Source organism: Pseudomonas sp. NY15364 (assembly GCF_048068235.1).
In the GTDB taxonomy this organism is placed as follows: Bacteria; Pseudomonadota; Gammaproteobacteria; order Pseudomonadales; family Pseudomonadaceae; genus Aquipseudomonas; species Aquipseudomonas mendocina_D.
On sequence record NZ_JBLUPX010000011.1, the window covers coordinates 57,672 to 115,342 of the forward strand.

The window sequence follows — 57,671 nt, forward strand, 5'->3', positions numbered from 1 at the left end:
AGGCAGGCGTCGGCACCGAGGTACGCCGCGACCTGATGGACAAGTGCAACCTGCACACCATCCTGCGCCTGCCCACCGGCATCTTCTACGCTCAGGGCGTAAAGACCAATGTGCTGTTCTTCCAGAAAGGCACGCAGGCCAACCCACGCCAGGAACAAGGCTGCACCCAGCGCGTCTGGGTCTATGACCTGCGCAGCAATATGCCCAGCTTTGGCAAGCGCACACCCTTTGGTGCGCAACACCTCAAGCCCTTTGAAGAGGCCTATGGGGAAGACCCAAACGGCCATAGCCCGCGCGCCGAAAATGTCGAAGGCATCGGCGAACTCAGCCGCTTCCGCGTATTTACCCGCGAGCAAATCCGCGAGCGTGGCGACTCGTTGGATATCAGCTGGCTAAAAGATGCCGACAGCCTGGACGCCGCCGACCTGCCCGCCCCGGAAGTGCTAGCCGGTGAGGCCATGGCTGAACTGACCGAAGCCCTGCATGAGCTGGAAGAACTGATGAAGGCGCTGGGGGCCGGGGATGAAGTGGCGGCGCAGAAGCAGTTGATGGCGGAAGTGATGGGGCTTTCGGTGGTTCAGGAGGCTGGGGATGAGTGAGTTGCCGGCTGGGTGGGTTGTCTGTCAATTGTCAGATATTGGCCACATCGTTACGGGGAAGACGCCAAGCACCAAAGAGCCGCGCTTTTATGGCGGGGAAATACCCTTCATCAAGCCGGGTGACCTTGATCAAAGCGGCCCAGTGATCTCAACCGAAGTGTATTTGACAGATGATGGGCTGGCTGAGGTGCCAGCTCTGCCACCAGACAGCATTGTGGTTACCTGTATTGGGAACCTTGGCAAGGTGGGGATTACAACTAAGCTGTCGGCTTCGAACCAGCAAATCAACGCGGTAGTCCCAGATCAAGGCGTTGATCCCACATACATCTTTCACTACTGCAAAACGCTGAAGCCTTGGCTTGAGAGTGAGTCGTCAGCGACCACGATTTCAATTGTTAACAAGGGCATCTTTTCGACTGCTCCAATCCCGCTGCCGCCACTCGCCGAACAAACCCGCATCGCCCAAAAACTCGATGAACTGCTGGCCCAGGTCGACACCCTCAAAGCGCGCATCGACGGCATCCCTGCCCTGCTCAAACGCTTCCGCCAATCCGTCCTCGCCGCCGCCGTTTCCGGGCGATTGACGGAGGCGTGGCGTGCGCAAAGCGGCCAACCCAATGAAATTTCAAATTGTAAGCTTGAGACTATTGCGCGATTCATTGACTACAGAGGGAAAACGCCAACCAAGGTGGAATCTGGAATTCCATTGATTACAGCCAAGAATATTCGTAAAGGTTATATATCCAGAGAGCCGAGAGAATACATACGCCCTGAAGACTACGATTCATGGATGACAAGAGGCATCCCCAATGTTGGGGACGTTTTAATTACAACGGAAGCGCCATTGGGCAATGTTGCAACAATTGATATACACGAAAATTCGCGCTGGCTCAGCGGGCTATCTGCTTGCAATTCACCAAAGAGATCAACTCGAAATTCGCTGCAATAGAACTGCAATCCCCTCAATTTCAAGAAAAGCTTTTAGAGAAGGCAACAGGCACTACCGTCAAAGGCATCAAGGCATCCGTTCTAAAAAAAATGGATATCGCTTGCCCGTCGCTCGCAGAACAAACTGAGATCGTTCGCCGCGTCGAACAACTGTTCGCCTTCGCCGACCAACTGGAAGCCAAGGTCGCCTCGGCCAAAAGCCGTATCGACCACCTGACCCAAAGCATCCTGGCCAAAGCCTTCCGTGGCGAACTGGTGCCGCAAGATCCGAACGACGAACCGGCCAGCGTGCTGCTGGAACGCATCCAAGCCCAACGCGCCGCCACGCCCAAAGCCAAGCGCGGCAGAAAGGCCTCGGTCTAAACACGCCCCGCACCCGCCAACACAGGAGCTGCCGCATGAACCCCAAGGAATGGATTGATTTGCTGCAGCACCTGTTTGCCTGGCTCAGTGAGCGTCGCAACCCGGTACGCCAGCAGGCGGTACGCGTGCTGGAGACCTTTGAAGCCCATGGGGTAACCTGGCCGGGCGCAGAGCAAAGGAGGCGGCTAATCGCACCCTTTGCTCTTACCTAAAACCAATTCCTCGCTAGTCCAGATTTTCGCGTCGCGAAAATGAGGGTGTGACTTAATGGTCATGAATTTTCGCGTGGCGAAAATCCGCAGCGGGTGATGACCTTCACCTGATTTGGCACTCACTCAGGCTGGGAGCGGTTCGTCCACTGTCCATGGACCCCAGAGAAGCTATGCGATCAGTCAAAAGCCCCATCCAGGGGAGAGGGTTCATTGGCCATGCAGTCGGTCAGTTGGTTGTGGCCGGCGCAGGTGAGGGTGGCGGCGCCACCACGCCTCTGCCACATCGGCCGGCACCGTGGCGTGCTGGCCCAGGTCTTCAACGGTGAGAACGCGCCGGAATCTCTTATCCTGCCAAGACTGGCTGGGGACATTGCGGGGCTGCTGCCGCCTATCGCCGCACAACCTTCAGCGCCATCAGCCAGGGCCGTGCAGGCGGCTAGCGCATGACGCTGACGCGTTCATGCGTAGGATGCGCGGCTAAAATGCTCAAACTGACCAAAACAGTGCGAGCGGCACGGCCACCAGTTGTTCATCGAAAGGCACGACCTGATCGCCCGAGTAGAACACCACGCCACGCTTGAACTGCTGCGGCGTAATCTCGCGTAGATGACGAAGCCCGTTGAAGTCCTTGCCGCTGATAGTGGCCGCTGCCTTGACCTCGATGCCAACCAGATCGCCACGACGGTTCTCCAGCACGAAGTCCACCTCTACTCCGGTGGAGGTACGGTAATGCATCAGCCGCGTGCGCAAATCTGACCAGCTCTGATGCTTGACCAGCTCGGCATGCACGAAGTCCTCCACCAAGTCCCCCGGTAACCCCAGTCCAGCCGCCATGCCGGCTTCGCTCAAGCCCTGCAAGTGGGCCATCAAGCCGTAGTCGGTCACGAACAGCTTGGGCGATTTCTGTAGTCGTTTGCCGAGATTGGACGACCAGGCTGGAACCTGACGCACGAGAAAAAGGGTCTCCAGCAGAGTCAGATAGCGCTTGAGCGTGGTCTGCGGAATGCCCGTCGAACGCGACAGCTCGGCGGCATTGAGCAGTCCGCCACTGCGGGCGCCCAGCAGCTGCATCAGCCGCGGCATCTCCGTCAGCCCTTCGATCTGGGCCAGGTCGCGAACGTCACGCTGCAAGATCGTATGGAGATAACTCTCGAACCAGGCTTCCCGCCGCCGCTCGCCGGAACGACTCAGCGCCTCCGGATAGCCTCCACGACTCAGCCTCGCGATGAAGTCCTGCCGCTCGAAATGGCACTTATCCGGCATCTGGCCGCTGAACAGTCGATCAATCATGCTAAGGGGCTGACGCTCGATTTCGCTTTGCGCCAGAGGCCACAGGTTCAGCACCTCCATACGCCCAGCTAGAGAGTCGGCAATCTGCGGCAGCAATAGCACATTGGCCGAGCCGGTCAGCAGGAAACGCCCAGGGGTACGGTCGCGATCCACCGCCGCCTTGATCGCTAGGAACACCCCAGGAGCACGCTGCACCTCATCGAGACAGACCGCCCCCTTGAGTGCGTTGATGAAACCGAAGGGATCAACCTGCGCGGCTGCCAGCACAGCCGGGTCGTCGAAGGTGTAGTAAGTCGCCTCGCGGCCGAGGTTTTGGATCAGCGTACTCTTGCCGGTCTGGCGGGCGCCGTTGACCAGCACGACCGGCGAATCATCCAGGGCTGCGAGTAGGTTTTGACGGATTATGCGCGCGTACATGGTGTAAATTCATCCATTAAATGGTGGAAATTACACCACAAACATATAGCGCATCATAGCGCTCAGCCGCCCTTTGAGCCTCAGGTTAGTCATGAGTACCGGAATCTGTAGTCGTGAAGGCCAAACCCAGGAAATCAGTATCTGTGGATAACAGCCGGAATCTGTAGTCGTCACCCCTCTGGAGGCCACGTGGCACTAAGCGTCCAGCCAGCTAAAAACAAGATAACAACAAGAAAAAAACAAGATAAAAGCTTCTAAAAGAAAGGCTGGAGGTGGATAACTTGAGCAGCCGCCTGCGCCAGGCCCGGCTCAAGCACAACGCCTGCCTCGAAGACATCGACTACCGAAGCCCGCGCGGGCTGGATAAGGCGCTGATCTTGCAACTGAGCAGCGGACAGTGGCTAGTGCCACGCGGGCTACAAGCGCTCGCGCCAGGGGGATTGGTGGGGCTAATACAAAGGGAACGCCCTCCCTTAATCCGCCCAAGAAGCCAACCCCACCCACCAAACCAGCGACCTAGTTTTTGGACAGGAGGGATGGCGCCGTAGTGTGGGGCACGCCGGCACCCCACCTTTTCCAGAAAAACTCAAAAAACCCTTAGCAAACCCCGCTTTTTCTGTAGGGGGTATCGGCGCCGCTCAGAATAAGCGCCGCCGAATTCTGCATTCCCACTGGCGTGACACTGAACATGAACAGCTCTACCACTGCGCTTCCCCGTATTTGCTCTTTCTGGTCACTGACAAACCCACAAAAACCACTGAGAAATAACTGCGTATTGCCGGAAGCGGGACACGTAGTGAGTATTGCCGCACCTGATTTGCGACTCACTTGAGCTGTCACACTCTCCCGCTGCGGCACAAGGACCATGCCGCATGAGACGCGAAACCTAGTGTAGATGGTGCCTAGTCACTTCTGAGTGACAAGTTTGACCCAATAACGCTCGACTGTCCTCACCGTGACACCTAACTGACGCGCGATATCAGCTTTAGATAGGCCTTCGGCCTGCAATCGACGAGTCTCATCGCGTGTCGCATCAGCCTTCTGGCCACGAATTCCTCTCGCTGCATCTTTTGAGGTGACAGGCGGGATCACGCGGCACCTTTATGGAGGGGGCTCGCCGAGCGAGCCCTTGAGCTTCTTGCATCTGAAGCCGTTGGAGTGATTGTCAGCCGGATTGTTAACTGACTGATGCTTGCAGTGGCCAAAGTGCTGAGTCAGTTCGATATTCCGCGAACGCTATAACCATTGAGGATCCCTCCCAGACAAGCTCTGAATCGCCAACATCTCACTGCAGAAAGCCCCAGATTAGGCATACTCAGTGCAACTGCGCCGCCGAATTATCTTCCTGAACCTTGTTTTTCAGGAAGTTATCGAACAACTGATTGGCATTACCCAGAGACATGAGGTGAGCATAAATCCAGCCCAAAAATCCTTTCTTGTGCAATTCCAGTACCTGCTCGTCAGTGAGTTCGGCAAAGCGCGTTTCATCAACGGCATGAAAGTCTCGCAGCACAAAGCTCTCGCCACTGGAGTGAGTTAACTGCAAAGTCCGGGGAACAAGTAACTGCAGCTCGTTGAGGGCCTTGACCAGATCACGAGTGCGCTCCATTTCATGGGTGAAGTTTTGCAAAAACTGAATCATTTCATTGAGGTATGCTGTGTTCTCGCCCTCGCCGTTGAACAACTCACGGCCTTCTTCCTCATTCCAACCGGTGTAAGCGGCATCGAAACAGACGGTGAAGTTGTCCGTCTCGTCCTGAGCGAGCACGAACGGATAGCGGCGCACAAACGCAGGCACATAGGTGTTTGCCTGCCACTGGCTAGATTCATCCAGGTAGCTGTTGTGGCCTTCGGCCATGCCCAACAGAGCAATCGGCATCAGCTGTTCACCTGAACCGATGAAGACGATCGGGTAATGGCGCGCGGCCTGGAAGAACTCCAGGCCAGCCAGTGGCACCAGATGGGTGCTCGCTGCGAAGGCGCAGTCGGTAGCCGGCTTGATTTTCAGGCCCTTGTGCTCGTCGCGGTTGAGCGCCTTGATTTCCCTATAAAGCAACATCGTGGTCATTACTTCTTGTCTCCATATTTTGATTTTTATCGAATGATCAACTGCGCCAGAACTTGGCCGCTATCCTGATCTGGTGTTACATCTTTAAGGGTGTTGGCAGCGACCAAACTAAGGCTGACATGCCGCCCCCAATTGAAGTTCAGTCCAATACCCGCGCTCATCAGATCAACATCAGCCGTGCCAAGCTCCATCGCCCGGCCGTAGTCGAAGAACACGAATGGCTGCAGCTTGTCGTTGTAGCGCCAGTAGACCTCGGTGTTCAAGGTCAGCCCCTGGGGCGCAGCGATCACACCGGAGTCATAGCCACGCACGCTGCTGATTCCGCCGAACTGGTAGAGCAACGCAGACGGCAGACTTTCGCTGTCGGTGGCGAACTGCCACGACATGCGGCCAACCAGTTGGAAATCGGCCTTGAGGTCACGGCTCAGGTAGCCGAATCCGTTGAGCAGCGTATGGCTGTCGCCTTCGCCAGTCACAGCGTTGTCGGTGGATGCCTGGCGCAGGCGCTGCTCATAGCGTCCGTACCAGGGGCCGTCGCGATACTCGGCCTGGCCTTTGAGAACGACTTCGTCGACATCCACTTCGCTGAGCAGCAGGCCATCGATGGTGGATTCGGACGTCTGGTGGCTGTATGCGATGCCGCCCAGCAGCGTCCAATTCTCGTCCAGCCACCAGGGCTGGTCATAGCCTATGCCATAGGTGGTCGAGTCACCCTCGATGTTCAGGGCCGCGAAGGGCCCCTTCTCGATGCTCATGGTGTTGGCGCCCGCCTCGACGTACACCACGCCGTTGTGGCGGTTGACCGGGCGGCTGTAGCGCAGGCTGCCGTACTCCGAGCCCGAGGTGGCCACCACCACTGCGTTCAGCGCATCGGCCACGCCGGTTGGCGAAAACCAGGTCAGGCTGCCGCCGTACTGCTCGCGCCCGGTGCCTTCGCTGCCGTAGTTGTTGAAGAACAACGACCATTGCCAGGGGGCCGGCTCGAAGGCCTGCAGGTCGACACGGGTGGTGCCGAAGTTCTGCCCTGGCGCCAGACTGGCGGTCACCTGCGGGCCCGGCGAGGTACTGTTGAAACGCGAGATGGCCGCCATCAGGGCCGGACTGTCGAGGGTTTCACCCGGATTCACGCTGATGCGCTTGAGGTAGAAATCTTCGTCCACGTTCTTCGGGGCTTCCTGCCAGGCCAGGGCATCGACCTTGGCCTCGACCAACACAATGCTCAGTACGCCATTGTCAACGTTCTGCGGCGGCACCACGGCGCGCGCGGTCAGTTGGCCGGCGGCCTCATAGATGGCGTTGATCTTGCGCAGCAGTTCGTTGATGTCCTCGAAGCTGATGCTGCGGCCCACGTAGTCACGGGCCATTTCCTTCAGCCGCGCCTGCTCGATGAAAGTCGAGGGGTTTAAGTGGATACCCTTGAGCACGAAGCGCTCGCCAGCCGACGGCAGTTGCTGCGACTCCGGCGCCTCGCCCTGCAGGGCAGGCACCTGAATGCGCTGGGCGCGTGCATCGACCTCACGCTGACGCTGAATTTCCTCGAGTTGGTTACGCTGCAGGTTCGGATCGATCTGCCCGGGCACGTCGGCAGGTATCGGAGTCGCGGCCTGCGCCTGGGCTGCGATCAGCAGCCCGGCAACAGTCAGTCCAGACCAGTGCCTGATCAAAGTTCCCACTTGCTTACCTCTTCGCTGGTCGATGGCTGCTCAGGCAGGTCGAGATTGATGCGGATGCTCGCAGGCTGCAGCTGCCAGTTGACAACCCAGCCGCCACCCGGTACGCGCAGCGCAGCGGCCTGCAGCAGCGAGATCAGACGCGCCTGAGTGAACTCGCGGGACAGCAACTGCTCCCCATAGCGGGCCGCCGTCATGCCCTGATACTGGATACCGCCGGCACCCTCGTGGTCTTCCATGAAGTTGGGCACCAGCACCTGGTGGGTGAAGGCACGGTGCAACACGTAGGCGTTGGTGGTGCTGGTCAGCTGGTTCTGGGAGAAGCTGAACGCCCTGTCCTGCTCGTACAGTTGAACGTCCGCGCCGCCCAGGTAGGCCGGGCTGGCGTTGTTCATCAGGATCACTGCCTGGGAGGTCTGCAGGCGCATGCGATCCACGCCCTGGGCGTCGTCGATGTCCAACATGCCACCGCTCATCTGCAGCTGGCTGTCCGAGACATGGAAGTCTCCGATCTGCACCTGGCCCGCCTGTAGCTTGAGCACCAGACGATCGGCGATGTCTTCGCCGCTGCCAGTAATGTCCAGGTTCAGCTGGCCGCCGCCGGTATGGCTGCCGTACAGCTCGATATCCTGGGCATGCAGGTCAGCACGCTGGCCAATGCCGGCATCCGCCACCCGGATCAGATTGCCCGCCCACAGGCTCATGGTCGGCGACTGCATCCTGTCGACGTCGATGCTGCCCGGACCGGCCACAGCATTGCGCCAGCCGGCATTGATGGTCACGCCCTGATCTGCCACCAGCTCATTGCCGCGAGTGTTAAGGATGCTATCGAGCAGCACCTGGCCGCCCGCCAGCAGACGGGTGAACCCGATGTCCTCGTCGGCATGCCAGCTCTGATCTCCACCGCTCTGGCTGGTGCCGACGCGGATAGCGCCACTGGCTAACAGACCCATATCGCCACTGGCGCTGAGTTGATTCAGGCTCAGATTATGGCCGGCAGCATTGATCAAACCGTTAGCGGTAACGATGTTCGGGATACTGATATCGCCTACCGCATTGAGCAGCACATCGCCGTTCACCGCCGTGCCCTCGAACAGACCACTGGACTGGATACCGGTGCCCATGCTGATGCCGCCACCGGCTGCGGTGATGGTCACCGCACCGCCCGCCTCGACGCCATCGGTGAGTTTTACCGCACCGCCGGAGGTCACCAGCGCATTTCGGCCGGCGCGGATCGCCTCCAGGTCGATCTCGCCGCCAACGGTGAAAGTCAGATCGCGGCCGGCTTCGGCCACACCGGTGACGTTCAGGTCGCCGCCGATACCCACGGTGAGGTCGCGACCAGCGCGCAAGGAGTAGGTGCCGCCGAAATCGACGTTAACCACGTTGAGGTTGCCGGTGGCGACGATACCGACGTCGTTGGCAGCTTCCACCTTGAGCGCATCGATGTTGCCGTGGCCCAGGCTGGCGTCACCGTTGGCTTGCAGGAAGACATCACCCTGCAGGCTCTGGGCACGCCCAAAGCGCAGGTTGCGGCCAAACATCTGCATCAGCCCTTCGGCCTCGGCGTTGCCGCCGAAGACGTCGCCGTCGGCGCGCACCAGGATGTCCGCACCGGACTTCAGATGCGACGGCACCAGTACGTTCGGCGTGGCCGGGTCGGCCAGCGGCCCGAAGTGAATGTCGACCAACGATCCGGCCAGCGTGGTCAGGGTGAGGTTGCCGCCGCTGTTACCGGTGCTGATGCGCAGCGCATTAGTGGTGGCATGCACGTCCAGAGTTGTGGCCGCGCTGACGTTGCCCAGGTCGGTACCGCCAGCATTGACCCTCACGGAACGCGTAGCACTGTGCAGTTCGTCGGCACTGACCGCACCGCTGAAGTCGATACGTACGTCACCCAGGCCGCTGTTGGCGGTGCCCAGGCTCAGGCTGTCACCAGACAGGTCCAGATCCTGGCTGGCGTTCAGGCTGCCGATGGCCACGGCGCCGACACCGTCAAGCACAACCTGCGCGTTGCGGCTGGTCACTGAATCCAGCGAGACGTTGCCGGCGCTGGTGAGGAACTGCGCCAGGGCGCTGGTCAGCGAACCTTCCTGGATACCACCCAGCAGGGTCAGGTAGAGCGCACCCTGGCTGCTGGAGATGTCCAGATCGAGACCACCGACGCCGACTTTCCAGGTCGGGCTGCCGATGTCGCCATGGCTGAGCAGAGTCAGCTGGTTAGCAGCGGTCCAGGTACGGCCGGCCGCATTGGCCTGCAGCTGGTGCGTCTGGATATCGATGTTGGCGCCGCTGGCGGTGGCGTACAGGTTGCCCAGGGTGGCCCCATTGCTGACCCGCGCGAAGATGCCATTGCGGGTTGCCAGGCTGGTGCCGCTGGCCATGTTCCACTGGTTGGCCAGGTTCAGCACCAGGCTGCCCAGGTTCCAGTCGGCGGTCTGTTGCAGGTCGCGGGTCTGACCGATATCGAGCAGGCCGCCGACCGTGGCGGAGCCCACGACCAGCACGCCCGGCGCACTGGCTGCGCCCTGCAAGCCGCCCAGGTAGGCGTCGCCACCGATATCCAGCGTTATCTGCTGGCCGATGCCGGAGGTACCGAGCTGGACACGGTCACTGAAGCTGCCGACATCGCCGGACACGGTCAGGGCGATATTGCCGCCCAGCAGGTTTTCACCCATCTGGCTGGCGGAGGTCAGGTTACCGCCGGTCACACCCAGGGTGATGCCGTTAAGGCCGTTCAGACGCTGGATGCTCAGGTTGCCGTGGGCCACCAGATTCAGCAGCTGGGCACGGGCAGTCAGGTCACCGGTAATGCTGATATTGACCGCGCCGTTGCCACCAATCGAGCCGGCCGAGGATTCCAGCAGCACGTCATGACCACGCAGCACCACGTTCTGGCCATTGGCACTTTCGATGTTGCCGTTGGTTTTGATGTGGATGGTGTCGCCCTGCACGTTGTACAGGTTGAGATCGCGTTCGCCGCCGAGGAAGACATCGCCGGTGGCAGTCACGGACAGATTGCCGCCTGCCGCAATATTGACATCGTCACGCTGGACGATACGCAGCTTGGTTTTGTCGTTGATGTCATCGAAGTAGACGTCGTCGTGCTCGGCACCTGCCAGCGCTGCGAGTTGCGCGGTGGTCAGGTTGCTGATGCCGGCGCCCAGATCCACCAGCACGTCGGCGTCCAGCACCTTGCCGATGCGCCGTGATTCGAGGATGACGTTATTGCCTTCGATGTTCAGCTGCTCAAGCTTGACCTGGGTGTTGGTGCCGCGGTTGAGCAGTGCCGAGGAGATCGAGAACTGGAGCTGATCCGGCGTCCATTCCGCGGTGCCATCGAGCATGGCGAGTTCTGCCGTGCTCAACTGGTAGCGGAAGCTTGCTTCGTAGCCGTTGGCCGAGTCGAAGCGGTCATGCAGCGCGCTGTATTCATTGACCCGGCGCAGTTGCTCCTGGGCAATCTGGTCATCGGTCCAGCCCAGTACCTTGAGCTGTGCAACCTGGCTGGCACCCAGCAGCGCCTGGCTTTCGTCGAAGACCTGGACGTTGCCGAGACCGTCGGTACGCATCTGCCAGTAGCGCTCGTAGCTGCGCTGACCGCTTTCCTCCAGTACACGCTTCTGCTCGTCCAGTGCCGCCTGCGCAGCGGGGCCGGTGAGGCCCATGTCCGCCCACAGGGCCTGCATTTCGGCAAGAGTGCGGGTGTCGTAACTCAGGGTGGTGTTGGCATCCAGCAGGTCGCCATTGGTGACCCGCAGGTGCACGTCGCCACCAGCGATGACCCGGTCCACCGCCAGGTCGCCGCTGACTTCGTTGAGGAAGATGCCGCCCACTGCACCGGCATTCAGCGCCGCTGCGCCAGCCATGGCGCCGGTGGAATAGCCGGTGTCGATGTTGATCAGGCTGCCACTGCTACCAATGCTGCCGTGGCTGGATTGCAGGTTGATGGCATGCCCCTTGATGGTCACGCCGTTGCCGGCAGTGATATTGCCCTGGGCACTCAGGCTGATGTTGCCGCGGCCGGACTCCAGCTTGGACAGGTTTACGCCACCACCCAGTGCGCGCAGTACCAGATCGCCCTGTGTCGAAGCGGCCGAGAGCGTGTTGCCCACCTGCACCGCGAAGCTCTTACCATCGTTGCCAATGCCGTAGCCCGCTTGCAGAGTCAGATTCCGCGCAGCAACCACGACCTGGTCGGAGTTCTGCAACAGCTGGCCACCGGTGGTGATGCTGGTGCTGCCGCTCTGGTTCAGGATCGAGCCCAGCAGCGTAACGTCACGGCCCGAGTTGATGTTGACCAGGCCGGTGTCGCTGCCGATGAAGCTGATATTGATCGGCCGGTCGGCACGCACCTGATTGCGATGAATGACCTGCTCCCCCTGGACGCTGGTGGTTTCGTTCCAGCTGCGTTTTTCATGACACCACAGGAACCAGGCTTCACAGGTGGTCCAAGTACGTGTTTCAACGCGCGGATCACCTGAGGGGAAGGTGGTGCTGGTGCTATGGATGTCCCCAGGCGTGCCGTAAAACCCGGTGCCCATGTAGTCGGCACCGTCAATGGGTACCTTGGCCGGATCGGTCCAGACTTTTCTGTCCCAGAGCGTACCTTCACCAGAGTTGAAGAGTCCCCAGACCTTGTCCTTGTAGTAGGTCTCAACGGTGGTGGTGGCCTGTTTCTGACCGGTCAGCCAGACGTAGCTACGCCCTGCGACCGGGTTGTAGACCGCGTTGCGGCCCGTGGCCACGTAATTCATCGCTTCGTCCAGCACACCTTGGCTGTAGCCCTCGCGCTTGTTGACCACATAAGCATTGCGCGCCGCATCGAAATCACGGGTGTAAACCGTCGACCAGACATACTGCTGGTTGCCCGAGGTGCGCACGTCGTTGATGCGCAGCGTGCCGTGGGTCTCCATGCCGATGTCGATAGTGTTGAGGCTCAGCTGATAGCTACTGTTGTTGGTGATGCGCACCTGCGAATAGCCGTCCAGCACGTTGAGCTGGCCGTTGCCGGTGCTGAGGATGTGGCCGGTCAGCTCCATATAGCCGCCGGACACCTCGACGCTGTCCATCACCAGGCGTTCGTTCAGGAAGTCGTAGCTGTAGCCCAGCCGGCCGGTGCGTGCATCGGTCGTCGACAGTTGCAGGTAACGCGCGCCGCCGCGGTTGTAGGCAGCGCGGCCGTTGCTGATGCGGTTGGCCAGATTGACGCTGTCATCGATGGTCGCGGCCCAACTGGCTGCACCGCTCTGGATAGTGCCATTGATGTTCAGGTACTGGGCGCTGATCACCACGTTGTTGGCTGCCACCGTGGATTTGGTCGGCGCCTGCAGGGTGGTGCCGGTGCTGCCCGCCGGATCGCCACCGGCGTGGTAGAACGGCGTGCTCGAGTTAAGCACGAAATCACGACCGGCGCTGATGGCGATGGTCTTGCCGCGAACGTCGGCGTTTGAATAGATGCTGCCGTAGGAGGCGGTAACACTCACTTCGCCGCGCTGGTTGAAGATCCGTCCGTTGATGTAGATGTCCGGCGCTGGGGCACGCAAGCCATCCACACCCACCACCCCATGCTGCGGGTTGTAGGTGTTGATCACGCTGATCACCGGCTCGGGCGAAGTGGCCGAAACGGTCAGACTGAAATTGGCACTGCCCTGGCGGTTGGCGGCGTTGATTTCGCCGACGGTGGTCAGCGAAACGTTGTTGAACAGCAGCTGGCCACCCTCATGGTAGGGGATTTCCAGACCGCGAATGTCCAGGAACGCCGAGCTGTTGTTGACCACGCGAATCGAGGCATCGCCCGGCGCGCTGAGCTTGCCGTTGCCCACCAGCGAATCACCGATCACCCGCACGTTGCCCGGCTTGGCCAGGATCGGGTCGAGCTGGAAGATGTAGATCTTCTGGTCTTTCGCCAGGCTGGCGGTACCGGTGCCGCCCATCTCCTGGTACAGCTTGGTCAGTGTCTGCTGCAGCAGGTTGCGCTCGGCCTGCATGGCCGTGCGCTCGATCTCGGAGATGCCGTAGTCCACCAGCTGCTTGTTGATCTGATCGATCCGCGCACTGATGTATTGCGAGTAGGTGCCCTCGATCAACCGGTAGGTGATATTGGTGTCGCTGGTGGTGACCACCGGACGAACTTCGATGGTGTCGCCCGGGGCCGGCGTCCGCGAAGCAAGTTGTTGCAGGGTCATTTCGACGCCGTTGACCCAGTAACTGAGGCCTTCGACGGTGACCGAACGATTGTTCAGGTAACCGGTGTTAAGGTTGCCATTGACCGTGACCACCGCCGAATGGACGTTCACCGCCGAACCGCCGGAGCGCTCCACGGACAGGCCGATGGCGTTCAGCGCCTCGGTGTAGAGATCCTTGGCGATGCCCTTGCCGAGCAGATTACCGTAGCCCTTGTCGGCGTGCGCATAGATATCGCCCACGCTGTTGACGTTCGCCCCACCGTCCACCGTGACCCGCGCATCGCGCTGGTAACGGGCGTCGGCACCCGGATCGTTCACCACCGGGAAGGCGGTGTTGTTCCACAGGTCGGTGCGCGCCACCAGGGTCGCCTGGTTGGAACCGCCGGCGAGGTCCTGACCGGCATACAGCTTGACGTCGCCATAGCCGAGCATGTTGCTGCCGGCCCTGACGTTGACCTGATAGTTGGCCGTGACGCGCGCCAGGCTGTCGCCCATCGCGGCGCCGGCCAGGCCCCAGGTCTTGCCGGCACTGTGGGTGTCGATGTCATACACGCCACTGGCACTGAGGATGATGTCGCCAATGCTCTGCAGCTTGGCGCCGCTTTCGATGTCCACGGTTGCGTTGGCGCGAGTGACATCGACCTTGGAGTCGGCCTTGGCGATGGCAATAGCACCGCCGCTGTCGAGTTTGACGCGGTCACGGGCGAAGACATCATTGAACGCCGAGACACGCAGATGCTCGGGCGTGCGGAAATCGCCGACCAGGTTCACCTGAGCATTGCTGCCGACGCGGCTTAGGGTGGTCAGGCTTATGGTCGAAGTGCTCAGCGCGGCCGCCGCATCCAGCACGCCGCCGGAGCCGGACTTGACGTTGTAATCGCTGCTCGCCGCCTTTATCACCTTGGCCTGGGCGCTCTGATCGTAGCCATAGCTGTCGATCTTCGAACCGGCCGCCAGCAGGCTTTCGGTGGTCAGGGTCACGGTGTTCTTGGCGTGGGCACCGCTGGCGCCCACCAGGGACGCATTGACGCTGTCGACAAAGGAGTTGAAGCGCGAGGTGTGCAGCGCGCTGAGCTGCAGGTTCTGGAAGCGCGCCGCGCTGCCGCCACTGCCCACTGCCAGCAGCTGTGCACGGGTGATGCCGGTATCGCGGGTATTGGCGATCGAAGCCGCACCGCTGACCAGACCACCCTGCCCTGCCTGGGAGCGAGCCTCGTTGTCCACCAGCGCAGTGGCGGACACGCGCAGCAGCTGGATATCCCCACCGAAGACGCCATTGACCAGCGCATGGGTACGGGTGTCCGTCAGTGCTTCGGAGACATGCGCACCAACGGTCAGCAGGCCGGCGGCATAGCCTTGGGTCTTGGCGCGCTGGTGTACATCGGTCGTGGCGCGCAGATCCCAGTCGCCGCCGGTACCGTTGAAACGGGTGTTGCCGAAGCTTTCCAGCAGGCTGCTGCTTTCGTTGACGGCGCGCGCCACCACGGCATTCGCCGAGACGCCGAAGCCGCCGGAAACGCCCAATGCATCGACCTCGGCGCTGCTGGCAGTGCCCTGGCGGTCGATATTGGCGGAAATGTCCGCGCTTTTCGCAGTCAGCACGGCGTTGTTGCCGAGGCTGACCTTGGCTGCGGCCTTGGCCAGGGCATCGACCAGTGAAGCACCGGCAGCCACGTAGCCACCAAGGGAAACCCCGATGCTGCTGGCCTTGATGCGCGGGCTGGCGGTGGCGCTCAGGCGCAGTTGCTCGGCTGCGGTGAGACGGGCACCGTTGCCCAGAATGAGATTGGCGCGGCTCTGGTCGCGGGCCACCAGCACGGTGGCGTTGAGGCCGGCCAGGATGCCGCCCGCAGCGCCGCGACCGGTGAGCTCCACCGCGCCTTCCGAGCGGCTGGAAAGATCCAGGTCGCCACCGGCATTGAGTACCGCGCCGCCGTCGACATCCAGGTTGACCAGGCTGTCGTGCGCCGCTACACCGAGCACCAAGCCTGCGCCGGCACCTGCGCCGGCTGCCGCGCCCAAGGCCTGTACCTTGATCGATTGACTGTCCTCAGCCGAGCCCTTGAGCAGACCGCTGGTTTTGACCGTACCGTCCAGACCGGCCTTGACCTGATTGTTCATCACCGCGACGCCAATCGCAGCACCAAGGCCGGCAACAAAGCCGGCCGAGCCACTGAGGCTGTGCACCTCGACCGCCGGACTACCGTCATTCAGGTTGCCAGACTTGGCCGAAAGATCCAGCGAAGCGGCGTTGAGGCTGCCGTTGAGCAACTCGGCAGTGACCCGCGCATTGGACAAGGTCAGGGCAAAGGCGCCGCCAACCGCCGAACCGCCGGCCACAGCGGCACCGGCCAGATTGCGGCTGAAGAGTTTATCCTCGGCCTTGACAGTGCTGTCACCGCTGCTGGTGATGCTGCTGTCGCTGACGCGGGCCAGGGTCTCGTGCTTACGCAGGCTGCCTGCTTGAAAGCGATCGCCTAGGTCGGTCTTGTTGCTGTTGACACGAGTCTTGGTCGCCGAATCGGTTTTGCTCACCAGCTCGTATTTCTGGGTGCTGTCGTTCCATTCGTAGGCGTCGTAGGTCAGATCACCGGTCTTGTCGGCCTTACTGATGCTGTTGGCCTGGCTGAGGCTGCCTTTGCCGTCTTTATCCAGCTCATCCATGGCGTTGACGTTTTCATCACCGGCACTCACGGAGGTCGCGCCGGAGCCCAGCAGTACCAAGCCCATGCTGCCGCCCAAGGCGCTGCTGCCGACCGAGCCGGTGACGGTGTTCAGGCGGATGTCGCCCTCGCGCAAAGCGCTGAGGGTGAACTGGTTGCCGACCAGGGTTGAGCGATCGAACAGTGCACGGGTGGCGCTGTTGGCCACCAGCACGTTGGCGCTGCCGCCAACGCTGCTGCTGCCCGCCACCGCCGCACCGACGGTGTTGCGGACATTCAGGCTGTCCTTGGCGCTGATCGACAGGTGGCCAAGCGGCCGGCCGCCCTGACCAAAGTCAACCTGACTGGCGCCGGCTTCGGTGGTGGTTTCCACCACTGCGATACCAATCGAACCCCCGACTGCCATACCGCCGCCGCCGGCACTGGCCACATTCATGGCGATGCCAGTGCTGTTGTTGGCCGTCACCTCGGTGCCGCCGCTGAGCACGCGAGTGCGGGCAGCAGTCGCAGCGTTCAGGTCTGCGCCCAGCCAGGCGCGGGTGACGCTTTGGTTGTAGAGGGTCGCCAAGGCGCCGGACACCGCCACTGCACCTCCGGTCAGGCTGGTGGCATTCGGTGCCAGGCGCTGCAGGGCGCTGGCGCTGACCTTGAGCGAACCGACATCCAGCTGGCTGGCGCCATTGACCAATGCCTCGGTTTCACCCTTGAGGATGACCAGGCTGGAAGAGATACCCGGGGCCACGATGGCGCCGGAAATGCTGGCGATGATGGTCGAGACATACTGGCCCGAACCGGCCGATACCTCGGTCAAGCCCCGGCTGTTCAATTGCAAGCCGCTCAGGCGCGCCTGGGTCAGGCGGCTGATGATCGTGTTGTCGACACCCGCACCGACTGCCGCAGCACTCGGGCCGCCGGCCACGGCAGCCAGGTAGCCAGCCGTGTAACTGTGGCTGTTGGCACCGACGCGGACATTCTGGGCGGTACCCGCGCCTGCGGCCTGGTTGATCCGCGCGCCGTCGATATAACCAAGGGTGCTGCCGCCCAGCACGGTGGTGTTGACCACGCCGGAGACCGCGGCACTGGCCAGCGGCACCACTGCCAGGCTGGCGGACAGGGCGATCTGGCCGACCTGCTGTACCGAGCTGGCCTGAACCGCCAGGCCGTTGATCTGGTGCTGACGGATCGACAGGTTCGGGTAGGGGTTGAACTGTTCTGCCTGGATCCACTCGTGGTCATCACTCGGGGCGTTGTTAAGCGCACCGCTGTCCACCAGCAGTTTGTCGCTGGCATCCACCGCCAGTGCGCTGACCGAGGTGCCCGGGCCATCAATGAAGGCCTTGGTGTTGGTTTCCACCACGTTGACCGTAGCCAGCGCGGCGATGGCCGCGTTACCGGCGCCCGCGGCAGACACCGCCGAGCCGAGGATGCTGTCCAGGTTGCGGGCGCTGACCGCGATGTTGTTCTGCGCCACCACCTGTGCCCCGCCGTCGATGCGCGCCTGAGTCAGGGTCTGGATGATGTTGGTGGCCGCCACGGTGGACACCGCCGCGGTACCGGCACCGCCACCGGCTAGGATGCCGGCGATGATGTTGGCCTTGGAGTTGGCATCGACACGCAGGTTACGCAGCGCCCAGCCGGCGCCAAGGTTACCGGTCAGACTGGCGTGGATCTCGCTGTCGACACGGTTGATGGCAGTGCCCACGCCCACGGCTGCGGCACCGGCACCCGCTACCCCACCGGAGCCGGCATGGATGGCCGAGGTGTCGCTGGCCAGAATCTCGAGATTGCCGGCCGCACCCTCGCTGTTGGTGACCTCGGCACGGGTCTGCGCGGCGATGTTGTTGCTGGTGTTGGAGAAGGCCACACCCGCGGTGCCGCCACCCACGCCGGCGACGGCCAGGGTCAGGATGTAGGCATCGGTGGCAGCCTTCACCAACGCCTTGCCGGTGCCAAGCAGCAGGCTGCTGTCGACGATGCGGGCAATGCGTTTCTGGTTGATGGTACTGACCGCAATGGACGCACCCACCGCCGCGGTGCCCGCACCCTGGGCGTTGCCGGCCAGGGTCTTGACGTCGGCATCGCCACGGGTCACCTCGACGTTGACCGAGCCTGCGTTGACCGTGCTACCGTCGATCTCGGCACGCTCTTCACCCTCGATCACGTTGATCGCGATGGAGCCGCCCACCGCAGCGGTTCCCGCGCCGCCAGCGCCGACCGCGACCGAGCGAATGTTCGAGGAGCCGCCACTGGCCAGGGTAAGGGCGCCGCCGACGGTCAGGTCGCTGTCGATGACTTCGGCCAAGCGCTTGGAGAGGATGATGTTGTTGGTGTCGGCAACGCCCACAGCCGTGGTGCCGGCGCCACCGAAGGCACCCGCCAGGCTCCAGATGGTGCGGTCGCCTGCCGCGGCAGACAGGTCCAGCGCACCCACGTCCAGGGTACTGCCCTCGATGGCCGCGCGCTCGGTGCCTTGCAGCACGTTGCTGGTGAAGGAACCGTTGACGGCAGCGGTACCGGCGCCACCACCTGCCACGGCGATGGCATAGATGTCCTGCTGCGCGCCGCTGCTCAGAGCGACGCGGGAGAAGCCACTGATTTCACGGCTGTTGCGAATCAGCGCGATGCGATCGGCGCCGATCCGGTTGACCGAAATCGCGCCGCCCACCGCCGCGGTGCCACCGCCCTTCACCGAACCGGTCAGCGAGGCGATGGTCAGGCCGTTGCCGGCACTGGCGTCGAGATCCAGGGTTTTGCCGAAGCCGGTGGTCACCAGGCGGCTGTTGTCGATCAGAGCCTTGTCTTCACCATCGATCACGTTGACGACGATAGAGCCGCCCACGCCGGCAGTGTTGCCGCCGGCGGCGTCGATGCCAATGCCCCAAATCTCACCGTCCAGGGACGATTTCAGGTCGGCCGAGCCGGACAGTTCGACGTCGCTGTTGGTCAGGCTGGCGCTGCGCTCGGCATCCACCAGGTTGACTGCAACGGCACCGCCGACCCCAGCCTGACCGCCAGCAGCGGAAAGGTTAAAGGCGATCGACCAGATGCTCGCGCCAAGGCCCGGCTGGCTGGCGCTGATCGACAGATCGCGCGCCGTCATGCTGACATTGTTCAGCAGTGCCCTGGTGGTGTCGGCAATGCGGTTGAAAGTGATCGCACCGCCCACCGCCGAACCATTGGCGGAGACCTGCCCGGAGAGTGCCGCAGTCCGGATCTGGCTCTGCAGGGCGGCACCGATATCGGCGTCCCCGGTGAGTATGTAGGTACCGTTCTGCACGCTAGCTGCCGCACTTTGCTGCATGTCGTTGAGGCTAACAGCACCACCCACCGAGGCGTTGTTGGAGCTGGCGGTGATGTTACCGGCCAGCGAGTAGGCGCCGCCGCCCTTGGCGGCCTTGACCGTCAGGTTGTTGGCCTTGAGGGTCTTGCCAGTCATATCGACGTTGGCATTGATGCTGCCACGCGCAACCACCGCCGTGGCAGAGCCGGAAACGGCATTTTCCTTGGCGCCCGCCGCGCCAATCGCCGCCGCCAGCACGTCGGTGCTGTTGCCGGCATTGACACTCAGATCACCGGTAAGGTCCACCTCGGTGTTGGCCAGGCTGGCGGTGTAATCACTGCCGGTATAAACGACGCTGACCGCGCCGCCCACCGCGGCCTTGCCGCTGGTGGCCGCGACGTTGCCCGAGATCGCCAGCACCGCTTCGCCGGCGATCTGGCCATTGAAGAGCTTTTGTTCGGTGGTGTTGCCGGTGGTGTTGCCGCTCTCGTCGAACAGGTCGTCTTGGGTGTCGACGCTGCCGTCGACCTGCTGGGTGGTGGCATTGCCGTCCAGGTCCAGTTCGGCGTGACTCAGGGCGGCCAGACCGGCCTGGGAGAACAGGTTGTCCAACGCCGAAAGACCCGTGACGCTCTGGGCGTTCACGTTGACATCGCCACCGCTCAGCGAGGCGTCGCGGGTAGCCGACTTGTCGACCTTGGCACTGACGTCATTGGCGACGATCACCAGGGAAATCGCGCCCGAGCCGGAATTGCTGGTCTGCCCGGTGCTGGCAGCCACAGCCAGCGCACCGGCCAGCAGGCGCGCGGCACTGTTGGCCGAGACGTCAAGGCGATTGAAACCAGTGGCAGTACTGCCCAGCCACTCGGCGGTCAGATTGTTCTTCTGCACCGCCAATACCAGCGAGCCGCCGGCGCTGGTGCCGCTGCCGTTGGAACCGGTGGCCAGCGCGAAGGACCCACCGCCCAGCAGCGTGCGCGAGCGATCATAAGCGGTGACGGCGATGCCTTCACTCTCACCGACACGCTGGTTGACGGTGCTGTCCACCACGGAGGCGGAGGTGGTATTGGTGATCACACCACCAGAGGCGGAAATGGCCACTGCCGTGTTGTTGTTGCCGGACGTGGCCGCAGCCAGGCCCAGGCCCATGGCCACCTGGTCGCCGGCACTGGCGGCCTGCACCTTAAGCGAGTCGTTGTCGTTGAGGACGGCGTTCTTGAGCTGCGCCTGGGTCAGGTTGTACAAGTGGTTGTAGGCGATCGCACCAGCGATCGCCGCACTGCTCTGGCTACGCTTGCCGCCGGCCAGGGTGAGGGCGCCACTGCCGGAACCACTGAGCTGGTTGGTCTGGTTCAGCGACAGCACGGTGACCTTGCTGCCCTTCTGCTGCGGGTCACGCGGATCGAGGACGATATCGCCCAACAGCGCACGGGTTTTCTGACGGGAAACGTTGACGCTGGCCGAGCCGGCGATCGCCAGGGACTGCTTGGTCTGGCCGGTGCCCGGATCAGGCTTGTCGTCGAACAGGCCCTTGATCTTGTCGATCACCTCGCCAATCTTGTCCGGGACGCTGACAATGGTGTCCTTGATACTGCTGGCACCGCCCTTGGCGGCATTGACGCCGCTCTGCAGGCCGGCATTGGTGTCGCCAAAGATGGTTTGCATCAGCGCCATGCCGATTCCTTCGACCGCGCCCATCAGGCCCTTGTCGGCACTGTTTTTGTCCGCTTCGTCCTGGGCTTCCTGCTCCTGCGCCGTCCGCGCCAGGGCGCCGGCGATACTGAAGGCGCCGACCTGGCCACTGCTCTCGGCATTCACCAGCAGCTCGTCCACCCGCCAGCTGCCGTTACCCAGGCCGGCGCTGCCAACACCGAGCGCACTGCTGCGCAGGCTGCGGTTGTCGCCAACCAGCGCCTGCACGTTGGTGTGCAGCACGTTGACCGCCACGCCGGCACCGATGCCGGTTTCACTGGACACGGCCAGGCCGCCGGCGGCGCTCCACAGGCCCAGCTGGTGCTCGGCGGTGATGCCGACCTGCTCGGCATTGATACTGGTGCTGTTGTGAATCGAGGCGTCAACGTCCGAGCTCACCACACTGACCACCAACGCGCCGGTACCGGCAACGCTGGCACCCTTGCCTGCCGAGGGGGCGATGCCGATGATCAGTTCGTTCTGGTTGGCGCTGACATCGACGCGCTTGGCGGTGATGTTGCCATTGGCGCCGATGCCAGCACTGGCCCGATTGTCGGTGATCTGGACGTTGACGCCGCCACCCACCGCCTTGCCATCGGAGTCGTTGCCAAAAAGCGTTTTCCAGAAGTTACCCGCGACACCCAGTTGCTGGATGTCGTTGGAGGCGCTGACATCGATGGCCGAATCACGATTCCAGAGGCTTTCACGCAACAACTTACGCGCCGCGATCTCTTCATTCTCGTCGTCGTAGAGCTTGTCCAGGAACAGGTAGGGCTGCGACTGCCAGTCGTTGCCCGTGGCCGTGGCCGTGGCCGTGGCCGTCAGGGTGACGTTATCGCCAACCCAGGCGATGGCATCGATATCGGTATTGATGACGGCGACCGAGCCGGCCAGGCCGACTTCCCCCCCACCACTGTTGGAGTTGGCGAATACGTTGGAAAGCTTGCTGGGGATATCGATGAAGCTGGGGGCATGGGTCTTGAGATTGACAAACACCTCGTCCAGCGAGCTCCAGCGATCCAGGCCGTGCAGGTTAAGCGTCTGAACATTGCGCGCAGAGACGCCGATATGGCCTGCGGTGAGGTTGGCATTGTCACCGACCAGCGCACGGGTATGCTGGGTCAGCTGATTGTAGGCGGCCGCGACGCTGATGCCGATCTTGGTGCCATCATCCTGCTCGGCGTCAGAGTTCACCGTGCTGTCGGCGCCGTTGCTCAGGCTGCTCTGATGTTGCAGTGCGGTGACCGAAAGGTCGCCATCCAGGCTGATACGCTGGCCATTGCCGCCCAGTTTGGCTTCGACCTGGTGGTCGGCGATGCTTACCGCAACTGCAGATGCCAGGCGCAGCTTGCTTTCAACCGGATCGCCATCCGGCGTGATCTTCATGCCCAGGAAATTCTTGACCTGGTTGCCGATGGCCGTGGTGAACTTCTTGAAGTCCTCTTGCGCCAGAATGCGCGCCTTGAGTCCGTCCAGGCTGGTCTTGCCGGCCTGCACCGCGGCGCTGTTGGCCTGCTCTGAAAGGATGTTGGCAGCATTCACACTCAGCGAATCGGCGTTTTCCAGGTCTGCATCAAACTGTGCGCGGGTTTTGCTATTGAACAGCGCCAGGGCCACGGCCGGGCCGCCCATGGCACCCTGGCCGATGCTCTTGGAAGATGCACTGTTGCTCAGACCCTGTTCGGTCAGGGCGGTGACGCTGACGTCGCCGGTCACACCGCCAAGCCGCGCGTTACGTGCCACCGAGGCAGTTGTGGTGAGATCCGTGTGCGCCATGCTGAAGGCGGCCGACAGCGTCGTGGCATTGCTGCCCTGTCCGTCGCGCGTGGTCGAAGCGCTGCCTTCCACGGCCAGGCTGTCCTGGCTGTGGGCCAGCAGCGACATGTCGTCGGCGGCAATGGTGGCATTGTCGAGGATCTCGACCTTGGTCTCGCCCGCCAGGCGGCCATAGGCGATGCCGGCATTAAACGGCAGCTTGCTGGTAATGACCGGCAACTGGAAGCTGGCGGTATCGGCTGCGGGTGGTTTCCGCAGTCAGAGCCAGATCGCCGGAAGCCTGGATGTTGGCCGTGCCGGCGACAGTGACCCGCGAGCTGCCTTCTGCCACGGCAAAGGTGGCGTACGGTAGCAGGGTGATAAATTCACTGAAGTTCGACGGCGGCAAGGTATCGAGGTCGCGGACATCTTTCAGCGCATCGACCAGCAGCTCGTAGACATACTCGGCGGCGCGTTCATCAGTCCAGCCGGCATTGAGCAGCTTGACCTTGTCGATCATCGCCTGCAGCTCGGCGGTGCTGAAGAAGTCGCCAAGCAGCCCGGAATCGATGCTGACCTGGGTGACCGATTGCACCGTCACGTCCTTGCCGATCAGGGCACCACCGATATCGATAGAGGAGTTGGCCTTTGCATAGCCACCCAGCTGACGGTCTATCGCCAACGCTTCGACACGCACATTGCCGGCTTTGTCAGCCTGCGCGTGACCGGCATCCAGAACGGCGCCGGCTTTGATATTGACCTTGGCGGTACTGTGCGAGGCACCGAGATTCGCCTTGCTCTGGAGACTGATCGCCGCCGCCAGCTGATCAGCGTCGCCAATCGCACTGCCATCGGCATTAACCGCGCTAAAGCCCAGATCGCTGTATGCCTGCAGAGTGATATTGCCGGAGGCTTCCTGGGAGCCAGCCAGGGCGCGGGTATTGATCTTGCCGGTGGCTTCGACGGTCAGCTCCGGTGCATTGATCTGCACGCCGCCACCGCCGCCATCGGCCATCAGCGCACGCAGCTCCCCGGAGATAGCAACGTCGTCCTTGCCGACTATCAGAATGCTGCCGTCCTGGCGCACGGCCGCCGTAGCATCGACCAGGCCGTTGGTATTCACGGTCGCCTGGAATACCTGGGCACCGGCGTTGACCTGGGCGCCAGCGCCAACCACCGCGCTGGCGGCGAACAGATTGACCGAACCGGCACTGTTGACCTTGCCCTGAATGCTGACTTCGCCGTTGCCGGCGTTGTACTTGCCGGCCATCAGATCGGCTGCCAGCGCCGTGCCTTCGGCATCGCTGCCATTGGTCATGGTTGCGGCCAGCTGGATCATCTGTGCATGGCTGGGAGTGGTGACGGTTAGACTGCCGACGTTGACCACGCCGGAGGCACCGACTACCAGACCATGGGGGTCGGCGAAGATGATGTTGCCGCCGATGGAACCGTCTTTGAGGCCGTTCAGGTTGCCGTTGATCACCGCGCGCGAGTCATGCACCAGGTTGACCAGGTTGGCCTTGCCTGCCGGAACATGCAGGTTGACGGTATTGCCGGCGTTGACGTTGAAGTCGCCGAAGGAGTTGAAGCCGGTATTGCCGCGCACCGTACTGGTGGTGATGTTGGTCACCGATCCAATGGTGTCCATGCTGGTGGCGGTGGGCATGCCTGTGTGCAGGGTAATGTTATTGCTGCCGGCACCGGGAGCCGCCCAAGCCGGGACGCCACCGATCGCCATAAGCAGAGCCGCAGCGATTCGATTTGGCCGGAAGTCCTCAAAGGAAGCCCCCATTTTCGAGGATTGGCCGACCGCATTCGCACGACTTTTAACAGACATATCAAAGCACCTTCCTTTCTGCTTAGTTGTTTGCTGCACACAGCGCAAGGCGTGTAACGTCGAGAGAGCAAGAGACTGCCTAGCGGACTTTGGGAGCTATTCTTAAAGGTAAAAATTAGAGGGCGCGGGCCCTAAAACCAATAGTCCATTTGGACTGATTACTTGCCAGCGTTCACAACTGCGCGATTGAATGACGACCATGGCCACACATTTATTACTAATCGATGATCACGCACTGTTCCGCTCCGGAGTGGGCATGGTGCTGGCTGCTGGCTTGGGTGTTGTTGAAATCACCGAAGCGGCTACGCTGGAACAGGCACTGCTGATTCCGGAGGATGCCTTTGATTTGGTCCTGCTTGATCTGCAACTGGAAGGACTCAATGGACTGGATGGCATAGCACTGATCAAGCGCAAATGGCCGCATGTCAAGATTTTGATGGTTTCTGCAACTCAGGATAAGCGCATTCAAAATGAAGCCTTGATCCGAGGCGCACATGGTTTCATTAGCAAGTCGGAAACACCCAGTCGCATGCTTGAATTGGTCACACAAGTGCTCGCTGGTCAGTTGCCCGCCGATCCTTCATCAACCCCGGCGGACCAGCAATTGCGTTTGAGTGCGCGGCAATCCGAAGTCCTGGAGCTGCTCTGCCTAGGCTTACCCAATAAACTGATTGGCCGGCGCCTGAATCTTTCGGAAAACACCGTACGCGGCCACGTCCAAGCCATTCTCCAGACCCTAAAGGTATCCAGTCGTTCAGAAGCGGCCTTTGTGGCGCGTCGCGAGGGTCTGATCAATTGAACGCCACAGAGCTGCCTTCCAATCTCCAACAAGATATCCGTTCCGAGCAGGTACGGTTGGTCTTCCGCAGCATGAAAAGCTCGCTGTTTCTGGGCAGCGCTCTAGCACTCATTCTGACGATGGTGTTTCACAACGAGGAGAACCATATCCCCGTGCTGAGCTGGTTAGCAGCGGTGTTCGTAAGCCGCGTGCTGAGCGTAGGTTATGCGCACATTGCCCTGCGCCGCGGTATCAATGCCCAAAACACCTCGCGCCACATCAAGAGCATGTGTCTTATAAAAGTTCTGGAAGGGCTCGCCTGGGGTTCGCTTGTGTGGATTGTCATGGGCCATGCCAGCCTGGCCGAGCAACTGCTGGCGATGGCCTCGCTGGCCGGCGTCAGCGGCAATGCAGTGTCGCTTCTGGCTCCGGTATTTCCTTGGTACTTGAGCATGCAGCTGGCACAGTTGGCCGTCATGAGCAGCCGACTGCTGACCCTGGAAGACTCCGCCTTCGCCATCCTAACGGCTGGCTGCGCACTGTTTGTCACGGGTCAGTCTGCCCAGGCGCTACTGGCTCAACGTAACTCCCGAGAAACGCTGATGCTGCGTTTTGAGAACCTCGACCTGATCGAGCGCCTTAAGGTGGAAAGCGAGAACGCCGAGCAAGCACGCCGTAAAGCTGAAGAGGCCAACCTGGCCAAATCCAAATTTCTCGCAGCAGCCAGCCATGACCTACGCCAGCCGGTGCACGCCCAGGAACTGTTCCTGGAAGTATTAGCCAGAAGCGATCTGTCCGACTTCCAGCACAAAACCCTGAACAATGCGCGTGCCGCCAGCCAGGCTTCGGCGCAGATGCTCAACACGCTACTGGACTTCTCGCGGATTGAGGCCGGCGTGATCGAACCACAACCCTGCGCGTTCCGGCTACAACCGCTGTTCAATAAACTGGAAAATGAACTGGGCAGTCAGGTTGACAGCAAGGACATTTTTTACCGCTGCCGGGAGACTCGGCTGGCGGTGTATTCCGATCCGAATCTACTGGAATTGATGCTGCGCAATCTGATCACCAACGCAATTCGCTATACCCATCAAGGCGGCCTGCTTATTGGCTGCCGCAAACGCGGCAACAAGGTCGTAATCGAAGTATTCGATACCGGAATCGGTATCGAACCGAGCCAGCAGGGTGAAATTTTCCGGGAGTTTCATCAACTGGGAAACCCCGAGCGTGACCGGCTCAAGGGGCTAGGCCTTGGCCTCGCAATTACTCAGGGATTGGCACAATCGCTTGATCATCAACTGACATTATCATCTAGGCCCGGACGCGGAAGTGTATTCAGAATTAGCCTGCCGCTTGCCACATCCAGTGCAACAAACGATACATTCACATCACCCCGTCGCATCCAGCTACAAATCGGGCTGCTACGCGGTTTGCGCGTTCTTATCATTGAGGACGATGCGATGGCACGCCAAGCAATTACGCAATTATTGGCGCACTGGGGATGCAATTGCAAAGCGGTGGAACATACCAACGAAGCATTGGAGCTCGTACAAAAGTGGCAGCCCCAGTTACTGATCAGCGATTACCGATTGCGTGAAAACCAGACCGGTGCCGTTGCAATCGCCCGTATACGGGAAGTAATGGGCACAGTCATTCCGGCCCTTATCATAACTGGTGATACAGCTCCTGAACGTTTGCGCGAAGCACTGAAAAGCGGCTTGAAATTGCTACACAAACCGGTACCACCACGTGAGCTCTATCAAGCACTGGCCAAAATTGTGTCTGCAAAGTATGCGTCTGGGCATCCCGTCTTGCGCAACTAAACCAGTCGCCACCTATGCGGCAGCAGCTCCGCAATCTCACTTGCCCGCTGCGTCGGCAGGCGCGTGAGGACGTCCTTCAAATAGGCGTACGGGTCATGCCCGTTGAGTCGAGCTGACTGGATCAAACTCATGATCGCCGCTGCCCGTTTACCGCTGCTCAGTGAGCCTGCAAAGAGCCAGTTCTTGCGCCCCAACGCCCATGGCAGGATCTGGTTCTCTGCCCAATTATTGTCAATGGGTACGGCGCCGTCATCGAGATAGCGCGACAGCGCCGTCCAGCGTTTGAGGCTGTAATCCAATGCTTTGCTGATGGCCGAGCCATCGTGCACAAGTAGGCGCTGGGTGATCATCCAGGCATGCAAAGCGTCCATCACCGGTACGGCTTTTTCTTGTCGCATTCGGCGGCGTAAATCCGGTTCTAGGTCGCGGACTTCATGCTCGATTTCGTACAGCAGCTGGATGTACCTCAAGGCCTGCTCGGCAAGCTGGCTTTTATTGGTGGCGTGTAGCTCGAAGAATTTGCGCCGGGCATGGGCCATGCAGCCGATCTCGGTGACACCGAGTTCAAAGCTGGCCTTGTAGCCACCAAAATCATCGCAGACCAGCTTGCCCTTCCAATCTTGCAGAAAGTTGCGGGCGTGTTCTCCGGCTCGGCTGGGGCTGAAGTCGTAAACGACCGCTGCCACGTCCGAGAACTGGCTGGTGGCGTAGGCCCATACATAGGCGCAATGGGTCTTCTTCTCGCCGGGCGCGAGCATCGAAACTGGGGTTTCGTCGGCATGGATCACGTGCAGGGCAAGCACCGCGTCGCGCAGGGCATCGACCAGCGGCTGCAACTGTACACCACAGTTGCCGACCCAGTGGGCCAAGGTCGAGCGGGCGATGACCAAACCGGCTCGACCGAAAATCGATTCTTGGCGGTAGAACGGTAAATGATCCGCGAACTTGGCGATCATGACATGGGCCAGCAGCCCTGCGGTTGGGATGCCCTTGTCGATGACCTGAGCCGGAACCGGTGCCTGGATCAGGGTTTCGCACTGATCGCAGACCCATTTGCCACGGATGTGCCGCTGAACGGTGAACACGCCCGGTGTGTAGTCGAGTTTCTCGCTGACATCCTCACCGATACGCTTGAGCGCGCAACCGCACTGGCAGTGGCTGTTATCGGGTTCGTGGTGGATCAGAGTGCGTGGAAACTGTGGCGGCAAGGCGGTGCGTTTAGGTTTTTGCCGAACCTCAGTCGAAGCGGGAGCAGGTTTCAGCGCTTCAAGTTCTGCTTCGATGGCCGCAATGTCGGTGTCGATCAGGTCATCAAGCAGACTGACTTGATCCGGGCTCAATTGCTCGCTGCGCTTGGCAAACTTGAAGCGCTTGAGCTGCGCAATCTCGTGGGTCAGCTTTTCGATAACCGTTTGGTCGCGGTGGATCTTCTTGCCCATTGTCTCGACTTTCTGATCGAGACTCTCGACACGTTATCTCGACGCATCAACTGCACCGCCAGAGCGCGCAGTTGTTCAGGGGTCAGTTGGTCGAGATTGGGCAGCGAAGTCATGCCGCCGATTTTGCCGGAGCAGGCCAAAGCCGACGATATGCTCATCGGACAATTGCACGGCCTGGATTGTCATGGCAGGTGTTATACGATGGAAATCGCGCTACCAGGCCCGACTCTTTGCCAGGGCAAACCCAGCACCAGGGCGTGTAGTTGCTCGGCACCCAATTCCATCTGAGAGCCGTGTCGAGAACCCGGCCAGAAGAACTTGCCTTGATGCAGGCGGCGCGCCGCCAACCAAATCCCCAACCCATCATGCACCAGCACTTTCATACGATTGCCGCGGCGATTGGCAAACAGATAAGCACAGTGCGGCTGCGCCGCACCGAACACCGCCACCACCCGCGCCATTGCGGTGTCGGTGCCAGCACGCATGTCCATGGGCTCGGTGGCGAGCCAGATGGAGTCGATGCGGATCATCGCAGCAGACCTCGCAGAAAGGTCGCGCAGGCAGCGGCGCTTTCGGTCGGCCAGTTCACTTTGATGGTACCGCGCGGGTGTGGGATTTCCAGACAGATAGTCGATGACGCGGAATCCGACTTTGTCCCGATAGCCTGCACAGACAGAGGAATGAAAGCAGGTTGCAGCGCCATGGCTTTCTGCGTGTGCACTCGGATCCATTTATGGACGAGGTTTGCGTTGAGGCTGTGGCTCAGCGCAACGCTGGCAATCGAGGCCCCGGGCTGGGCGCACTCTTGAATGATCTGGGCCTTGAAGGATTTGGAGTAGGAACGACGTTGTGGCTGCATGAAAGACCCGCTTAAAAGGCTAGAAATGGTGTCCACTTAAATCAGGTGGACACCATCGCCTTTGGCGTCGGGACCAGGAAGGTGTGTTGGCCGGACGGATACAACCCACCAGACGATGGACCGCGTTGCGCCTGCGCGATCATCTGCCCTCTCCCCCGCCCCCTCTCCCGCAAGCGGGAGAGGGGAGAAAGCGCGTTCGACTAGGCAGGCGAATAAGCTCGGAAAGGGCCTCAGCGTTTGGCGATGATGTACACCGCATGCACGATGCCGGGGATGTAGCCGAGCAGCGTGAGCAGGATGTTCAGCCAGAATGCGCCGCCGAAACCGACCTGGAGAAATACGCCCAGCGGCGGCAGCAGGATGGCGATGAGGATGCGGATAAGGTCCATGCGGTACTCCTTTGCTTTCCATAAGGGGTACTGAAGCAGACCCACGCTGCGCCTTGCAGTTCAGGTCGAATCATTTGCACCTGATCTGGTTCGGCTTCTGGCCGTTATCGAGCACTCACAGTCGCACGTCGAATTTGTCCAGTAGCAGCTCGGTCGGTATGTCGGTACTGACCAGTTGATTGCGTCCGCGCTGCTTGCCGCTGTATAGGCGGCGATCAGCGGCGCGGTAAAGCTCGGCGGCGCTGCGACCGTCTCTGGGCCAGGTGGCCAGACCGAAGGTGGCGGACAGCGTGATCTGCTCGCCGTCGTATTCCAGCGGCTGTTCAGCAATCTGCTTGCGCAACTTATCTACCAGCGGGTCGGCGCCGGTGTTGTCGGTGTGACTGAGCAGCAGGCCGAACTCCTCCCCACCCAGGCGACCGAGAAAGTCGGTCACGCGCAGACGCTGCTGGAGGATCTGGCAGATGTGTTGCAGCGCCATATCACCCGCCTCGTGTCCCCATTGATCGTTGACCCGCTTGAAGTGGTCGACATCGAGCAGCACCAGAACCAGATGCCCGCTACTGCGTTCAGCCTCCTGAATGCTGCGTTGCAGCGCGTGATGAAAGCTGCCGCGGCTGGCCACGCCGGTCAGTGAGTCGGTCTGCGCCAGGCGCTCCAGCTCCTCGTAGGCCTGCATGCGCAAGCCGTCGTAGATGTGCACGAACACCAGGATCAGCACGCCACACAGGGCGGCGTTGCCCAGGTCGATCAGGCCGCGGGTGTCCAGGGTCAGGTGATTGTCGGCGAAGTACAGCAAAAGTCCGGCGAACATGAACGGCGCGGTGAGCGTGAAGGCACGCTGCTTGCCCAGCAGCAGATAAGCCAGCAGCGGGATCATGTACAGCCAGACGAACGCCGCCGCCGAGGCATCCGGCATGACGATGATGTAGAGGATGAAGCAGAAGGTCGGGATCAGGTACAGGTAGATCCACAGGTACAGATGGCGGGCGCGCTCGATGCGCCAGGCGCCGAACAGGAGCAAGGCGGTGCACAGCACTTCGAGGATGGCGAAGGAATAGTTGCCGGCCAGGACCTGCAGCACGGCAAAGCCGCCCAGGGTCAGGCCGGTGGCGAGCAGGATGGTGCGCATCAGCGCACGCTTGCCTGATTCGCGCAGCCCTTCGCAGTGCCCTGCGCCTACGTCCTTGTGATCGTTATAGTTGCCGTCGCCCATTTTATTGCCCAGCGCCGCCGCCCTCAGCGGTACGCAGCCCCCGCCGCGCCCCATCAGGCAACTATAGACGGCCTTGCCTATTTTACACAGCGTAACCCAGCACACGCGGCAGCCACAGGGCGATTTCCGGGAAGATCGCCACCAACAGCAGGGCACTGGACATCACCACGACGAACAACGCGGCCCAGCCGACGGTTTGTTCCAGGCGTATCTTGGCGACCTCGGCCGTGACCATCAGGTTGATCGCCACCGGTGGGGTGAACTGGCCGATGGCGATGTTCATCGCCAGCAGGATGCCGAACCACACCGGGTTCCAGCCGAAGTGTTGCATCACCGGAATCAGGATCGGCATCAGGATCAGGTAGATGGAGATGGCATCGAGCAGCATGCCGGCCAGCAGCACGGCGAGCATCACCAGCGCCAGCAACACCCAGCCGTTATCCGACAGCGAGATCAGCCATTCGGCCAGATGGCGGAAGGTGCCAAGCATGGTGCCGGCCCAGGCGAAGATGCCGGCCAGGGCGATGATCAGCATCACCACGCCGGAGATCACGCCCGCCTCACCGCACAGGCGCCAGAGGCTGCGCCAGTCCAGCTCGCGGGTGACGAACAGGCCGACCAGCACGCCATAGGCCACGCCAACCACGGCGGCTTCGGTCGGTGTGAACAGGCCGCTGCGCAGGCCGCCGAGGATCAGTATCGGGGCGAACAAGGCGGGCAGTGCCTGCTTGAAGCTTTCACCCAGCGGCGGGCGCTCGCCCTGCTCCGGGGACTCCCATCCATAGCGGCGCGACAGCAGCCAGGCCGGCAGCAACAGCACCAGACCGGCGAGAATGCCGGGGAACAGGCCGGCGGCGAACAGCGCGCGCAGATCCACGCCCGGCACCACGATGGAGTAGAGAATCAGCGCAATCGACGGCGGAATCAGGATTGCCGTCGAAGCCGAAGCGGCGATCAGCGTGGCGGAGAACGGCTTGGGGTAGCCCGCTTTGGTCATGCTCGGCAGCATCACCATGGCCACGGCAGCGGCATCGGCCGGGCCGGAGCCGCTCATGCCGCCCATGATAAGACAGACCAGCACCGCGACCATGGCCAGGCCGCCGTGGCGCGGCCCGATCAGCGCCTGGGCGAAGCGCACCAGCCGCAGTGCCACGCCGGCTTTCTCGAACACCAGGCCGGTGAGGATAAACAGCGGAATGGCGATCAGCGGGTACTTGGCGACACCGTTGTAGGTGTTGGTGCCCAGGGTGGCGAGCATGTCTGGCGACAGGCCGGCGATGATGCCAATGGCGCCGGACAGGCCGAGGGCGAAGGCCACCGGCACACCAAGCGCCAGCAGCACGACGAAGCTGAAGATCAGCCAGAGATCAGGGCTCATCGCTGATTCTCCCGCGCAAACGATCCAGGGTGACCTGGGTCAGGCGCACGAATACCAGCAGCGCCAGGATCGGCAGCCAGATCACGTACCACCAGTTGGGCAGGCCCAAACCGGGCGACTCGGAATCCCACTGGAATTCCTCCCAGGCGAACTGACCGCCGTACCAGCACACCAGCCCCAGAACTAAAACGCCGGCCAGCCACTGCAGCAGGATCAGCGGCGTGCGCAGGCGCGGGAACAGGCGCTCGAGCAGGCCGATACGGATATGTCGGTTGCTGCGCATGGCCACCGAGGCACCGGCGAAGGTGAGGATGACCAGCAGGAACACCGAGATTTCCTCGGTGAAGGCGAAAGAGGCATCGGTGAAATAACGCACCACGACGTTGGCAAGGCTGATCAGGCTGATGATCACCAGAGCCAGGGTGGCGAGCACGCGCTCCAGCGGCGCGTCGACTTGCTTGCTCATAAAAACCTCGAATGACCGACTTGGCATTGTTCAGCGCAAGTGCCGCTGGCCCTCTCCCCCAGCCCCTCTCCCATAAATGGGAGAGGGGAGCGGATCAGTGTCGCGCGACAAACTGGCAGCATCACGCCCGAAACCCTTGGGTTTCCGGTCAGATAAAACGAATCAGGGCTGGGCCACGGCCTTGCGTGCGGCGTCCATCAGCTTATCGCCAATGCGCGGTGCCCATTTCTCATGCACGCTGGTAGTGGCTTCGACGAAGGCGGCACGCTCGGTGTCGCTCAGCTCAATCACTTCCACGCCGCGCTCACGTACATCGACCAGACGCTGCGCCTGGGCGCCGCGCGACAGTTCGATCTCCCACTTGCCGGCGTCGATAGCGGCCTGGCTGAGCAGTTCGCGATCTTCCTCGGGCAGGGATTTCCATACGCGCTGGTTGACGGCGAACACCAGCGGATCGGCCATGTAGTCCCACAGGGTCAGGTATTTCTGGCCAACCTGGTCGACACGCGCCACGTCGAAGACCGACAGCGGGTTTTCCTGGCCGTCCACCGCGCCGGTGGTCAGTGCCGGCTTGGCGTCGGCCCAGCTCATTTGCGTGGGGTTGGCGCCGAGGGCGGTGAAGGTGTCCTGGAACAGCGGCGAACCGACCACGCGGATCTTCAGGCCCGCCAGATCGGCAGGGCTGCGCACTGGTTTGGCCGAGTTGGACAGCTGACGGAAGCCGTTCTCGCCCCAGGCCAGCGGCACGATGCCGCGCTGCTCGATGGCGGCGAAGGCCAGCTTGCCGGCTTCACCCTGGGTGATGGCGTCGAGGTCGGCGTCGTTCTTCATCAAAAACGGCAGGGAGAACAGGTTGAGTTCCGGCACCTGCGGCGACCAGTTGATGGTCGAGCCCACGGCCATGTCGATCAGGCCCGAGCGCATGGCGGAGAATTCCTTGGTCTGGTCGCCGGCGACCAGTTGCGCGTTGGGGTAGACGCGCAGGGTGATGCGCCCTTCGGAGCGTTCGTTGACCAGATCGGCCCACTTCTGCGCGGCCTGGCCCCAGGGGAAGGCGTCGGAAAGTACGGTGGAGACGGAGTATTCACGCGCCTGCGCGGTGGCGCACAGGGCGGTCAGCGCAGCGCCGGCGGCGAGCGCGGAGAAGAGTCGCTTGAGTTTCATCGGGGCGTCCTTGTGTGGATCTTGGCGTTATCGTTGTGGCACCGGCAAAGCGGTGCGGATCCAGCGGCGAGCGGATGGCTCGCCTGGCGCGCCTGGTCAGCGCGCAAAAGGGACACGGCAGGTGTCAGGGCTGCCGGGCAGGCCTTGTGGGCGATCGGCAGGTGCCGGCGGGTTACGCGCAGCCGCTCAACTATTCCAGAAGCGCGCGGCGAATGCCATTGTCTGATGACTGTTGACATTGCCCGGCCTGACCGGCGCTGCCCATAATCACCGGCATCTCACTCCGGACACTTGCCCATGGCCATCTCCCGCGACGACCTCGACCAGCATGACCTGATCATCGGCGTGTCGCCCGAACGCTTTCGCGCGGTGGCCATGCCGCTGTTGTTCGATCACCTCGATGCGCAGTGCGAGGGCACCATCGAGGTCAATCGCTAGGCGCGGATCGTCTGGATCAACGACAAGTACGCGCAGAAGGTCGGCATCGCCGATGCGCGCACGGCGCTGGGCAAGGAAATCGAGGAAGTGCTGCCGGCCAGCCGCCTGCGTGTGATGGTGCAAAGCGGCCAGCCGAGCTTGCTCGACCTGATGGTCTTCGGCAGCGAGCACTTCGTGGTCACCCGTATTCCGCTGCGCGATGAAGATGGCACCCTGGTCGGCGCGCTGGGCTTCGTGCTGTTTCGACCGTGCCCGTCACCTCAAGCCGCTGACCAAGTACAACAACCTGCAGACGCAACTGCTCAGCGCCATTCCCGCCGAGTTGGAACGACGCCTGCTGCAGGATCAGCTGCAACTGGCCATCGGCTATTTTTCCGGCAACCAGACGGCGCTGGATTACCAGCCACTGTTCGAGGAGCGCCAGCGCCTGTACTGCAGCAGCCAACATCCGCTGTTCGCGCGTGAAACGCTGAGCGCCGACGACCTGCAGGACTGCGACCGGGTTGTGCATCCCTATCGCTTCATCGCCGCCGACGAGCCCTGGCAGGGCGGTAGCAGCAGCGCCCGTTGCGAGCAGGTCGAGGGCAGCCTGGCGTTCATCCTCTCCGGCGCGCACCTGGGCTACCTGCCCGAGCACATCGCCCAGCCCTGGGTGAACCGCGGCGGCCTGCGCGCGCTGCCCGGCACCTGGGATTTCACCGTGCAGTTTCGACTGGCCAGTCATCGCGGCCATCCGCCCAGCGAGGCGCAGAAGGCCTTCAGCGAAGATCTGCTGGCTGCATTCAGCACCTGCTGAAACATCCGGGGTCTATAGTGGTTGTTCCTTCCTCACCACACCTTCTGGAGTACAAATGAGCAAGACTTACAACGTCGCCGTACTGGTCGGCAGCCTGCGCAAAGCCTCCATCAACCGCAAACTGGCCCTGGCGCTGGCCGACCTGGCGCCCGCCTCGCTGAACCTGGAAATCCTCGAGATCGGTGACCTGCCGCTGTATAACGAAGACGCCGACGGCGACAGCGCTCCGGCCTCCTACGCGCCGTTTCGCAGCAAGCTCAAGGCGGCCGACGCGGTGCTGTTCATCACCCCCGAATACAACCGTTCGATCCCCGGCGCGATGAAGAACGCCATCGATGTCGGCTCGCGCCCTTATGGCCAGAGCGGCTTCAGCGGCAAGCCTGGCGCCGTGCTCAGCGCCTCGCCGGGTGCCATCGGCGGCTTCGGCGCCAACCACCACCTACGCCAGTGCCTGGTGTTCCTCGACGTGCACGTGCTGCAGCAACCGGAAGCCTACCTCGGCGGCGCTGGCAACTTCTTCGACGAGAACGGCGTGCTCAGCGACGGCATCAAACCCTTCCTGCAGAAGTTCATAGACGCCTATGCGGCGTGGGTGGCCAAGCAGGCCTGACGCCCTGCGCCGCCCTTTCCGGGCGGCGTTTCACACTGCCGATATGCCTTGATACGTGGCCTGAATGACACTGGCGACTAGACCGACCGGTCTACATAATCCAGGCCATGACCAAGCCCACTCGCGACAAACTCATCGACGCCATGATTGACGCCCTGCAACGCAAGGGTCTACATGGCGTTGGTTTGAACGAACTGCTGGCCGCCGCCGATGCGCCCAAGGGCAGCCTTTATCACCACTTCCCGAACGGCAAAAGCGAACTGGCCGTGGCCGCCATCGAGCGTGTCGGCCAGCGCGCCGAGCACGCGTTTGCTGCACTCTTCGAGCGTCAGCCCGATCCACTCGATGCGTTGACCACCTGGCTGCAGGGCGCGCTTGGCCACTTGCAGGAAAGCGCATTCGAGCGCGGCTGCCCGTTGGCCACCGTCGCCCTGGAAAGCGGCCCGCAAGATCATGAAATTCGTGCAGCCCTGGCCAATGCCTTCGCCGCCATTCGCCAGGCCCTGCAGCAGCAGTTGCAACGTCATGGTTACCCACAGCCGGAAGGACTGGCCACCTTGTTCATCGCCCTCTACGAAGGCGGTCTGCTGCAAGCACGTGTCGCCGGCAGCAGCGAGCCTCTGAAACAGGCCGTCGCCACCCTGCTGCACCTGACCCGCCAGCACCGCATGGAGCCTACCTGACATGAGCACGAGCATTCGCCGCGAAACCCAGCCCCTGCTAGCCCTCGACGACTATCCGTTGGCCGCCACGCGCTACCACGCCGAGCGCCCCCAGGCACAATTGCTGATCGCCGGGGCGACCGGCGTGCCGCAAGGTTTCTATCGGCGCTTCGCTGAGCATGCCGCCAGCCGCGGGTTCAGCACTATGACCCTGGACTACCGAGGCATCGGCCAATCCAGGCCCGACAGCCTGCGTGGTTTCGAGATGGAGTATCTGGACTGGGCCAATCTTGACCTGGCCGCGGCGGTGGATCAGCACCGGCACGCCGAGCGTCCGCTGTTCATGATCGGCCACTCCTTCGGCGGCCATGCCTTCGGCCTGCTGCCCAATCATGATCAGGTCGCCGGCTTCTACACCTTCGGCACCGGCGCCGGCTGGCACGGCTGGATGCCCAAGGCCGAGCAAGTGCGCGTGCTGGCCATGTGGCGGGTGATCGGCCCGTTGATGACGCGCTACAAGGGCTACCTGGCCTGGAGCAAGCTGGGCATGGGCGAAGACCTGCCGCTGGGCGTCTACCGCCAGTGGAAACGCTGGTGCCGTTTCCCCCGCTACTTCTTCGACGACCCGCAGATGCCGGGGCTGGCCGAGCGCTTCGCCCAGGTGAACACTCCGATGGTGGCGCTCAACAGCCTAGACGATCTGTGGGCGCCACCGGCCTCTCGCGATGCCTTCATGGCCGCGTACGTCAACGCACCCTACCAGGCGCGCACACTCGACTCGCAGGCGGAAGGCCTGGGCAATATTGGTCATATGGGGTATTTCCGCCCGGCGGCGCAGCGCCTCTGGGACGAGACTCTGGATTGGTTCGAGCAATTGCGCATCGAACAACGCGCGGCATAAGCCGTCCGCTGAAAATCCATGGGCCAGAAAAAAAGAAAACCCCGCGATTGCGGGGCCTTGCAGACTGTAGTCCTGACATCCTTGATCTGCTCACCATCCTGGCGGCTGTCCAGCGTGTCCCTGTTTGTCTAGGCGCTTCCTGCGCTGAATCCATGTGCGGCAGAGTACGCCCGTACCTGATCAACCGACAGTGGCGATATTCGGCACATCGTGTAAGCCATGGCTTACATGGAGCCACCCTTCATCAGCCGTCTCGCTTTGCCCTGACCATCCCGGGTTGGGCGAACGCATTTGGCCATGTTTTTTGTGACGTACGTCTTGCTAGACTGCATCTTGTCCTACAAAAACAACAGACTCCGACAACGGCGGTCACTGGGGCTGGAGTATGCGCGCAGTCACCTTGCTTCTTGGTTGCCTGGCAACCGGCATCAGCAGCTTCTCCCTGGCCAATGGCCAGACCCAACTGGGCGATGCCAAACAGGCCATCGATCAGGCGTTCTGGCAGGAGCTCTACGGCAGTGGTGGCAGCACGCTCTACTGCGGCCAGACCTTCGCCCGCGAAAGCAGCACATTGACCGCCAGCCCGATCTACAGCAGCAAACAGCTCAAGAGCGCGATGCGCTGCGTCACCGATCGCCAGTGCACCATCATGAATCCGCGCTACCCCTATATCGTCGCCGACCTGCACAACTACTACCCGGCGCTGACCCGCGTGGAGCTGGTGCGGCGTAACGCCCAGTTCGCCGACCTGGCCGACGATGTGCCGAGCAAGTTTTCCGATATCGGCTGCGACCTGAAGGCCAGCTATCAGTTGGTGGAGCCGCGTGACGAAGCCAAGGGCAATATCGCCCGGGCGATCTTCTACATGCATGTCGAGTACGGCCTGCCTATCGTCGGCCTGGTGCCGATGTACAAGGCCTGGCACCGCCTGGACCCGCCCGACGCAGAGGAAAAGGCGCGCAACGACAGGATCGAAGCGCTGCAGGGCACGCGTAATCGCTTTATCGACGATCCGTCGCTGGTGGACCAACTGATCAGCGACTGATTTCCATCACTGTGGGAGGGGCTTTAGCCGCGACGAAACCACTGCGGATCGCCGGCAAGCCGGCTCCTACGGTTTGTGGAAGTCCTAGGCTCCGCGTTTGTGCAGCGAGCGCAGCTTGTAGCGGTCGCCGGGGTGGATCAGCCGCGCGTAGCTGATCAGGTGATCGTCCGACCAGGTACGGCGGATCACGCTCAGACAGGGCATGGCCGGATCGATCTGCAGCAGTTCGGCGGTGCGTGCATCCACCAGCACCGCTTCGACCACGTGCTCGACATCCGAGATAGGGCAACTGGCGACCAGCACCTCGTTGGGCGTGACCTGGGTGAAGTCGCTTTGCAGGTAATGCGGCACCCAACGCGGGTTGACGAAACGATCCTCCAACTGGATTGGTAAACCGTCCTGCAGGTGCACGAGGATGCTGTGAAACACCTCGGCGCCCAGACGCAGCCCCAGACGCAGAGCCACTTCGTCATCGGCGGCGATGGCCTCGCAGCGCACCACCTCGTTGCTGTATTCGTGACCGCGACCGCGCACTTCGCTGGCGATGTTCATCACCTCGTGCAGCGGCGACTCGGCCTTGCGGTCGGTGACGAAGGTGCCGAGGCCGGCCTGGCGCACCAGATAGCCCTTCTGCACCAGGTTCTGGATGGCCTTGTTGGCGGTCATGCGGCTGACGCCGAAATCCCGCGCCAGCTGTTCCTCGGGCGGGATCTGGTGATTGACCGGATAGGCACCGCCGTGAATGCGCTCGAGCAAAAAATCCTCGATGGCCTTGTAGCGCGGGGTGGGACTGGTCACGGCTGCTCCTTGGGTATGCCCGGTGCGCGGATGATAGCGGAGCGAAGCGCTTCGCTCCCAGCGCCGTAGCCCGGATGAAATCCGGGAGCCTCGAAATCAACGCCCCGGATTGCATCCGGGCTACGCTTTCGCCGTTCTCAGCCTACCGAGGGCAGCATGCCGGCCGGCAGCAGCGGCGTCAGCACGCGCTCGGCCAGCAGTTCGTCGGCGGCGGCGATATCCGGAGCGAAGAAGCGGTCCTCGACGTAGTACGGCACCTTGGCGCGCAGGGTCTGGCGCGCCTGCTCCAGCGCCGGCGTGCTCTTCAGGCCTTCACGGAAATCCAGGCCCTGGCAGGCGCCCAGCCATTCCACGGCGAGGATGCCGCGGGTGTTGGCGGCCATTTCCCACAGGCGCTTGCCGGCGCCCGGTGCCATGGACACGTGGTCTTCCTGGTTGGCCGAGGTCGGCAGGCTGTCGACGCTGTGCGGGTGGGACAGCGCCTTGTTGTCGCTGGCCAAGGCTGCCGCCGTCACCTGGGCGATCATGAAGCCGGAGTTGACCCCGCCATTGGCCACCAGGAACGGCGGCAGTTGCGACATGTGCTTGTCCATCATCAGCGAGATGCGTCGTTCGGACAGCGAGCCGATCTCGGCGATGGCCAGGGCGATGTTGTCGGCGGCCATAGCCACCGGCTCGGCGTGGAAGTTGCCCCCTGAGATCACTTCACCCTCGGCGGCAAATACCAGCGGGTTGTCGGACACGGCGTTGGCCTCGACGCCGAGCACCTCGGCGGCCTGGCGCAACTGGGTCAGGCAGGCGCCCATGACCTGCGGCTGGCAGCGCAGCGAGTACGGATCCTGCACCTTGTCGCAGGCGGCGTGGGAGCGGCCGATCTCGCTGCTGTCGCCGAGCAGGTGACGGAAGGCAGCCGCCGCGTCGATCTGCCCACGCTGGCCACGTGCGGCATGGATGCGCGCATCGAAGGGCGAGCGCGAACCCAGCAGCGCTTCCACGCTGAGCGCGCCGCAGACGCTGGCGGCGGCGTACAGGTCTTCGGCCTCGAACAGGCCGCGCAGGGCGTAGGCGGTGGACACCTGGGTGCCATTGAGCAGGGCCAGGCCTTCCTTGGCGGCCAGGGTCATCGGCTCCAGGCCGGCGATGGCCAGCGCCTCGGTGGCCGGCAGCCACTGGCCCTTGTGCCGCGCCTGGCTTTCGCCGAGCAGCACCAGCGACATATGCGCCAGCGGCGCCAGGTCACCGGAGGCACCGACCGAGCCTTTCAGCGGGATATGTGGATAGACCTCGGCATTGACCAGGGCGATCAGCGCGTCGATCACCTGGCGGCGGATGCCGGAAAAGCCACGCGCCAGGCTGTTGATCTTCAGCAACATGATCAGCCGCACCATGGCATCGCTCAGCGGCTCGCCGATGCCGGCGGCATGGGACAGCACCAGCGAACGCTGCAGCTTTTCCAGATCGTCGTTGGCGATGCGGGTCGAGGCCAGCAGGCCGAAACCGGTGTTGATGCCGTAGGCGGTGCGGCCCTCGGCGATGATCTGATTGACGCAAGCGACACTGGCGTCGATGGCCTGATGGGCACTGGCGTCCAGGGTCAGGTGCACGGGCGCCTGGTAGGCGGCGCGCAGGTCGGTCAGGGTTAGTTGGCCGGGTTTCAGGTTCAGGGTGTTCATGTTCTGTTCTTCCACGGTTGAGTTCGCGCCTGGCGAATCAGAGCCGAATAATGGCTGAAGTCGCGATGCTTGCAGTGATTGATGCGCCGGCCCAGCGGGCCGGCGTCGAACTTGCCTTAACCGATCATCGGCAGGTTCAGGCCCTGCTCCTTGGCGCAATCGATGGCGATCTGGTAACCGGCATCGGCATGACGCATCACCCCGGTGCCCGGGTCGTTGGTCAGCACGCGGGCAATGCGCGCGGCAGCTTCGTCGGTGCCATCACATACGATGACCATACCCGAATGCTGGGAGAAGCCCATGCCCACACCGCCGCCGTGGTGCAGCGACACCCAGGTCGCACCGCTGGCGGTGTTGAGCAGGGCGTTGAGCAGCGGCCAGTCGGACACGGCATCGGAGCCGTCCTGCATGGCCTCGGTCTCGCGGTTGGGGCTGGACACCGAGCCGCTGTCCAGGTGGTCGCGGCCGATGACGATGGGCGCACTCAGCTCACCCGAACGCACCATCTCATTGAAGGCCAGGCCGAGCTTGGCACGCAGACCCAGGCCGACCCAGCAGATACGCGCCGGCAGGCCCTGGAAGGCGATGCGCTCGCGGGCCATGTCCAGCCAGCGGTGCAGGTGGGCGTCGTCCGGGATCAGTTCCTTGACCTTGGCGTCGGTCTTGTAGATGTCCTCGGGGTTGCCGGACAGCGCCGCCCAGCGGAACGGACCGATGCCGCGGCAGAACAGCGGGCGGATATAGGCCGGGACGAAACCGGGGAAGTCGAAGGCATTGCTCACGCCCTCTTCCTTGGCCATCTGGCGGATGTTGTTGCCGTAGTCGAAGGTCGGCACACCCATCTTCTGGAAGTCGAGCATGGCCTGCACGTGCACGGCCATGGACTGCTTGGCGGCCTTGACCACGCCAGCCGGGTCGGTGGCTGCACGATCCTTGTACTCGGCCCAAGTCCAACCGATCGGCAGGTAACCGTTGAGCGGGTCGTGAGCGCTGGTCTGGTCGGTGACCATGTCCGGGCGCACGCCACGGCGCACCAACTCCGGCAGGATCTCGGCCGCGTTGCCCAGCAGGGCGACGGAGATAGCCTTGCCTTCGGCGGTGTACTTGGCGATGCGCGCCAGGGCGTCGTCTAGATCAGTGGCCTGCTCGTCGACATAACGGCTGCGCAGGCGGAAATCGATGCTGGTCTGCTGGCATTCGATGCTCAGCGAGCAAGCGCCAGCCAGGGTAGCGGCCAGCGGTTGGGCACCGCCCATGCCACCCAGGCCGGCGGTCAGCACCCAGCGGCCCTTGAGGTTGCCGGCGTAGTGCTGGCGACCGGCTTCGACGAAGGTTTCGTAGGTGCCCTGGACGATGCCCTGGCTGCCGATGTAGATCCAGCTGCCGGCGGTCATCTGCCCGTACATGGCCAGGCCCTTGGCGTCGAGCTCGTTGAAGTGCTCCCAGCTCGCCCAGTGCGGCACCAGGTTGGAGTTGGCGATCAGCACGCGCGGCGCGTTGCTGTGGGTCTTGAATACGCCGACCGGCTTGCCGGACTGCACCAGCAGGGTCTCGTCGTCATTCAGGTTGGTCAGGCTCTCGACGATCTTGTCATAGCATTCCCAGTTGCGCGCGGCGCGGCCGATACCGCCGTACACCACCAGTTCCTTGGGATTCTCGGCCACGTCTGGGTCGAGGTTGTTCATCAGCATGCGCAGCGGCGCTTCGGTCAGCCAGCTCTTGGCGGTGAGCGTGGTGCCGCGCGGGGCGCGGATTTCGGTGTCGCGGTATTTGGTGGTCACAGCGGTTTCCTCTTGTTGTTCGGCGCTCAGAGGCTGAGCAGATGAATCAGGCGCGCCGCCACCTTGGCGGTGCGGTTGTCGATGTCGTATTCGGGGTTGAGCTCGGCCAGGTCGGCCAGGCGCAGCTTGCCGCTGGCCTTGAGCCGTTCGAGCAGCGGCTCCAGCAGCTCCAGGCGCACGCCACGGGCGGCTGGCGCGCTGACGCCCGGCGCCTCGCAGGCCGGCAGCACGTCGATGTCGATGGTCAGGTAGAGCGCGTCGCACTCGGCGGCGAAGGCGTCCAGCTCGGCGCCGATAGACTCCAGGGTGGCCTCGCGGATTTCACGGTCCTCGCGTACCAGCACGTTCAGCTCGGCGGCGCGAGAAAACAGCGCGCGGGTGTTGCTGGCGCGACTGACGCCCAGGCAGGCGTAGCGGAACGGCCAGCCGCGTGCGGCACACTGCTCGGCGATCTGCGCGAAGGGCGTGCCGGAGGAATGCACATGAGCCGGGTCGCGCAGGTCGAAATGGGCGTCGAAATTGACGATGCCGATACGAGGGGCAGGATTGCCGGATAGATGCTCGGCCAGGCCCGACCAGCTACCGAAGGCCACTTCATGCCCGCCACCGATCACCAACGGCAGATGGCCGGCGTCAAGCAGCGCGCAGACGTTGCGACCGAGGCGCGCCTGCGCCGCTTCCAGGTCGCCGTCCTCGCAGGTCACGTCACCCGCATCGTAGGCCGGTGCCTGGCGGTGCCAGGCCAGGTTGGCCAGCGCCTTGCGCACGCTCTGCGGCGCGCCGGCAGCACCGACGCGGCCATGATTACGGCGCACGCCTTCGTCGCAGGCAAAACCCAGCAAAGCCAGGCCCGGCTGGCTGTCTTCGGTAAGCGAGCGAATGCGCTGGCGCCAGCGCGCGCTGTCGGTTTCCGGATCGGTACGGCCGCTCCAGGCGGCCATGCTGTGACGATCAGCGAGCATAGGTCACGACTCCATTGAACACGAGCTGGCGCAGACGCCCGGCCTGTACCGCGTAGGCCAGTTCGGCCGGTTGCTGGATATCCCACAGGCACAGATCCGCTGGCGCGCCGACAGCAATGCGGCCGAGATCTGGCAAGCCGAGGGCGCGGGCGCCATGGGCGGTCATGCCGGCCAGGGCTTCGCGCGGGGTGAGGCGAAACAGGGTGCAGGCCAGGTTGGCCATCAGCGTCGGCATGCAGATCGGCGAGGTGCCGGGGTTGGCGTCGCTGGCCACCGCCATCGGCACGCCGTACTGGCGCAGCAGTTCGATGGGCGGCAACTGGGTTTCGCGCAGCACATGGAAGGCGCCGGGCAGCAACACGGCGACGGTGCCGGCCTCGGCCATGGCGCGCACGCCGGCTTCGTCCAGATATTCGATATGGTCGGCGGACAGCGCGCCGTAGCCTGCGGCCAGGGCGCTGCCGCCGAGATTGGAAAGCTGCTCGGCATGGGCCTTGATCGCCAGGCCATGGGCCTGGGCTGCCTGATAGATGCGCTCGCACTGCGCCGGGGAGAAACCGATGCCCTCGCAGAACACGTCCACTGCATCGGCCAGCTGTTCACGGGCTGCGGCCGGGATCATCTCCTCGCAGACCAGGCTGACGTAATCGTCGGCGCGCCCGGCATATTCCGGCGGCAAGGCATGGGCGCCGAGCAGCGTGGTGATCACCCGCACCGGGCGCAGTTCGCCGAGACGGCGGGCCACGCGCAGCATCTTCAGCTCGTCGGCAACGGTCAGCCCGTAGCCGGACTTGATCTCCACTGTGGTCACGCCATCGGCCAGCAGCGCGTCGAGGCGCGGCAGGCTGGCGGCGATCAGCTCGTCTTCGCTGGCAGCCCGGGTAGCGCGCACGCTGCTGAGAATGCCGCCACCGTTGCGGGCGATGGTTTCGTAGCTGACGCCTTCCAGGCGCTGCTCGAATTCACCGGCACGATCACCGGCGTAGACCAGGTGAGTGTGGCAATCGACCAACCCGGGGGTCATCACGCCGCCACGCCCAGCTTCGACTGCGCCTTGAGCCAGCGACTCGTCGAAGGTGCGCGGCGGCCACAGGCCGGCGATGCAACCGTCCTCGACCAGCACGTTCATCGCCTCGTCCAGCTGCGTCAGGCCATCGAAGACCTGCACATCGCGCCAGAGCTGTTTCGAGGTGGAATGCATCGACATGGGATTTTTCCGGCTTGTTTTGTATATACAATATGAGTGGATCGATTCGGCGTCAAGCCGTGAGCAACGGTCTGACCTTATGATCACAAGACCAGGCAAGGCATATGCAGCACGCCTTGATAGACCTGAATAGAGCCTGAACGACCTCTATCTGAAGACATCTTCGTCAACTTTGTGATCGGAACCGTTTGTCGCTCAGCCACTATGTATATACATTTGGAGAGATCATGCCCTGCACCCTGCTCGACCCCGCAACTGCCCGCGCGATGCCCTGGAAGAACGGTGGCGGCTCCACGGTGGAGTTGGCCATTTCGCCAGCGGATGCCGGCCTGGAGGATTTCGCCTGGCGCATCAGCACTGCTCAGGTGGCAGTGGATGGTGCCTTTTCCAGCTTCCCGGGCATCGACCGCAGCCTGGCCGTGCTCGCTGGTGACGGCATGTGCCTGCAACACGCCGACGGGCGACGCGAAATGCTGCTTAGCGGTGACGCCATCGCAGTATTCAGGGGCGAAGAGGCGATCAGCGCGCAGTTGCTGGACGGCCCGATCACCGACCTCAATCTGATGACCCGACGAAGCCACTGGACGCACCAGGTGCAATTGCTGAAATGGCAGGGAACCCAGGGACTGGAAAACGATGCGGCGGTACTGATGCTGTGGAATGCAGCCCAGAGCGCAGTCGAAGTAACTGCTGGCGGCGCGATGCACCCGCTAGCGGCGGGAAACGGCCTGCTGATAGAGAACGAACCCGGCCAGTTGCACCTGCACGCACAACGCCCCGCCCTGCTCTACGTGGCCTGGCTGAACCCGTGCGCACACTGAAATAAAAAGCCCCGGCGCGCGGGCCGGGGCTCATTTGTGCGCGGCAGCGTGATCAGAACTGCGCAGCATCCAGCAGGTACAGCGATTCGCTACCAGCCTTGACCGACGCACTCAGCGAGTGAATGCGCGGCAGCAAGCGGGCGAAGTAGAAGCGCGCGGTACCCAGCTTGCTGGCGTAGAAATCGTCCTGATCTTCCTTGCCCAACGCTGCCCGAGCCATCAACGCCCACATATAGGCATAGGCGGTGTAGCCGAACACGTGCAGGTACTCCACCGAGGCCGCACCGATCTCGTTGGGGTTGCCCTTGGCACGGTCCAGTACCCAAGCGGTCAGCTCGTCGAGGTTCTGCACGGCCGCCGCCAGCGGCTTGGTGAACTCGTCGAGATTGGCATCGGCCGAAGCGACGAAGGCCTTGATCTCGTCGGCCAGGTGCTTGTAGAAGCTGCCGCCGCTGCCAACGATCTTGCGCCCCATCAGGTCCAGCGACTGGATGCCGTTGGTGCCTTCGTAGATCTGGGTGATGCGGCAATCCCGAACAAGCTGCTCCTGGCCCCACTCGCGGATGAAGCCGTGGCCGCCGAAGATCTGCTGGCCATGCACGGTGGTTTCCAGCGCCATGTCGGTGAGGAAGGCCTTGGCCACCGGGGTCAGCAGCGCCACCAGCTCGTCGGCACGCTTGGCGGTGTCCTTGTCCTCGCTGTACTTGGCAGTGTCGAGCTGCATGGCGACGTAGCTGGAGAAGGCGCGACCACCCTCGTTCAGCGCTTTCATGGTCAGCAGCATTCGGCGCACGTCCGGGTGCACAATGATCGGGTCGGCAGCTTTGTCCTTGGCCACCGGACCGGTCGGTGCGCGGCTCTGGATGCGCTCGCGGGCGTATTCGACGGCGCTCTGGTAGCTGCGCTCGCCCAGGGCCAGGCCCTGGATGCCAACGCCCAGACGCTCGTAGTTCATCATGGTGAACATGGCGTTGAGGCCCTTGTTCACCTCGCCGACCAGGTAACCGGTGGCGCCGTCGAAGTTCATCACGCAGGTGGCCGAAGCCTTGATGCCCATCTTGTGTTCGATGGAGCCGCAGCCCAGCGCATTTTTCTCACCGAGGGTGCCGTCGGCATTGACCATGACCTTGGGCACCAGGAACAGCGAAATGCCTTTCGGGCCCGCCGGTGCGTCAGGCAGCTTGGCCAGCACCAGGTGGATGATGTTTTCGGTCAGGTCGTGCTCGCCACCGGTGATGAAGATCTTGGTGCCGCTGATCTTGTAGCTGCCATCTGCCTGGGGTTCGGCCTTGGTGCGGATGATGCCCAGGTCGGTGCCGGCGTGCGGCTCGGTCAGGCACATGGAACCGGCCCAGACGCCGGCGTACATGTTCGGCAGGTACTGCGCCTTCAACTCTTCGCTGGCGTGGTTGAGGATCGACAGGCAGGCGCCGGCGGTGAGCATCGGGTACAGGCCGAAGGACAGGTTGGCCGAGTTGACCATCTCCTCGACTTGGGCGCCGATCACTTTGGGCATGCCCATGCCGCCGAACTCCGGCGAACCGCCTACGCCGACCCAGCCGCCCTCGGCGTAGGTCTGGTAGGCCTCGGGGAAGCCGGCCGGGGTTTTCACCGCGCCGCTGTCCCAGGAGCAGCCTTCTTCGTCACCGCTGCGGTTCAGCGGGGCGATGCTGCCCGCCGTGACTTTGCCAGCTTCTTCCAGGATGGCGCTGGCGGTCTCGGCATCGACCACCTCGGCCAGGGCCGGCAGCTCTGCCCAGAGCGTGGAGACGTCGAATACTTCATTGAGCACGAAGCGCATGTCGCGCAGGGGGGCTTTGTAATCGGCCATGACACATCCTCGAAAACGGACTTACGTGAGAGGACCGAGTTTACTTGAACAACTTTATAGACACATAGGGTCTTTTTGTGACTATAAACTCACAAAAGGTCACCAACTATCTGATTGACCAAGGGCGAAGAAAAAAACCTGCTGACCGCTCGTCTGCCAGCGCCGCTATTCGCGCCCGGCAGCCAGCTTCACAGCACCGCGACGTTGACCGGCGCTCCGGATGCAATTGCGCCCGGCGGCCTTGGCGCTGTACAACGCCTTGTCCGCTTCCTTGATCACTTCCTGCGGAGTGCGCTGCTCGGTCTGACGCTCGGCGACGCCCATGCTCACGGTCACCGATACCTCGCTGGCGGTCTTGCCGGCCCTGCGCTGCTTGCCTTCACGATCATCGCGCGGGCGGCTTTGCGAGTCGCGCAGTTGCATGCGGTACTGCTCGATGCCTATAAGCACCGCTTCCATATGCGGCATGCATTGCTCCACGGTCTTGCCAGGAAACAGCAAGGTGAACTCCTCACCGCCATAGCGGTAGGCCTTGCCACCGCCACCGACCTTGCGCATCTGGCTGGCGACCAGACGCAACACCTGATCCCCCACATCATGGCCGTGGGTATCGTTTAATTTCTTGAAGTGATCGACATCGACCGTGGCAATCACATAATCACGCCCCAGGCGCTGCAGACGCTCGTTGAGCGCGCGCCGCCCCGGTAGCCCGGTGAGCTCGTCACGAAAGGCCATCTGGTAGGCCTCGTGTGCTACCGCCGCGACCAGCATGAGCATCACCATGCAGATCATCACCTGCAGCGCATTGGCCAGGATGAACACCTGCGGCAGCATCCACAGCAAACCGCACAGCCCCATCAGTTGCGCCGCGTGCAACGGCCTTGGCCGACGCAGGTACTGAACCAGCAGGGCGATGAAGGCGACCAGGAACGCCACGTAAACCAACTGCGCCAGGCTCATCCAGGTGCCATGCAACGACGGCCAGTGAATCTTAACCAACCAGTCGGCAATACCCTGCGGATAACGGCGCGCCAAACCAAAGGCCACCGCGCTGACTGCCAGCAAGATCAGGGCGCGGGCAAACATGTCCTGCAGCAGGTGCGAGCGCTCCTCCCAGCAGCCGTAGAGGGCATAGAGCAGTGGTAGCAACAGGTAGATCAGGTGAAAGACCAGCGCCGCATCGCCGCGTCTTTGGCCATTGCCTGGGAAGTGATCGACCTGGATATCCAGCAGGAAGTAGCCGACATACAGCGCCAGCAGCAGAAACACCTCGCGCTGACGCCATAGACCAGACAGAAGGCGCCGCCGAGCAGCAACAGCAGCGTCGACAATACATTGAACAGGGAGATGAAGAACTCGCTCAGCACTGGCAGCAGAGCAGCCACTATCCCACCGGCCAGCAAAGGCAGCGACGAGAAGAAGTGACTGAGGCGCAGATTGGCCGGACGGTTCACGCTGGCATCCCGGGCGGAAGACGCAGTCATTCTGCCTGCTTCGATTCCTGAAAACAGCGACAGGATGCGACATTCGCTGCAATGCGAAGTGCGAAAACGACAACGCCGCCCCAAAGGGCGGCGTTGTGGTTCAACCGATCAGGTCTTAGAAGCCGAGCGCGAAGTGCTCTTCTTCCATCTCCATCAGGTTGCTGGCGCCCGACAGCATGGCTTCGACATGCGTGCGGGTACGCGGCAGGATGCGCGCGAAGTAGAAGCGAGCGGTCTGCAGCTTGGCTTTGTAGAAAGCCTCGTCGCCAGTACCGGCAGCCAGCTTCTCGGCAGCCAGACGCGCCATGTCAGCCCAGAAGTAGGCCAGGCAGGCGTAACCGGAGTACATCAGGTAGTCCACCGAAGCGGCACCGACTTCCTCGCGATCTTTCATCGCGGCCATGCCGATCTTCATGGTGATGTCGCCCCACTCCTTGTTCAGCTTGGCCAGCGGCTCGACGAATTCCTTGACGGAATCGTTGCCTTCGTTGGCCTGGCAGAACTTGTGCACGATCTTGGTGAAGTTCTTCAGGGCACCGCCCTGGGTCATCAACACCTTGCGGCCCAGCAGGTCCAGCGCCTGAACGCCGGTGGTGCCTTCGTACATCATGGAGATGCGGCAGTCACGCAGGTTCTGCTCCATGCCCCACTCGCTGATGAAGCCGTGGCCACCATAGATCTGCATGCCGTGAGAAGCGGACTCGAAGCCCACTTCGGTCATGAAGGCCTTGGCAATCGGGGTCAGGAAAGCCAGCAGTTCGTCGGCAGCTTTCTTCTCTTCTTCGTCCTGGCTGTGCTGAACGATGTCCACCTGCTTGGCGGTGAAGTAGACCATGGCGCGGTTGCCTTCGGCGAACGCCTTCATGGTCAGCAGCATGCGGCGTACGTCCGGGTGCACGATGATCGGGTCAGCGGCTTTTTCCGGCGCTTTCGGGCCAGTCAGCGAACGCATCTGCAGACGCTCGCGAGCGTACTTGATGCCACCCTGGAAGCCGACTTCGGCATGGGCCAGACCTTGCAGTGCGGTACCCAGGCGAGCGGTGTTCATGAAGGTGAACATGCAGTTCAGGCCCTTGTTGGCCGGGCCAATCAGGTAGCCAGTGGCGCCGTCGAAGTTCATCACGCAGGTGGCGTTACCGTGGATGCCCATCTTGTGCTCGATGGAGCCACAGGAAACGGCGTTGCGCTCGCCTACACCGCCTTCGGCGTTCGGCAGGAACTTCGGCACGATGAACAGCGAGATACCCTTGGTACCGGCCGGCGCATCGGGCAGACGGGCCAGAACGATATGGACGATGTTCTCGGCCATGTCGTGCTCACCCGCGGAGATGAAGATCTTGGTACCGGAGACTTTGTAGCTGCCGTCGGCCTGCGGTTCGGCCTTGGTGCGCAGCATGCCCAGGTCGGTACCGCAATGCGGCTCGGTCAGGCACATGGTGCCGGTCCACTCGCCGGAAACCAGTTTGGTCAGGTAGGTGTGCTTCTGCTCGTCGGTGCCGTGAGCGCTCAGGGTGTTCATGGCGCCGTGGGAGAGGCCCGGGTACATACCCCAGGACCAGTTGGCCGAACCGACCATCTCGCTGACAGCCAGACCGAGCGACTCAGGCAGACCTTGGCCGCCATGCTCGACGTCATGGGCCAGGCTCGGCCAGCCGCCTTCAACGAACTGCTGATAGGCCTCTTTGAAGCCAGTCGGGGTTTTCACACCGGATTCGCTCCAGGTGCAGCCCTCGATGTCACCCACACGGTTCAGCGGAGCCAGAACCTGCTCGCAGAACTTGGCGCCTTCTTCGAGGATGGCGTCGACCATGTCTGGAGTGGCGTCCTGGCAGCCAGGCAGGCTCTGGTAGTGCGCTTCATAACCCAGCAGTTCGTCGCGAACGAAACGAATGTCACGCAAGGGGGCCTTGTAGTCAGGCATAACGGTAAACCTCTGCGGTGGATTCCTAGTAGTTGGGGTGACCGTCTTGGCGGTCGCTCTCGGGATCACTCCCGGCTGCCTGGCCACGAGGCTGCGGCCGAAGCAATCAAACAGGCGTTTGAAACATACGTTTACGCCACCCCCTTGTCAAGCGCTGCCAATCGGCCGGCTACGCAACCAGATCGATGCGAGGCTCCGACGCTGGCAACTCACCCAGACGCCGATACAGATCAAGATTAGGCGCTGGCGGTGAAGCCTGCTGCGACTGCTCGGCGGGCTGCTCATCCGCTTGTCTGGCTTCTTCACGGGCCTTGCGCTGCTCGACGGCGTTGGTGGTTTCCTCTCGCCGCTGCTCGGCCAGTTCGACGCGCGCCTGCGCCGCCTGCGCCTGAGCCAGAGCAGCTACACGCAGGTCCTGCGGGGAAGGTTCGATGGGCGCGAGCGCTGCGCGCAGGACGATTTCCATCTTGCGTAGCGTCGCTTCGGGGTCATTGGGAATGGGAGCGGTATCGATGCTGACTTCACCGGAAACGGCGTAACGCTGCCCATCAGGGCCGCGTTTGAAACTGTAGGTCGGTGCTCCCGCGTATTGCCCGCCAACGGCAGCATGAGCCTGTTCGTGGGTACGGACCTCACGATCACGCTGCACGAGGTCGGCGATTTCCAGCTGTTGCTGGCGCTGCTCCTGAGGGCTTGGCTCGGATTTTTCTGCGCGGTTCGATGGGTTGGCCTCGCGATCCGCTTCCTCTCGACCAGATGCCGCGGAGTCGGCTTGCTGCTCCTGCGGCGCCGCAACAGGTGCCTGGTCGGCACGGGCAATGTCAGGGGAAACGCCGGACGACAGAGGCCTTGCCGAACTGACGGACGGCGCGGGAGTAAACGGTGGCAGGCTGCTGCCAATCTGCATGATCGCCCTCCTGCCCCGCTGCTGGCCGCATCCGCGCAGCCGGGGTGAGACGACTTAAGCGCGGGTATCGATCAGGGTGCCCAACACCTCGTCGGCGGTGTCGACGACACGTGCATTGGCACGTACTTCGTTTTCACCGACACGCAGCGCCACGAGGCTTTCGGTCAGGTCAGGGCGGTTACGCTCGGATACCTGCGAACTCGGATTGGCCTGATTCTGCGGTGGGGTCTGAGTAGCCTGCTGCGACGGGTTGATGGTGTTGCTGGCGATATCACCGGCGGCCTGCTCGACACGGCGTTGCCCGGCCTGAATACCGTTCAAACCCGAATTGAATGCGTTGGCGGAGATTTCCATCGGCAGCCCCCTGAGGGATGTAGAACCTGATAACGGGCATTGAAGCAGAAATCGGCTAAAAAACGTACAGGCAAAAGGCTATGATCAGTTTGCTGTTTATTACCAGTCAGCCAACAACTCCAGTTTGAGGTGTTCCGCCACCGCAGCGGCCGTCGCCTTGTCCAAGTGTGGCACACGCCCCAGGCAAGGCGCTGGCAGGCGCTCGGTGAGGGTGGCGAGATTTTCCTCCAGACGTGAGGTCTTCGGCTCGACGATATTGGCCACCCAGCCAGCCAGTTTCAGCCCATCACGCTCGATCGCCTCTGCACTCAGCAGCGCGTGGTTGATACAGCCCAGGCGTACGCCCACCACCAGAATCACCGGGATGCCCAACGCCACGGCCAGGTCCGACAGATTTTCCTCACCGGCCAGCGGTACGCGCCAGCCGCCTGCGCCCTCCACCAGCGAGAAATCCGCGCCCTTGCCCAGGATCGCCCGCACCGGCGGCAGCAGGCTGGCGACATCCAGTTTGACGCCTACCTCACGGGCCGCCAGATGCGGGGCAATGGCCGGTTGGAAGGCCGCCGGGTTGACCTCTTCATAGTGCAGCGGCAATGAACATTGGGCGAGCAAGGCCAGCGCATCGTCGTTGCGCAGGCCATCGGCGGTTCGCACACAACCGGAAGCGACCGGCTTGGCCGCTGCGGTGCTCAGGCCCTGCAGACGCGCCGTATGGAGCAGGCCAGCGGCGATAGTGGTCTTGCCGATTTCGGTATCCGTGCCGGTGACGAAGTAGGCTTGGGTCATCTGATACTCATGGGAGCGAGCTCTGCTCGCGAAGCGGGTTGGCGAGCGAGGTTCGTGCCTAGGAAGACTTCTGCAGCACGCCGTACACCACCTGATAGGTGGCCGGCAGTCCCTGCGGCTGGCGGAAGTGCTCGTAAGCCTCGATCAATGCACGAATGCGCGAGCGCCCCGTCAGCCCACCCGGACGCCCCGGGTTGAGATTGTGCGCACCGAGGTCCTTGAGCGAGGTGGTCAGGCTGCGCAGATCAGGAAAGTGCAGAACCTGCGCCTCGCGTTGCAGCGCCAGCACCTGCAGGCCACTGACCTTGCACATATGCTGATAGACCTCGAAATGGCGGAAGCGGTTGACGTGGACCAGGCCGTCGACCGCCAGCCAGCTGTCACGCAGCTCCTGCAATGTTCCGACACACAGGCTGGAGAACGCCAGCACGCCACCGGGACGCAACACCCGCTGCGCTTCGCTCAGCACGCGCGTGAAATCGGCACACCATTGCAGCGCCAGGCTGGAGAACAGCAGATCGACGCTGGCGCTTTGCAGTGGTAGCGCTTCGGCATCGCCGGCAATGAAATACGCAGCACCGCCCTGAGGCCTGGCGTGGCGCAGCATGCCCTCGGCGATATCCACCGCCAGGCCCTCGCTCGGCGCATAACGTTCGGCCAGGGCGCGGGTGAAATGGCCCGTGCCACTACCCAGGTCCAGCCAGCGATGCGGCTGTAGCGAAGCAGGCAAATGCGCCAGCAGCTGGTTGCCGACACTGCGCTGCAGCTCGGCCACCGAGTCGTAACTGGCTGCCGCACGGGAAAACGACGCAGCGACCTGACGCTTGTCCGGCAACGCCACATCTCCGTAGGGTACGCCGTGCGCACCTGGGAACTCCTGAGGCGCCATACGCAGCTCAGACATCACTGGCCTCACGGATGAAATCGAGCATCAAGGTCGCCAGGGCATCTGCCTGCTCGCGCACGAAGGCATGGCCGCATTCTTCCAGCACGTCCACCTCACCCGCTGGCAACAGCGCCAGCAGTGCATCGCCTGCCGCTGCTGGCACCAGCGCATCCTGCTCGGCCAGCAGATGCAATTGCGGCCCGCTGTACGCCGCCAGCGCAGCGCGATTGTCCAGGCTCGCCAGCAGGCGCAGCCCGGCCAGCAGAGCGGACTCGTCGCTGGCCGACAGATGACTTTGCAGCTGCCGTGACAGGCCGCGCGCGTCGGCGCCACCCTGGGCACAGAGCATGGCAAAACGTTTGAGCGTAGCGCCGGCGTTCTCCTGACAGCCCCCGTAAAAGGTTGCGTAGGTCTTTGCCGGCATGGCCGTCGGCCAGGTATCGCTGGCGACGAAACAGGCATTGCTGGCCAAGGTGATCAAGCCACGGCAACGCTTGCCACGACGCGCAGCCAGGGCGGCGGCCAGCATGCCGCCAAGCGACCAACCGGCCAGCCAGCAATCATGCGGCAGACGCGTATCCAGCTCGTCGAGCCAATCGGCAGCGGCCGCACTGCTCAGGCGCGGCAAGGCCGGCACCTGCACCTGCATATCGCCACCCAACGCCTTCGCCAGCGGTTGCAGCAAGGCGCCGTCCAGGCCCCAGCCCGGCAATAGAATCAGCGTCTCACGCATCGGCCTGCACCTGCGGCCAGCACTCGGCCAGCGCCTCGAGTAGCAGTTCGAGCTGTGCATCGCTGTGCGCAGCGGACAGGGTCACGCGCAAACGGGCGCTGCCAGCCGGTACGGTCGGTGGGCGAATCGCGCCGACCAGCAGGCCGCGATCCTTGAGCAGGGCAGACAGCTTGAGGGCGCGAGCACTGCCACCGACCAGAATCGGTTGAATCGGCGTCGGGCTGTCCATCAGGCTCAAACCAATCTCGGCGGCACCCTGACGAAAACGCCCGATCAAGCGAGCCAGATGCTCGCGCCGCCAGTGTTCGCTGCGCAGCAGTTCCAGGCTTTTCAGCGTCGCGCAGGCCACCGCCGGCGGCTGGCTGGTGGTGTAGATGTAGGGGCGTGCGAACTGGATCAGCGTCTCGATCAGTGCCTCACTGCCGGCAACGAAAGCCCCTGCCGTACCGAAGGCCTTGCCCAGGGTACCGACCAGCACCTGCACGTCATCCTGGCCCAGACCGAAGTGCTCGACGATACCGCCCCCCGTCGCACCCAGCGGGCCGAAGCCATGGGCATCGTCGACCATCACCCAGGCCTGGGCGGCACGCGCCTCGGCGCACAATGCAGGAAGGTCGGCCAGATCGCCGTCCATGCTGAACACGCCATCGGTCACCACCAGGCAGTTGCCGCTGGCCTTGTGCAGACGACTGGCCAGGCTTGCCGCGTCGTTGTGCAGGTAGCGGGAGAATCGCGCCCCCGAGAGCAGGCCGGCATCGAGCAGCGAGGCATGATTGAGGCGATCCTCCAGCACGCTATCGCCCTGCCCCACCAGCGCAGTGACCACGGCCAGATTGGCCATATAACCGGTGGAGAACAGCAGCGCACGCGGCCTTCCGGTGAACGCGGCCAGCGCCTCTTCAAGCTCATGGTGCGGTGTGCTGTGGCCGATCACCAGGTGCGAGGCGCCGCCACCGACGCCCCATTGCTCAGCCCCCTGCTGCAGGGCGCGAATCACCTCGGGATGATTGGCCAGGCCGAGATAGTCATTGGAGCAGAAGGCTAGCAACTGCCGACCGTCCGCCTCCACCAGCGGGCCCTGCGGAGTCTGCAGCAGCGGACGCTGGCGGAACAGATCGGCGGCCTGGCGCTCGGCCAGGCGCGTAGCAAGATCGAAGCTCATGCACGTTTTCCGTAGTGGCGAGCGAAAAACCAGGACAGGAGGTCATTCGCGAGCAGAGCTCGCTCCCACATAAAAGGAATCAGGCCGAAGCGGCGTTGTAGAAAAGCTTGGAATCGCGCTGCTCGACCAGCGCCTGTTCGATGACCGCCTGGTGCACCTCGTCGGCATGCTCTTCGCGCTCTTCGGGTTTGATGCCAAGGCGCTTGAACAGGGCCATGTCCTTGTCCGCCTGTGGATTGGCGGTGGTCAGCAGCTTCTCGCCGTAGAAGATCGAGTTGGCGCCGGCCATGAAGGCCAGGGCCTGCATCTGCTCGTTCATCGCCTCGCGGCCGGCAGACAGCCGCACGTGGGATTTCGGCATCATGATCCGCGCCACAGCCAAAGTGCGGATGAAGTCGAACGGGTCGACGTCCTTCTCCTCGGCCAGCGGCGTGCCCTTGACCTTGACCAGCATGTTGATCGGCACGCTTTCCGGGTGCTCCGGCAGATTCGCCAGCTGGATCAGCAACCCGGCGCGGTCATCCACCGACTCACCCATGCCGAGAATGCCGCCCGAGCAGATCTTCATCCCCGCCTCGCGCACGTAAGCCAGGGTCTGCAGGCGCTCGCCGTAGGTGCGGGTAGTGATGATGCTGCCGTAGAACTCCGGCGAGGTGTCGAGGTTGTGGTTGTAGTAGTCCAGGCCTGCGTCAGCCAGCGCCTGGGTCTGCTCCTGATCGAGGCGACCAAGGGTCATGCAGGTTTCCAAGCCGAGCTTCTTCACGCCCTTCACCATTTCCAGCACGTAAGGCATGTCCTTGGCGGACGGATGCTTCCAGGCCGCGCCCATGCAGAAGCGCGTGGAACCGATGGCCTTGGCCTCGGCGGCCGCCTCCAGCACCTTCTGCACTTCCATCAGCTTTTCCTTGTCCAGGCCGGTGTTGTAGTGGCCGGACTGCGGGCAGTACTTGCAGTCTTCCGGGCAGGCGCCGGTCTTGATCGACAGCAGGGTCGAGACCTGCACGCGGTTCGGGTCGAAGTGTTGGCGATGGACGCTCTGCGCCTGGAACAGCAGGTCGTTGAAAGGCTGCTCGAACAGCGCGCGAACCTCGGCGAGGCTCCAGTCGTGGCGGGTGGTGATTTCGGCGGTTGCGCTCATCTGAGAAGTCCTTCGACGCTTGGTGGCATCTGTTGTCAGGCCCACACGGGGCATTCAGGCTTTGGCCATCATAAGTGGCGATTGGATGCTGTCAACCACGATAAAGACACAGGTTTACATATGATCAATTAATAACCAATAGAACTTATGTCATGGCACAAGGCCAAATGCTTACCCCTCCCACAGGATTTTCTGCATGCAGGTTGAAGGTTTTTTCGAAGGGCTCGGCGAAGCGCTGGGTCGCGCCATCCGTTTCATCGTCGATATGTTGTCCGGCGTGC

General features: G+C 62.6%; 39 protein-coding genes and 5 pseudogenes (2 of these 44 cut by a window edge). 15 read left to right on the top strand and 29 right to left on the bottom strand.

Annotated features, from left to right (window positions below; genetic code table 11):
• The 4 genes in view from ACNFCJ_RS11755 to ACNFCJ_RS11770 are tightly spaced (at most 35 nt apart) and all read left to right on the top strand, a layout consistent with a single transcriptional unit that may run on beyond the window.
• Positions 1-599, top strand: the final stretch of a protein-coding gene (locus tag ACNFCJ_RS11755; protein WP_416771483.1) for an N-6 DNA methylase. The gene continues 949 nt to the left of window position 1, outside the view; only the last 599 of its 1,548 coding nucleotides appear in the window; its start codon lies beyond the left edge, outside the window; the stop codon is at positions 597-599.
• Positions 592-1,548: a restriction endonuclease subunit S gene (locus ACNFCJ_RS11760; RefSeq protein WP_416771485.1), complete on the top strand. Its 957-nt coding sequence runs from the start codon at positions 592-594 to the stop codon at positions 1,546-1,548. Before ACNFCJ_RS11755 ends, ACNFCJ_RS11760 begins: the two co-directional genes overlap by 8 nt.
• Positions 1,506-1,910, top strand: coding sequence for a restriction endonuclease subunit S (locus ACNFCJ_RS11765; RefSeq protein WP_416771486.1), 405 nt, complete (start codon positions 1,506-1,508; stop codon positions 1,908-1,910). The genes ACNFCJ_RS11760 and ACNFCJ_RS11765 overlap by 43 nt, the downstream gene beginning before the upstream one ends.
• A 35-nt stretch (positions 1,911-1,945) precedes the next feature.
• Positions 1,946-2,122: a hypothetical protein gene (locus ACNFCJ_RS11770; RefSeq protein ID WP_416771487.1), complete on the top strand. Its 177-nt coding sequence runs from the start codon at positions 1,946-1,948 to the stop codon at positions 2,120-2,122.
• 486 nt (positions 2,123-2,608) lie between these two features.
• Here the strand turns inward: ACNFCJ_RS11770 and ACNFCJ_RS11775 are convergent, their stop codons facing one another.
• Positions 2,609-3,829, bottom strand: coding sequence for an ATP-binding protein (locus ACNFCJ_RS11775; RefSeq protein ID WP_003463741.1), 1,221 nt, complete (start codon positions 3,827-3,829; stop codon positions 2,609-2,611).
• Between the two features lie 281 nt (positions 3,830-4,110).
• On the opposite strand from ACNFCJ_RS11775, the pseudogene ACNFCJ_RS11780 reads away from it, so the two are divergent.
• Positions 4,111-4,233, top strand: a pseudogene (locus ACNFCJ_RS11780) (AAA family ATPase); the annotation flags it as partial.
• Positions 4,234-4,735: 502 nt separating this feature from the next.
• Here the strand turns inward: ACNFCJ_RS11780 and ACNFCJ_RS11785 are convergent.
• From ACNFCJ_RS11785 to ACNFCJ_RS11805, 5 genes are all read right to left on the bottom strand, one after another.
• Positions 4,736-4,921 carry a helix-turn-helix domain-containing protein gene (locus ACNFCJ_RS11785; protein WP_416771489.1) on the bottom strand — a complete coding sequence of 62 codons (186 nt, stop codon included), beginning with the start codon at positions 4,919-4,921 and terminating at the stop codon, positions 4,736-4,738.
• A gap of 223 nt (positions 4,922-5,144) precedes the next feature.
• Complete coding sequence (locus tag ACNFCJ_RS11790; protein WP_416771491.1) at positions 5,145-5,897, bottom strand: SapC family protein; 753 nt, start codon at positions 5,895-5,897, stop codon at positions 5,145-5,147.
• Between the two features lie 26 nt (positions 5,898-5,923).
• A complete protein-coding gene (locus ACNFCJ_RS11795) occupies positions 5,924-7,570 on the bottom strand; it encodes a ShlB/FhaC/HecB family hemolysin secretion/activation protein (RefSeq protein ID WP_416771492.1) in 1,647 nt (548 codons plus the stop codon).
• Entirely contained in the window at positions 7,558-23,385 is a 15,828-nt protein-coding gene (locus ACNFCJ_RS11800) for a beta strand repeat-containing protein (RefSeq protein ID WP_416771494.1), read from the bottom strand. Before ACNFCJ_RS11800 ends, ACNFCJ_RS11795 begins: the two co-directional genes overlap by 13 nt.
• Positions 23,354-24,811: a leukotoxin LktA family filamentous adhesin gene (locus tag ACNFCJ_RS11805; protein ID WP_416771496.1), complete on the bottom strand. Its 1,458-nt coding sequence runs from the start codon at positions 24,809-24,811 to the stop codon at positions 23,354-23,356. Before ACNFCJ_RS11805 ends, ACNFCJ_RS11800 begins: the two co-directional genes overlap by 32 nt.
• A gap of 370 nt (positions 24,812-25,181) precedes the next feature.
• Between ACNFCJ_RS11805 and ACNFCJ_RS11810 the strand changes: the two genes are divergently transcribed.
• Both ACNFCJ_RS11810 and ACNFCJ_RS11815 read left to right on the top strand, forming a co-directional pair.
• On the top strand, positions 25,182-25,781 hold the full coding sequence (locus ACNFCJ_RS11810) for a response regulator (protein WP_416771498.1): 600 nt from the start codon (positions 25,182-25,184) through the stop codon (positions 25,779-25,781).
• Complete coding sequence (locus ACNFCJ_RS11815; protein ID WP_416771499.1) at positions 25,778-27,583, top strand: hybrid sensor histidine kinase/response regulator; 1,806 nt, start codon at positions 25,778-25,780, stop codon at positions 27,581-27,583. Before ACNFCJ_RS11810 ends, ACNFCJ_RS11815 begins: the two co-directional genes overlap by 4 nt.
• Here the strand turns inward: ACNFCJ_RS11815 and tnpC are convergent.
• The 8 genes and pseudogenes from tnpC to ACNFCJ_RS11855 all read right to left on the bottom strand — a co-directional run bounded on the left by tnpC (position 27,580) and on the right by ACNFCJ_RS11855 (position 34,494).
• Positions 27,580-29,135: pseudogene (gene tnpC / locus ACNFCJ_RS11820) on the bottom strand (IS66 family transposase). The gene ACNFCJ_RS11815 and the pseudogene tnpC overlap by 4 nt on opposite strands.
• A gap of 81 nt (positions 29,136-29,216) precedes the next feature.
• Complete coding sequence (gene tnpB / locus ACNFCJ_RS11825; protein ID WP_132764522.1) at positions 29,217-29,552, bottom strand: IS66 family insertion sequence element accessory protein TnpB; 336 nt, start codon at positions 29,550-29,552, stop codon at positions 29,217-29,219.
• On the bottom strand, positions 29,549-29,881 hold the full coding sequence (tnpA, locus tag ACNFCJ_RS11830) for an IS66-like element accessory protein TnpA (protein WP_416771501.1): 333 nt from the start codon (positions 29,879-29,881) through the stop codon (positions 29,549-29,551). Before tnpA ends, tnpB begins: the two co-directional genes overlap by 4 nt.
• Positions 29,882-30,111: 230 nt before the next feature.
• Positions 30,112-30,270, bottom strand: coding sequence for a YqaE/Pmp3 family membrane protein (locus ACNFCJ_RS11835; RefSeq protein ID WP_003084988.1), 159 nt, complete (start codon positions 30,268-30,270; stop codon positions 30,112-30,114).
• 115 nt (positions 30,271-30,385) lie between these two features.
• Positions 30,386-31,486 carry a GGDEF domain-containing protein gene (locus ACNFCJ_RS11840; RefSeq protein ID WP_416771503.1) on the bottom strand — a complete coding sequence of 367 codons (1,101 nt, stop codon included), beginning with the start codon at positions 31,484-31,486 and terminating at the stop codon, positions 30,386-30,388.
• Between the two features lie 82 nt (positions 31,487-31,568).
• On the bottom strand, positions 31,569-32,864 hold the full coding sequence (locus ACNFCJ_RS11845) for a TRAP transporter large permease (RefSeq protein ID WP_179574642.1): 1,296 nt from the start codon (positions 32,862-32,864) through the stop codon (positions 31,569-31,571).
• Positions 32,854-33,330 carry a TRAP transporter small permease gene (locus tag ACNFCJ_RS11850; protein ID WP_416771505.1) on the bottom strand — a complete coding sequence of 159 codons (477 nt, stop codon included), beginning with the start codon at positions 33,328-33,330 and terminating at the stop codon, positions 32,854-32,856. Before ACNFCJ_RS11850 ends, ACNFCJ_RS11845 begins: the two co-directional genes overlap by 11 nt.
• Before the next feature lie 162 nt (positions 33,331-33,492).
• On the bottom strand, positions 33,493-34,494 hold the full coding sequence (locus ACNFCJ_RS11855; RefSeq protein ID WP_256835765.1) for a DctP family TRAP transporter solute-binding subunit: 1,002 nt from the start codon (positions 34,492-34,494) through the stop codon (positions 33,493-33,495).
• Between the two features lie 297 nt (positions 34,495-34,791).
• On the opposite strand from ACNFCJ_RS11855, the pseudogene ACNFCJ_RS11860 reads away from it, so the two are divergent.
• From ACNFCJ_RS11860 to ACNFCJ_RS11885, 6 genes and pseudogenes are all read left to right on the top strand, one after another.
• Positions 34,792-35,239: pseudogene (locus tag ACNFCJ_RS11860) on the top strand (AAA family ATPase); the annotation flags it as partial.
• A pseudogene (locus ACNFCJ_RS11865) lies at positions 35,219-35,728 on the top strand (substrate-binding domain-containing protein); the annotation flags it as partial. The pseudogenes ACNFCJ_RS11860 and ACNFCJ_RS11865, both read left to right, overlap by 21 nt.
• 55 nt (positions 35,729-35,783) lie before the next feature.
• Positions 35,784-36,338 (top strand): NADPH-dependent FMN reductase, encoded by a 555-nt coding sequence (locus tag ACNFCJ_RS11870; protein ID WP_106733249.1) that lies wholly within the window; start codon positions 35,784-35,786, stop codon positions 36,336-36,338.
• Positions 36,339-36,445: 107 nt separating this feature from the next.
• Positions 36,446-37,021, top strand: a complete 576-nt coding sequence (locus ACNFCJ_RS11875; protein WP_416771508.1) for a TetR/AcrR family transcriptional regulator — start codon at positions 36,446-36,448, stop codon at positions 37,019-37,021.
• Position 37,022: 1 nt separating this feature from the next.
• The gene (locus ACNFCJ_RS11880) at positions 37,023-37,901 is read left to right on the top strand and encodes an alpha/beta fold hydrolase (protein WP_416771509.1); all 879 of its coding nucleotides are present in this window, start codon (positions 37,023-37,025) and stop codon (positions 37,899-37,901) included.
• Between the two features lie 385 nt (positions 37,902-38,286).
• On the top strand, positions 38,287-38,946 hold the full coding sequence (locus ACNFCJ_RS11885; protein ID WP_416771511.1) for an endonuclease: 660 nt from the start codon (positions 38,287-38,289) through the stop codon (positions 38,944-38,946).
• Positions 38,947-39,030: 84 nt separating this feature from the next.
• On the opposite strand, the gene hutC is transcribed toward ACNFCJ_RS11885, so the two are convergent.
• From hutC to hutI, 5 genes are all read right to left on the bottom strand, one after another.
• Entirely contained in the window at positions 39,031-39,744 is a 714-nt protein-coding gene (hutC, locus tag ACNFCJ_RS11890) for a histidine utilization repressor (RefSeq protein WP_416771512.1), read from the bottom strand.
• Between the two features lie 137 nt (positions 39,745-39,881).
• Positions 39,882-41,417: a histidine ammonia-lyase gene (gene hutH, locus ACNFCJ_RS11895; RefSeq protein WP_416771514.1), complete on the bottom strand. Its 1,536-nt coding sequence runs from the start codon at positions 41,415-41,417 to the stop codon at positions 39,882-39,884.
• 116 nt (positions 41,418-41,533) lie between these two features.
• Complete coding sequence (gene hutU, locus ACNFCJ_RS11900) at positions 41,534-43,198, bottom strand: urocanate hydratase (RefSeq protein ID WP_416771516.1); 1,665 nt, start codon at positions 43,196-43,198, stop codon at positions 41,534-41,536.
• Positions 43,199-43,224: 26 nt separating this feature from the next.
• Positions 43,225-44,160: a formimidoylglutamase gene (gene hutG, locus ACNFCJ_RS11905; protein ID WP_416771518.1), complete on the bottom strand. Its 936-nt coding sequence runs from the start codon at positions 44,158-44,160 to the stop codon at positions 43,225-43,227.
• Entirely contained in the window at positions 44,150-45,367 is a 1,218-nt protein-coding gene (gene hutI / locus ACNFCJ_RS11910; protein ID WP_416771519.1) for an imidazolonepropionase, read from the bottom strand. The genes hutG and hutI overlap by 11 nt, the downstream gene beginning before the upstream one ends.
• Positions 45,368-45,594: 227 nt before the next feature.
• Between hutI and ACNFCJ_RS11915 the strand changes: the two genes are divergently transcribed.
• A complete protein-coding gene (locus tag ACNFCJ_RS11915; RefSeq protein WP_416771520.1) occupies positions 45,595-46,188 on the top strand; it encodes a HutD family protein in 594 nt (197 codons plus the stop codon).
• A gap of 52 nt (positions 46,189-46,240) precedes the next feature.
• On the opposite strand, the gene ACNFCJ_RS11920 is transcribed toward ACNFCJ_RS11915, so the two are convergent.
• The 10 genes and pseudogenes from ACNFCJ_RS11920 to bioB form a co-directional block, all read right to left on the bottom strand.
• Complete coding sequence (locus ACNFCJ_RS11920; RefSeq protein WP_416771521.1) at positions 46,241-48,019, bottom strand: acyl-CoA dehydrogenase C-terminal domain-containing protein; 1,779 nt, start codon at positions 48,017-48,019, stop codon at positions 46,241-46,243.
• 165 nt (positions 48,020-48,184) lie between these two features.
• A pseudogene (locus ACNFCJ_RS11925) lies at positions 48,185-49,503 on the bottom strand (GGDEF domain-containing protein).
• Positions 49,504-49,618: 115 nt separating this feature from the next.
• Positions 49,619-51,424, bottom strand: a complete 1,806-nt coding sequence (locus tag ACNFCJ_RS11930; protein WP_416771523.1) for a phenylacyl-CoA dehydrogenase — start codon at positions 51,422-51,424, stop codon at positions 49,619-49,621.
• A 169-nt stretch (positions 51,425-51,593) separates the two neighbouring features.
• Positions 51,594-52,331, bottom strand: coding sequence for a putative metalloprotease CJM1_0395 family protein (locus tag ACNFCJ_RS11935; RefSeq protein ID WP_416771524.1), 738 nt, complete (start codon positions 52,329-52,331; stop codon positions 51,594-51,596).
• Positions 52,332-52,385: 54 nt separating this feature from the next.
• Positions 52,386-52,685, bottom strand: coding sequence for a hypothetical protein (locus ACNFCJ_RS11940; protein WP_416771525.1), 300 nt, complete (start codon positions 52,683-52,685; stop codon positions 52,386-52,388).
• A gap of 99 nt (positions 52,686-52,784) precedes the next feature.
• Positions 52,785-53,471 (bottom strand): dethiobiotin synthase, encoded by a 687-nt coding sequence (gene bioD, locus ACNFCJ_RS11945; protein ID WP_416771526.1) that lies wholly within the window; start codon positions 53,469-53,471, stop codon positions 52,785-52,787.
• Between the two features lie 58 nt (positions 53,472-53,529).
• Positions 53,530-54,360, bottom strand: coding sequence for a malonyl-ACP O-methyltransferase BioC (bioC, locus tag ACNFCJ_RS11950; protein WP_416771571.1), 831 nt, complete (start codon positions 54,358-54,360; stop codon positions 53,530-53,532).
• A gap of 7 nt (positions 54,361-54,367) precedes the next feature.
• Positions 54,368-55,090, bottom strand: a complete 723-nt coding sequence (locus tag ACNFCJ_RS11955) for an alpha/beta fold hydrolase (RefSeq protein WP_416771528.1) — start codon at positions 55,088-55,090, stop codon at positions 54,368-54,370.
• Complete coding sequence (gene bioF, locus ACNFCJ_RS11960; protein ID WP_416771529.1) at positions 55,083-56,252, bottom strand: 8-amino-7-oxononanoate synthase; 1,170 nt, start codon at positions 56,250-56,252, stop codon at positions 55,083-55,085. Before bioF ends, ACNFCJ_RS11955 begins: the two co-directional genes overlap by 8 nt.
• 79 nt (positions 56,253-56,331) lie before the next feature.
• A complete protein-coding gene (gene bioB, locus ACNFCJ_RS11965) occupies positions 56,332-57,390 on the bottom strand; it encodes a biotin synthase BioB (protein WP_179574668.1) in 1,059 nt (352 codons plus the stop codon).
• A 196-nt stretch (positions 57,391-57,586) separates the two neighbouring features.
• Here bioB and ACNFCJ_RS11970 point away from each other — a divergent pair, with 196 nt between their 5' ends.
• Positions 57,587-57,671 carry the 5' end (the start) of a hypothetical protein gene (locus ACNFCJ_RS11970; protein WP_017675774.1) on the top strand. It continues 209 nt past the right edge of the window, so the window shows 85 of its 294 coding nt (coding positions 1-85); its start codon is at positions 57,587-57,589; its stop codon lies off the right edge, out of view.

Bases quoted from the DNA above. Each gene is read 5' to 3' on its own strand.
- hutG (WP_416771518.1), bottom strand. From the start codon at position 44,160: ATGCTCGCTGATCGTCACAGCATGGCCGCCTGGAGCGGCCGTACCGAT.
- ACNFCJ_RS11940 (WP_416771525.1), bottom strand. From the start codon at position 52,685: ATGGAAATCTCCGCCAACGCATTCAATTCGGGTTTGAACGGTATTCAG.
- ACNFCJ_RS11855 (WP_256835765.1), bottom strand. From the start codon at position 34,494: ATGAAACTCAAGCGACTCTTCTCCGCGCTCGCCGCCGGCGCTGCGCTG.
- ACNFCJ_RS11880 (WP_416771509.1), top strand. From the start codon at position 37,023: ATGAGCACGAGCATTCGCCGCGAAACCCAGCCCCTGCTAGCCCTCGAC.
- ACNFCJ_RS11810 (WP_416771498.1), top strand. From the start codon at position 25,182: ATGGCCACACATTTATTACTAATCGATGATCACGCACTGTTCCGCTCC.
- ACNFCJ_RS11870 (WP_106733249.1), top strand. From the start codon at position 35,784: ATGAGCAAGACTTACAACGTCGCCGTACTGGTCGGCAGCCTGCGCAAA.
- ACNFCJ_RS11845 (WP_179574642.1), bottom strand. From the start codon at position 32,864: ATGAGCCCTGATCTCTGGCTGATCTTCAGCTTCGTCGTGCTGCTGGCG.
- ACNFCJ_RS11930 (WP_416771523.1), bottom strand. From the start codon at position 51,424: ATGCCTGACTACAAGGCCCCCTTGCGTGACATTCGTTTCGTTCGCGAC.
- hutH (WP_416771514.1), bottom strand. From the start codon at position 41,417: ATGAACACCCTGAACCTGAAACCCGGCCAACTAACCCTGACCGACCTG.
- ACNFCJ_RS11805 (WP_416771496.1), bottom strand. From the start codon at position 24,811: ATGCCCACCGCCACCAGCATGGACACCATTGGATCGGTGACCAACATC.
- ACNFCJ_RS11875 (WP_416771508.1), top strand. From the start codon at position 36,446: ATGACCAAGCCCACTCGCGACAAACTCATCGACGCCATGATTGACGCC.
- ACNFCJ_RS11770 (WP_416771487.1), top strand. From the start codon at position 1,946: ATGAACCCCAAGGAATGGATTGATTTGCTGCAGCACCTGTTTGCCTGG.
- bioD (WP_416771526.1), bottom strand. From the start codon at position 53,471: ATGACCCAAGCCTACTTCGTCACCGGCACGGATACCGAAATCGGCAAG.
- bioC (WP_416771571.1), bottom strand. From the start codon at position 54,360: ATGGCGCCTCAGGAGTTCCCAGGTGCGCACGGCGTACCCTACGGAGAT.
- ACNFCJ_RS11920 (WP_416771521.1), bottom strand. From the start codon at position 48,019: ATGGCCGATTACAAAGCCCCCCTGCGCGACATGCGCTTCGTGCTCAAT.
- hutI (WP_416771519.1), bottom strand. From the start codon at position 45,367: ATGTCGATGCATTCCACCTCGAAACAGCTCTGGCGCGATGTGCAGGTC.
- ACNFCJ_RS11835 (WP_003084988.1), bottom strand. From the start codon at position 30,270: ATGGACCTTATCCGCATCCTCATCGCCATCCTGCTGCCGCCGCTGGGC.
- bioF (WP_416771529.1), bottom strand. From the start codon at position 56,252: ATGAGCTTCGATCTTGCTACGCGCCTGGCCGAGCGCCAGGCCGCCGAT.
- ACNFCJ_RS11850 (WP_416771505.1), bottom strand. From the start codon at position 33,330: ATGAGCAAGCAAGTCGACGCGCCGCTGGAGCGCGTGCTCGCCACCCTG.
- ACNFCJ_RS11915 (WP_416771520.1), top strand. From the start codon at position 45,595: ATGCCCTGCACCCTGCTCGACCCCGCAACTGCCCGCGCGATGCCCTGG.
- ACNFCJ_RS11775 (WP_003463741.1), bottom strand. From the start codon at position 3,829: ATGTACGCGCGCATAATCCGTCAAAACCTACTCGCAGCCCTGGATGAT.
- bioB (WP_179574668.1), bottom strand. From the start codon at position 57,390: ATGAGCGCAACCGCCGAAATCACCACCCGCCACGACTGGAGCCTCGCC.
- ACNFCJ_RS11760 (WP_416771485.1), top strand. From the start codon at position 592: ATGAGTGAGTTGCCGGCTGGGTGGGTTGTCTGTCAATTGTCAGATATT.
- ACNFCJ_RS11955 (WP_416771528.1), bottom strand. From the start codon at position 55,090: ATGCGTGAGACGCTGATTCTATTGCCGGGCTGGGGCCTGGACGGCGCC.
- tnpB (WP_132764522.1), bottom strand. From the start codon at position 29,552: ATGATCCGCATCGACTCCATCTGGCTCGCCACCGAGCCCATGGACATG.
- ACNFCJ_RS11935 (WP_416771524.1), bottom strand. From the start codon at position 52,331: ATGCAGATTGGCAGCAGCCTGCCACCGTTTACTCCCGCGCCGTCCGTC.
- ACNFCJ_RS11840 (WP_416771503.1), bottom strand. From the start codon at position 31,486: ATGGGCGACGGCAACTATAACGATCACAAGGACGTAGGCGCAGGGCAC.
- tnpA (WP_416771501.1), bottom strand. From the start codon at position 29,881: ATGCAGCCACAACGTCGTTCCTACTCCAAATCCTTCAAGGCCCAGATC.
- ACNFCJ_RS11790 (WP_416771491.1), bottom strand. From the start codon at position 5,897: ATGACCACGATGTTGCTTTATAGGGAAATCAAGGCGCTCAACCGCGAC.
- ACNFCJ_RS11885 (WP_416771511.1), top strand. From the start codon at position 38,287: ATGCGCGCAGTCACCTTGCTTCTTGGTTGCCTGGCAACCGGCATCAGC.